Source organism: Aureimonas ureilytica, from assembly GCF_001475935.1.
In the GTDB taxonomy this organism is placed as follows: domain Bacteria; phylum Pseudomonadota; class Alphaproteobacteria; order Rhizobiales; family Rhizobiaceae; genus Aureimonas; species Aureimonas ureilytica_A.
Window position 1 is genome coordinate 57,672 of the sequence record NZ_LDQA01000038.1, and the last position, 43,458, is coordinate 101,129.

Annotated in this window: 40 protein-coding genes and 1 pseudogene; 13 read left to right on the top strand and 28 right to left on the bottom strand. The window is 66.6% G+C overall.

From position 1 onward, the window contains the following. The first annotated feature begins 139 nt into the window (after positions 1-139). Entirely contained in the window at positions 140-1,408 is a 1,269-nt protein-coding gene (locus NS365_RS15575; protein WP_058601217.1) for an arsenic transporter, read from the top strand. Between the two features lie 13 nt (positions 1,409-1,421). Then, positions 1,422-1,850 carry a DUF2809 domain-containing protein gene (locus tag NS365_RS15580; protein WP_058601218.1) on the top strand — a complete coding sequence of 143 codons (429 nt, stop codon included), beginning with the start codon at positions 1,422-1,424 and terminating at the stop codon, positions 1,848-1,850. Here NS365_RS15580 and NS365_RS15585 read toward each other — a convergent pair. Next, on the bottom strand, positions 1,847-2,377 hold the full coding sequence (locus NS365_RS15585) for a nucleotidyltransferase family protein (protein WP_058601219.1): 531 nt from the start codon (positions 2,375-2,377) through the stop codon (positions 1,847-1,849). The two genes, NS365_RS15580 and NS365_RS15585, sit on opposite strands and share 4 nt — an antisense overlap. Positions 2,378-2,500: 123 nt before the next feature. Continuing rightward, complete coding sequence (gene nikR / locus NS365_RS15590; protein WP_058601220.1) at positions 2,501-2,929, bottom strand: nickel-responsive transcriptional regulator NikR; 429 nt, start codon at positions 2,927-2,929, stop codon at positions 2,501-2,503. 191 nt (positions 2,930-3,120) lie between these two features. Here nikR and nikA point away from each other — a divergent pair, with 191 nt between their 5' ends. The 5 genes from nikA to nikE are packed head-to-tail and all read left to right on the top strand — an operon-like array spanning position 3,121 to position 8,023. Then, positions 3,121-4,632 carry a nickel ABC transporter substrate-binding protein gene (gene nikA / locus NS365_RS15595; RefSeq protein ID WP_082684641.1) on the top strand — a complete coding sequence of 504 codons (1,512 nt, stop codon included), beginning with the start codon at positions 3,121-3,123 and terminating at the stop codon, positions 4,630-4,632. A 1-nt stretch (position 4,633) separates the two neighbouring features. Continuing rightward, on the top strand, positions 4,634-5,578 hold the full coding sequence (gene nikB, locus NS365_RS15600) for a nickel ABC transporter permease subunit NikB (protein ID WP_058601222.1): 945 nt from the start codon (positions 4,634-4,636) through the stop codon (positions 5,576-5,578). Then, a complete protein-coding gene (gene nikC / locus NS365_RS15605; RefSeq protein WP_058601223.1) occupies positions 5,575-6,444 on the top strand; it encodes a nickel ABC transporter permease subunit NikC in 870 nt (289 codons plus the stop codon). The genes nikB and nikC (NS365_RS15605) overlap by 4 nt, the downstream gene beginning before the upstream one ends. Next, a complete protein-coding gene (locus tag NS365_RS15610) occupies positions 6,441-7,229 on the top strand; it encodes a nickel import ATP-binding protein NikD (RefSeq protein WP_058601224.1) in 789 nt (262 codons plus the stop codon). Before nikC (NS365_RS15605) ends, NS365_RS15610 begins: the two co-directional genes overlap by 4 nt. After that, positions 7,226-8,023, top strand: a complete 798-nt coding sequence (gene nikE / locus NS365_RS15615) for a nickel import ATP-binding protein NikE (protein WP_058601225.1) — start codon at positions 7,226-7,228, stop codon at positions 8,021-8,023. The genes NS365_RS15610 and nikE overlap by 4 nt, the downstream gene beginning before the upstream one ends. Before the next feature lie 4 nt (positions 8,024-8,027). Here nikE and NS365_RS15620 read toward each other — a convergent pair whose 3' ends face one another. Together NS365_RS15620 and NS365_RS15625 are read right to left on the bottom strand one after the other, a co-directional pair. Next, positions 8,028-11,582 carry an AAA family ATPase gene (locus NS365_RS15620; RefSeq protein ID WP_058601226.1) on the bottom strand — a complete coding sequence of 1,185 codons (3,555 nt, stop codon included), beginning with the start codon at positions 11,580-11,582 and terminating at the stop codon, positions 8,028-8,030. Beyond that, positions 11,582-12,847: a metallophosphoesterase family protein gene (locus NS365_RS15625; protein WP_058601227.1), complete on the bottom strand. Its 1,266-nt coding sequence runs from the start codon at positions 12,845-12,847 to the stop codon at positions 11,582-11,584. The genes NS365_RS15620 and NS365_RS15625 overlap by 1 nt, the downstream gene beginning before the upstream one ends. 283 nt (positions 12,848-13,130) lie before the next feature. On the opposite strand from NS365_RS15625, the gene NS365_RS15630 reads away from it, so the two are divergent. Next, positions 13,131-13,613: a MarR family winged helix-turn-helix transcriptional regulator gene (locus NS365_RS15630; RefSeq protein ID WP_082675333.1), complete on the top strand. Its 483-nt coding sequence runs from the start codon at positions 13,131-13,133 to the stop codon at positions 13,611-13,613. Positions 13,614-13,806: 193 nt separating this feature from the next. Here NS365_RS15630 and NS365_RS15635 read toward each other — a convergent pair whose 3' ends face one another. Then, on the bottom strand, positions 13,807-14,559 hold the full coding sequence (locus tag NS365_RS15635) for a hypothetical protein (protein ID WP_058601229.1): 753 nt from the start codon (positions 14,557-14,559) through the stop codon (positions 13,807-13,809). 747 nt (positions 14,560-15,306) lie between these two features. Here NS365_RS15635 and NS365_RS15640 point away from each other — a divergent pair. Together NS365_RS15640 and NS365_RS15645 are read left to right on the top strand one after the other, a co-directional pair. Continuing rightward, complete coding sequence (locus NS365_RS15640) at positions 15,307-16,878, top strand: putative bifunctional diguanylate cyclase/phosphodiesterase (protein WP_082684636.1); 1,572 nt, start codon at positions 15,307-15,309, stop codon at positions 16,876-16,878. An 87-nt stretch (positions 16,879-16,965) separates the two neighbouring features. Further along, positions 16,966-17,994 carry an NADP-dependent oxidoreductase gene (locus NS365_RS15645; protein WP_058601230.1) on the top strand — a complete coding sequence of 343 codons (1,029 nt, stop codon included), beginning with the start codon at positions 16,966-16,968 and terminating at the stop codon, positions 17,992-17,994. A 20-nt stretch (positions 17,995-18,014) separates the two neighbouring features. Here NS365_RS15645 and queE read toward each other — a convergent pair whose 3' ends face one another. The 5 genes from queE to aceA form a co-directional block, all read right to left on the bottom strand. Continuing rightward, the gene (gene queE, locus NS365_RS15650; RefSeq protein WP_082684637.1) at positions 18,015-18,821 is read right to left on the bottom strand and encodes a 7-carboxy-7-deazaguanine synthase QueE; all 807 of its coding nucleotides are present in this window, start codon (positions 18,819-18,821) and stop codon (positions 18,015-18,017) included. Next, positions 18,740-19,096, bottom strand: a complete 357-nt coding sequence (gene queD, locus NS365_RS15655) for a 6-carboxytetrahydropterin synthase QueD (RefSeq protein ID WP_058601232.1) — start codon at positions 19,094-19,096, stop codon at positions 18,740-18,742. Before queD ends, queE begins: the two co-directional genes overlap by 82 nt. Next, positions 19,096-19,794, bottom strand: coding sequence for a 7-cyano-7-deazaguanine synthase QueC (gene queC, locus NS365_RS15660; protein WP_058601233.1), 699 nt, complete (start codon positions 19,792-19,794; stop codon positions 19,096-19,098). The genes queD and queC overlap by 1 nt, the downstream gene beginning before the upstream one ends. Positions 19,795-20,026: 232 nt before the next feature. Next, a complete protein-coding gene (locus tag NS365_RS15665) occupies positions 20,027-20,314 on the bottom strand; it encodes an SMc00767 family acetate metabolism repressor (protein ID WP_058601234.1) in 288 nt (95 codons plus the stop codon). Between the two features lie 34 nt (positions 20,315-20,348). Beyond that, entirely contained in the window at positions 20,349-21,638 is a 1,290-nt protein-coding gene (gene aceA, locus NS365_RS15670) for an isocitrate lyase (RefSeq protein ID WP_058601235.1), read from the bottom strand. 208 nt (positions 21,639-21,846) lie between these two features. On the opposite strand from aceA, the gene NS365_RS15675 reads away from it, so the two are divergent. Then, positions 21,847-23,277: a helix-turn-helix domain-containing protein gene (locus tag NS365_RS15675; RefSeq protein ID WP_058601236.1), complete on the top strand. Its 1,431-nt coding sequence runs from the start codon at positions 21,847-21,849 to the stop codon at positions 23,275-23,277. Positions 23,278-23,282: 5 nt separating this feature from the next. Here NS365_RS15675 and NS365_RS15680 read toward each other — a convergent pair whose 3' ends face one another. Next, complete coding sequence (locus NS365_RS15680) at positions 23,283-23,873, bottom strand: transglycosylase SLT domain-containing protein (protein WP_058601237.1); 591 nt, start codon at positions 23,871-23,873, stop codon at positions 23,283-23,285. A gap of 245 nt (positions 23,874-24,118) precedes the next feature. Here NS365_RS15680 and NS365_RS15685 point away from each other — a divergent pair, with 245 nt between their 5' ends. Next, on the top strand, positions 24,119-24,772 hold the full coding sequence (locus tag NS365_RS15685) for a LuxR family transcriptional regulator (protein WP_193753458.1): 654 nt from the start codon (positions 24,119-24,121) through the stop codon (positions 24,770-24,772). A gap of 82 nt (positions 24,773-24,854) precedes the next feature. After that, the gene (locus tag NS365_RS25215) at positions 24,855-24,980 is read left to right on the top strand and encodes a hypothetical protein (RefSeq protein ID WP_275477559.1); all 126 of its coding nucleotides are present in this window, start codon (positions 24,855-24,857) and stop codon (positions 24,978-24,980) included. Between the two features lie 27 nt (positions 24,981-25,007). Here NS365_RS25215 and NS365_RS15690 read toward each other — a convergent pair whose 3' ends face one another. The 17 genes and pseudogenes from NS365_RS15690 to NS365_RS15770 all read right to left on the bottom strand — a co-directional run bounded on the left by NS365_RS15690 (position 25,008) and on the right by NS365_RS15770 (position 43,071). After that, positions 25,008-25,892, bottom strand: coding sequence for a sterol desaturase family protein (locus NS365_RS15690; protein ID WP_082684638.1), 885 nt, complete (start codon positions 25,890-25,892; stop codon positions 25,008-25,010). Positions 25,893-25,971: 79 nt separating this feature from the next. Further along, positions 25,972-26,763 carry an ABC transporter ATP-binding protein gene (locus NS365_RS15695; RefSeq protein WP_082684639.1) on the bottom strand — a complete coding sequence of 264 codons (792 nt, stop codon included), beginning with the start codon at positions 26,761-26,763 and terminating at the stop codon, positions 25,972-25,974. Then, positions 26,760-27,617 (bottom strand): ABC transporter ATP-binding protein, encoded by an 858-nt coding sequence (locus NS365_RS15700; RefSeq protein WP_058601239.1) that lies wholly within the window; start codon positions 27,615-27,617, stop codon positions 26,760-26,762. The genes NS365_RS15695 and NS365_RS15700 overlap by 4 nt, the downstream gene beginning before the upstream one ends. Continuing rightward, complete coding sequence (gene nikC, locus NS365_RS15705) at positions 27,614-28,534, bottom strand: nickel transporter permease (protein WP_058601240.1); 921 nt, start codon at positions 28,532-28,534, stop codon at positions 27,614-27,616. Before nikC (NS365_RS15705) ends, NS365_RS15700 begins: the two co-directional genes overlap by 4 nt. Beyond that, on the bottom strand, positions 28,531-29,622 hold the full coding sequence (locus NS365_RS15710; protein ID WP_153003807.1) for an ABC transporter permease: 1,092 nt from the start codon (positions 29,620-29,622) through the stop codon (positions 28,531-28,533). Before NS365_RS15710 ends, nikC (NS365_RS15705) begins: the two co-directional genes overlap by 4 nt. Before the next feature lie 34 nt (positions 29,623-29,656). Further along, a complete protein-coding gene (locus tag NS365_RS15715; RefSeq protein WP_206612137.1) occupies positions 29,657-31,270 on the bottom strand; it encodes an ABC transporter substrate-binding protein in 1,614 nt (537 codons plus the stop codon). Positions 31,271-31,403: 133 nt separating this feature from the next. Then, complete coding sequence (locus tag NS365_RS15720; RefSeq protein ID WP_058601242.1) at positions 31,404-32,453, bottom strand: dipeptidase; 1,050 nt, start codon at positions 32,451-32,453, stop codon at positions 31,404-31,406. Between the two features lie 171 nt (positions 32,454-32,624). Next, positions 32,625-34,112, bottom strand: coding sequence for a glycerol kinase GlpK (gene glpK / locus NS365_RS15725; protein ID WP_058601259.1), 1,488 nt, complete (start codon positions 34,110-34,112; stop codon positions 32,625-32,627). Positions 34,113-34,144: 32 nt separating this feature from the next. Continuing rightward, positions 34,145-34,309: pseudogene (locus NS365_RS15730) on the bottom strand (DeoR family transcriptional regulator); the annotation flags it as partial. A 116-nt stretch (positions 34,310-34,425) separates the two neighbouring features. Then, on the bottom strand, positions 34,426-36,513 hold the full coding sequence (locus NS365_RS15735; RefSeq protein ID WP_058601244.1) for a HAMP domain-containing methyl-accepting chemotaxis protein: 2,088 nt from the start codon (positions 36,511-36,513) through the stop codon (positions 34,426-34,428). Positions 36,514-36,708: 195 nt separating this feature from the next. Continuing rightward, positions 36,709-37,191: an RES family NAD+ phosphorylase gene (locus NS365_RS15740; protein WP_058601245.1), complete on the bottom strand. Its 483-nt coding sequence runs from the start codon at positions 37,189-37,191 to the stop codon at positions 36,709-36,711. Next, on the bottom strand, positions 37,188-37,619 hold the full coding sequence (locus tag NS365_RS15745; protein WP_058601246.1) for an antitoxin Xre-like helix-turn-helix domain-containing protein: 432 nt from the start codon (positions 37,617-37,619) through the stop codon (positions 37,188-37,190). The genes NS365_RS15740 and NS365_RS15745 overlap by 4 nt, the downstream gene beginning before the upstream one ends. Before the next feature lie 70 nt (positions 37,620-37,689). Further along, a complete protein-coding gene (locus NS365_RS15750) occupies positions 37,690-38,580 on the bottom strand; it encodes an SMP-30/gluconolactonase/LRE family protein (RefSeq protein WP_058601247.1) in 891 nt (296 codons plus the stop codon). A gap of 28 nt (positions 38,581-38,608) precedes the next feature. Further along, positions 38,609-39,580: an ABC transporter permease gene (locus NS365_RS15755; RefSeq protein WP_058601248.1), complete on the bottom strand. Its 972-nt coding sequence runs from the start codon at positions 39,578-39,580 to the stop codon at positions 38,609-38,611. Continuing rightward, entirely contained in the window at positions 39,577-40,518 is a 942-nt protein-coding gene (locus NS365_RS15760; protein ID WP_058601249.1) for an ABC transporter permease, read from the bottom strand. Before NS365_RS15760 ends, NS365_RS15755 begins: the two co-directional genes overlap by 4 nt. Beyond that, complete coding sequence (locus NS365_RS15765) at positions 40,515-41,987, bottom strand: sugar ABC transporter ATP-binding protein (RefSeq protein WP_058601250.1); 1,473 nt, start codon at positions 41,985-41,987, stop codon at positions 40,515-40,517. The genes NS365_RS15760 and NS365_RS15765 overlap by 4 nt, the downstream gene beginning before the upstream one ends. Before the next feature lie 73 nt (positions 41,988-42,060). Then, positions 42,061-43,071, bottom strand: a complete 1,011-nt coding sequence (locus NS365_RS15770; protein WP_058601251.1) for an ABC transporter substrate-binding protein — start codon at positions 43,069-43,071, stop codon at positions 42,061-42,063. Between the last annotated feature and the right edge of the window lie 387 nt (positions 43,072-43,458).

Sequence of the window (43,458 nt, forward strand, 5' to 3'; positions counted from 1 at the left end):
GGCCCGTAAAGGCCTGCTCAGTTCGACAGGCGGTCAAACGCGCGTCTGGACCGAACCCGCGCAAGTTTGTTAGGGGCTCCCACCGGAGCCCCGGCCGCCTTCAACCTAAATCTCTTTCATTTCCCCGAGCGGATCCTCGATGACCCTCAGTCTTCTGCATGTCTTCACTTGGGTCGTCAGCGGCGTCACCGTGTTCGGCGTCATCTTCCGGCCGGGCCAATGGCCGGAATGGGTCTTCGCGGTTCTGGGCGCGGCGCTTCTGGTGGTCACCGGCCTGCTGCCCTGGCGCGAAGCGCTGGTGGGCATCGAGAGCGGGACCGACGTCTATCTCTTTCTGGCGGGCATGATGCTGCTGGCCGAAACGGCGCGGCGCGAGGGCCTCTTCAATTATCTCGCGGCCTTCGCGGCCCGCTCGGCCAAGGGCTCGCCCCGCCGCCTCTTCGCGCTGGTCTATCTCATCGGCACGCTCGTCACTGTGTTCCTGTCGAACGACGCGACGGCCGTGGTGCTGACGCCCGCCGTGATCGCCGTGACGCGCGCGGCGAAAGTGTCCTCGCCCATTCCCTATCTCCTCGTCTGCGCCTTCGTGGCGAACGCGGCCTCCTTCGTCCTGCCGATTTCCAACCCGGCCAATCTCGTCGTCTTCGGCAGCCAGATGCCGCCGCTCGGCCAATGGCTCCTGCGCTTCTCGCTGCCCTCGATCCTGGCCATCGCCGCAACCTTCTATCTCCTGCGCTGGACCCAGAAAGAGGGCCTCCAGGGCACGACGGACTCGAATGTCGAGATCCCGCATCTCTCGCTCGGCGGGCGCATCGCGGCGATCGGGCTCGTCGCGGCCAGCATCGTGCTTCTCGTCTCCTCCGCGCTCGGTCTTGAACTCGGCTGGCCGACGCTGCTCGCCGGCTTCCTCACCGCGCTCGCCGTGATGATCGGCGAAAAGAACAACCCGCTGCCCCTGGCGAAGGAAATCTCCTGGGAAACGCTCGCCATGGTCGCGGGGCTCTTCGTCATCGTGCGCGCGCTGGAAGTCAGCGGGCTTCAGGCGACGCTGGTCTCCCTTCTGGAAGGCCCGCTCAATCAAGCGCCGCATTGGGGCGCGATGGCCTCGGGCGTCGTGCTGGCCTTCGGCACGAACCTCACCAACAATCTGCCGCTCGGTCTCCTCACGGGTGCTTTCACCAATGCCGCGCATCTGCCGGAGCAGGTCGTCAACGCCATCCTGATCGGCATCGATATCGGCCCCAACCTGTCGGTCACGGGCTCGCTCGCGACCATTCTCTGGCTCAGCGCCCTGCGCCGCGAGGGCCTCTCCTTCGGCGCGCTGAACTTCCTGAAGATCGGCTTCGTGGTGATGCCGCCCGCCCTGATCCTGGCGCTTCTGGCGGTTCTGTTCCAGCCCTGGTCGTGAGGGACCAAGGCCTATGGCGTCCGCCCCACGCCGCCGCCTCGCGCTTCTCGGCGCGGCGGCGCTGGTGATCCTTGCCGGCCTGTCCTTGCGGGCCGGCGGCTACCGGCTCGGCCTGTCCTTCTTCGCGGTCAAATATGGAGGCTCCCTTCTCTGGGGGAGCATGGTCTATTTCCTGATCGCGGCATTTCTCCCGCGCCGGGGGCGGGTCGCGGGTCTTGCCCTCGCGCTGGCGGTCGCGGTTGAGTTCTCCCGGCTCGTCCACACGCCCGCCTTCGACGCCTTTCGCCTGACGACGGCCGGAGCATTGCTGCTCGGCCGCGTCTTCTCGCTCTGGAATATCCTGGCCTATGCCATCGGGATCGGGCTCGCGGCCCTGCTCGATCGCGCTCTCCTACCGGGCCAGGAGGAATCGCGTCAGTCGGCAATCACCAGCCAGGGCTAGCGGGCGCGATAACTCTCGGCCTTGGCCGGAAAGAGGTCGGCTCTCGCGTTCAGCGGATTGGGCCGCAGGATGCCGGCCGCCAGTTCCTTCAACCCGTTCGGCGCATAGAGCGCGCCGCTTTCGACCTCGATGCCGACGCAGGTGCAGGTCACGAGATAGCGGTCGATCCCGTCCCGCGCGGACGAAAGCTGCGGATAGCTCCCGCCGAAACGCTGGGGATACCAGAGATGCACGCGAGCCTGATTGCGAAGCTCGACCTCGACGCCGAGATCGGCCGTCGCCTCCGCGACAGCGCGGATCGCCCGATCTTCCGCCTCGAAGGAAAGATCGGTGTCGTCGAAATAGAAGACGTCGTAATCCTTGATGCCCCAGCCCGGCGCGCGGTCCGAGCGCGCGTTCCAGAGGGTCTGGAAGAGGCAGCCGGCGACGAGATGGCACTGAGGGAGATCAATCCTGCGAAGCCGGCGTTCGAGTTCGGCATTCACCGGATTGCTGCGTGCGATCGCCAGAAATTCCGCCTCGGTCATGGCACGCCCTTCATCCGCTTCAGTTCTTGAAACCGGGTTGAGGCGATACAATCCCCAAATGACAGCCGTATCCTCTGTCTCCTGTCTCCCCCAATTTCTTCCGGGCCTCAGGAGGACGGCGTCTCATTCCTCATGGTGGTGCTCCGGCTGGACCGTCTGCGGGATGATCTTCAGCTCGCCATAGGCCACCGCGCGCTGCGAGGTGATGGTGTCGGCGAAATGCTGCACCTCGTCGGAGCGGCCCTTGAGGACGCTGATCTCGAGGCAGCGCTCGGCGTCGAGATGGACATGCAGCGAGGCGACCGAAAGGTCGTGATGGTGATGGTGCGAGACGGTCAGCCGGCGCGCCAGATCGCGCGCCTCATGGTCGTAGACATAGCTGAGCACGCCGACGCAATCCCGCGCCTCGCCCGCTTTGATCGCCGCGTGGCGCAGGCCGAGCCGCGCCAGATCGCGGATCGCCTCCGAGCGGTTGGGATAGCCGTCGCGCTCGATCATCCGGTCAAGCTCGGCCATGAGATCGTCGTCGATCGTGATCGTGATCCGCTGCATTCATCCTCCCGCGCTTGGGCCGATCTTGTCGAACCCCACGGCCTCGCGCGCAAGCCCTCTTGCGTCCTGGGACTGGACTTCGCAAACAGTATGATGTTTTGAGGAAAACGTCATACCAATGATGGAGTCGTGATTTGCGCCGTCTTCTGTCCCTTGCCGTCGCTCTCGGTCTTCTGGTCTCTTTCCCAGCCATGGCGCAAGCCGGCGGGCGGCTGAACTTTTCCTGGCCGGTGAATGTCGGGCCGCTGAACCCGCATCTCTACACGCCGAACCAGATGTTCGCCCAATCCATGGTCTACGAGCCGCTGGTGAAGTACCGCAAGGACGGCACCATCCAGCCTTGGCTTGCGCAATCCTGGGACGTGTCCGAGGGCGGGCGCGTCTATACGTTCCACCTGCGGCCGAACGTGCGCTTTTCCAATGGCGAGGCCTTCGATGCAGCGGCCGTCGTCGCCAACTTCAACGCCGTTCTTGCCAATCGTGCCCGTCATGCCTGGCTGGAACTCGCCAACCAGATCACCGGCGTCGAGGCGCTGGATGAGCGCACCATTCGCCTCACGCTGAAGGACGCCTACTACCCCGCGCTGGAGGAACTCGCCCTGCCGCGCCCGTTCCGCTTCATCGCGCCGTCGCAATTCGTGGACGGCGGCACGGTGAAGGGCATCCGAGCGCCGATCGGCACGGGGCCTTGGGTCTTGAGCGAGAGCCATCTCGGCGAAAACGACCTCTTCACCCGCAACGAAACCTATTGGGGCGAGAAGCCGGCGCTGGACGCGGTGGACGTAAAGGTCATTCTCGACCCGAACACGCGCGCCGTCGCGATGGAAACCGGCGAGATCGACCTGATCTACGGAACGGACGGCCCGATCTCGCCCGACACCTATGAGCGCTTCAAGGCGATGGGCCGCTTCCAGACGGCGCTTTCCCCGCCGGTGGAAACGCGCGTCTTCGCGCTCAACACCAAGACGGGCCCAACGCGCGATCTCGCTGTCCGCCAAGCGATCAATCATGCGGTCGACAAGGACACGATGATCCGAGCGGCCCTTTACGGCACGCAGACGCGCGCCGACACGCTATTCTCGCCGAGCGTTCCCTATGCCGATATCGGCCTGAAACCGTACGCCTACGACCCGGCCCAGGGGGAAAGACTGTTGGACGAGGCCGGATGGAAAAGGGGCACTGACGGCCTGCGCTCGCGCGACGGCGAGGCGCTGACCATCGAACTTTGCTTCGTCGGCAATGACGCCGTGTTGAAGTCCATGGCGGAGATCGTGCAGGCCGATCTCGCGAAAGTCGGCATCGGCGTGACGCTGACCGGCGAGGAGGAAAGCTCGATCTATGCGCGCCAGCGCGACGGGCGCTTCGGCATGATCTTCAACCGAAGCTGGGGCGCGCCCTATGATCCGCACGCCTTCCTGTCCTCCATGCGCGTGCCCTCCCATGCCGATTATCAGGCGCAGCTCGGCCTGCCCGACAAGGCGGAGATCGACGCCGAGATCGGCCGCGTTCTCGTCTCCACGGACGAGGCGGAGCGGCGGGCGCTCTACAGGGACATCCTCACCCGCCTCCACAGGCAAGCCGTTTATCTTCCGCTCAGTTTCGTGAACACGATGGTGGTGGCGCGACCGGAGTTGGGGCCTATTCCCTTCGGCGCGCTGGCGAGCGAAATTCCCTTCGAAGACATTCGACCCGAGGCGCGCTGAGATGGCGCGCTTCATCCTGCGCCGGCTGCTGCTTCTGGTGCCGATGCTGCTGGCGGCCTCGCTGGCGATCTTCCTGCTTCTGCGCCTTGGCCCCAGCGATCCGGCCATGGATTATCTGCGCCTGTCGCGCCTGCCGCCGACGCCCCAGGCGCTGGAGGAAGCGCGCGCCCTGCTCGGCCTCGACCGGCCGATCGCGGTTCAATATCTCGACTGGCTCGGTCATGCGCTGCGACTCGATTTCGGCCTGTCCTATGCCACGCAGCGCCCCGTCCTGCCCGATCTCCTGCATTATCTCCCCGCGACGCTCCAGCTTGCCGGCGCGGCCCTGGTGCTGACGCTCGGCATCTCCGTTCCGCTCGGCATGTGGGCGGCGCGCCACCGCGACAGGCTGCCCGACCAGATCGTGCGTCTCGTCGCCTTTCTCGGCGTGTCCATGCCGAACTTCTGGCTGGGCTTCCTGCTCGTGCTCGTCTTCTCCGTGCAGCTCGGCTGGCTGCCGGCCATGGGGCGAGGGGGCCTGTCGCATATGATCATGCCGGCGGCCTCGATCGCGCTGATGTCGCTGGCGATCAACGCCCGCCTCCTGCGCGCCTCGATGCTGGAGGTCGCCGGCCAGCGCCATGTCACCTATGCCCGCCTTCGCGGCCTGTCCGAGCGGCGTGTGGAGCGCGCGCATGTCCTGCGCAACGCGCTTCTGCCGATCATCACCGCGACGGGGATGCATGTGGGCGAGCTGATCGGCGGCACGCTGGTCATCGAAAGCATTTTCGGCTGGCCGGGTGTCGGGCGCTATGCCGTCTCGGCCATTTTCAACCGCGACTATCCCGTGATCCAGTGTTTCACGCTCTTGATGGTCGGCGTCTTCGTCCTGTGCAATCTTCTGGCGGATATCGCCTATGCCGTCGCCGATCCGCGCATTCGCCTGTCGTCGGAGGGCGTCGAATGAGCGATCTCGCGTTTCCCGCCGAGGCCATCGCCGAACCGCGTCGCCGCCCGCTCGGGCGCGGGGGCCGCATCGCGTTGGGGCTGGTGCTGGCCATCGTCATGGTTGCGCTCGTCGGCCCTTGGATCAGCCCCTATGAGCCCAACGCGGTCGATCTGCCCGCGCGGCTCCAGGAGCCCGGCTGGGCGCACTGGCTCGGCACCGATCACCTGGGACGGGACATTCTTTCGCGCCTCATCGCCGGGGCGCGCGTCTCGCTCGGCTCCGTCGCCGTCGCCCTGTCCCTGATCCTGACGCTCGGCATCACGATCGGCGGCGCGGCGGGGTTTCTCGGCGGGCGGCTGGATCAGGCCATCATGCGCGTCACGGACGTGTTCATGACCTTTCCGACCCTGGTGCTCTCGCTCTTCATGGTCGGGATGCTCGGCACGGGCCTCGTCAATGTGGTCGCCGCCATCGCCCTGTCGCATTGGCCCTGGTATGCGCGCATCGTGCGCGGCATCGTCCTGTCGCTGAAACATCGCGAGTTCATCCTGGCCTCGCGCCTCGCGGGCGCGAGCCGACTTCGCGTCTTCCGCGAACACTTGCTGCCCGCGACCCTCTCGCAGCTCGTGGTGCTAGCGACGCTCGATATCGGCCATATCATGCTGCATGTCTCCGGCCTGTCCTTTCTCGGCCTCGGCGTCGCCGCGCCCACCGCCGAATGGGGTGTCATGCTGAACGACGCGCGCGCCTTCGTCTGGACGCAGCCGCTTCTGATGCTCTGGCCGGGCCTTGCGCTCTTCGTCTCCGTCATGGCCTTCAATCTCTTGGGCGACGCGATCCGCGACCGGCTCGACCCGCATTTGCGCATGGAGCATTCCCATTGAGCACGCGCCGTCTCGACATCGAAGCTCTGAGCGTTCTCACGCGTCGCCATGACGGGCCGCAGGCTCTGGTGAGCGGCGTCTCGCTGCATCTGGAGCGCGGCGAGGTTCTGGCGCTGGTCGGCCCGAGCGGATCGGGAAAGTCCCTGACCTGCGCGGCCGCGCTGGACGTGCTGCCGCCCGGCACGGTTCGCGAGAGCGGGTCGGTGCTGGTGGACGGAAAAGAGCGCGCCCCAATGAACCTGCGCGGCCGCCTCGTCGCCACCATCCTGCAAAACCCCAGAAGCGCCTTCAACCCCGTGCGCACCATGCGCGACCATGCGCTGGAAACGCTGCGCGCTCTCGACCTCGGGCGAACGGATCGCGATGCACGGATCGAGGCGAGCCTTCTTGCGGCCGGTCTGAACGACCCAAGCCGCATCCTAACGCTTCATCCGTTCGAGATGAGCGGCGGCATGCTTCAGCGCATGATGATCGCGCTCGCGCTGATGAGCGAAGCGCCCTTTCTGTTCGCCGATGAGCCGACCAGCGATCTCGATCTGCTCGTGCAGCGCGACATTCTCGATCTGCTCGAACGGTTGAAAGGCGAACGCGGCCTGGGGCTGCTTCTCGTGACGCACGACATGGGCGTCGTCGCGCGTCTGGCGGACCGCGTCGCCGTCATGGATCGCGGGCGGATCGTGGAAACCGGCGCGGTCGAGGAGGTGTTTCACCGCCCGCGTCACGCCGTCACGGCCGGGCTCGTCGACGCGCATCTCTCGCTCTACGGACTGGAGCGCGCGGCATGAGCCTCCTGTCCGCCCGTAACGTCTCGCGCATTTATCGACGCGTCTCGCTGGTCGGCGCGTCGAAGCCGACCCTCGTGCTGAATGATATCTCCCTCGACATCGCCCACGGCGAAACCGTCGCGCTTCTAGGGCGCAGCGGCTGCGGCAAGAGCACGCTCGCGCGCCTGCTGCTCGGGCTGGAGCGTCCGGACAGCGGCGAGATCCTGTTCGAAGGGCGCTCGCTCGTGAGCCTTCCCAAGGCCGAGATGCCGGGCTTTCGCCGCGCCGTGCAGATGGTGTTTCAGGACTCGGTCGGCGCGGTCGATCCGCGCGCGACGATCGGGACGATCGTCGCCGAGCCGCTGCGCCACCTTCTCGGCCTCGACGGGGAAGCGCTGCGCGCGCGCGTCGCCGATCTCCTCGACAAGGTCGGTCTCGATCCCCGCGATGCCGGCAAACTGCCGGCGCAGATGAGTGGTGGGCAGTTGCAGCGCGTCTGCCTTGCGCGCGCCTTCGCGCCGGAGCCCAAGCTGATCGTGCTGGATGAGGCCGTGTCCAATCTCGACCTGCATCTTCAGATTCAGATGATCGCGCTGTTCGAACGGCTGCGGGAGGAGACGGGCACGGCCTATCTCTTCGTCACGCACGATATCCGGCTGGTCGAGCGCTTCTGCACGCGCGTCCTCGTCATGGACGAGGGGCGCATGGTCGAGGAAGCGCCCGTCACACGCCCGCTGGCGCTCCAGTCCCCGGCGGGCCGCGCGCTTCGCGAAGCGGTGCTGCCGGCCTATCCCCGTCGCATCATGCCGGCCTGATCGCTCAGGCCGGCTCGCGCTGCGCGCTTGCGATCTCGTGCAGGCGCACGCTTGGCTCGACTTGGCGCGCCAGGTCGCAGAGATGGCGGTGATGGGTGAGGTAGATCACCTGCCCATGACGCGAGAGGCCCGCCAGAAGCCGCAGCACCTCTTCCGAACGCGGCTCGTCGAAGGTCTCCATGATGTCGTCGGCCACAAAAGGCACGGGCGAGCGGGCGCGCGCGAACTCCTCGTAGCCGGCCAGGCGCAGCGCGAGATAAAGCTGGAAGCGCGTGCCCTTCGACATGTCGGCGGCCAGCCGCGAGCCGCCCGCGCGCGTCAGCCCGATCAGGATTTCGCTGTCTTTTTCCGACTGCGTGGCGAGGCCGGTATAGTCGCCGCGCGTCATGGTTCGGAAGGCGTCGGACGCGCGCTCCATCATGGCGGAGCGGTGCCGGTCCCGGTAGAGGCGCAGCGCCTCGTTCGCCATCAGCGCGCCGGTGCGCAGTTTCAGGGCGCGCAGCGCCAGCTCTTCCATTTCCAGAATGGCCGTGCGCCGCTCGGCCACGAGGCGCGCCACGGCGCCGTCGCCGCCGACGCGCTCCAGTGCGTCCGCCGCGTCGCTGCGCGTACGGAATAGGGTCTCCCGCCGCGCTTCGAGATCGTGAACGCGCGCGTCCAGCGCTTCGCGTTCCTCTTCCAGCGCCTCGCGCTCGGCTTGGCTCAGCCGCGCTTCGGCCTCCGCAAGAGATGTGACGCCGAGATCGGCGAGGAGATCACGCTCCCAATCGGCGAGACGCGCTTCGCGTCGTGCCCGCTCCTGCGCGGCCTCCAGCGCCGGGCCGACCTCCTCCAACGCCTCCACGCCGAAGAACGCGGTCATGGCGCTCGCTTCCGTGCCGATGCGCGCTTGCGCCGCGATCAGCTCGGACTCTTCAGCCGCCAAGCGATGCAACTCCGCATCGAGATGGCGCAGGGTCTGCGCGCCGCGCTCGGCCTCGGCGATCTCCTCGCCCAGCCGCTCGGCTCGTGCCGCGCTGCCGGACTCCAGGATCGCAAGGTCCAAGCGTTCGATCAGGTCTTCCAGCGCCGTCTCAAACGTGCGCCGGTTCGCCTCCATCGTCTCCACGCGGTGGCGCAGATCGGAGAGGGCCTGAAGGCGAGCCGGCAGTTCGAGAAGCACCGGCAGCATCTCGCGAACCGCGCCGACTTGCGGGCCGAGCGCCGAGAAACTTGCGCCGGGTTCGGCTGGGTCGGTCCCCGGAAGCGCGCGGCCGAGCCGCGCCGTGAGACCGCTTTCCGCGATCAGCGCCCGCCAGCCGGAGGCCCAGTCCTCGCCCGCGCGCCTCGCCTCGTCGGCCTCGCGCCGACGCCGGGCGAGATCGGCCCGGCGCGCTTCGAGATCGGCTTGTGCCGCCGCTTGGCGCGCGCCCATTTCGGTCGCCTCGTTCAGAACCGCGTCCGCCGCCTCGCAAAGCAAAGCCAGATCGCGGCTGGTCGGGGCGCGGCCGAGCGCCCGAAGCGCCTCTTCCAGCGCATCGCTCAAACGGCCCGCATCCTCCTCGGCCGCCAGACGCGCGGCGCGGGTCTCGTCCAGCGCGCCGAAGGCGTCCAGCGCCTCCTGCCGGCGGCGCGCGAAGAGATCGAGCCGCGACAGGATGGCCACCCCGTCTGCCGTTTCGCCGCGCAGGGCCTCGGGCAGGGCGGCGTCCATCTCGTCGGTGAGGCGCGCCCCGTCGTCCCGTGCGACTTCCAGCAGATCACGCCAGCGCTCCGCCGCCGTTTCGGCCGTGGCGAGCGCCGCGCCAAGCTGGCGCAATTCGCCCAAATCGCGCGCGCGGGCCAGACGCTCGCGCGACAACTCGTCATCGGCGCGCAGCACTTGTGCGAAGCGCTCGGCCGTCGCCTCGCTCAGCGCCGCGCGATGCGCGGCAAAGGCCGCGTCGCGCTCGGCGCGCAGGGTCTCGGCATGGGTGTCGTCGATGGGACCGGCACTTTTTTCAAGCGCGCGCAGGCGCGTCGCGGCCAGCCGGCTTTCCGTATCCGCCTCGCGCAGCCGCGCCTCGGCCTCACCAGCGCGCCGAGCGCATTCGGTGAGACGCTGACGCCAGCCGGCGATCCGGTCGGCATCCGGCAGCGCCAACGCGCGGAGCGCGGCGACATCGCCCTCAAAGGGCTGAAGCGCCTCCATGCGCGCCTGCGCCAGCGGCTTGCGCCGCGCCTCCTCGGCCCGCCCATGAGCCGAGCGGGCGGCGACGTCGCTGCGACGGGCCAGGGCGCGGGCTGCGTCCAGCTCGGCCAGAGCGCGCGGGTCGCTCGGCATGGCCTCCGCGCCCGCGATGCGCGCTTCGCTTTGGGCCAGCGCATGCTCCGCCTCCCGCTCTTCCTGCAATGCCTTGGCCAGCCGCGCGTCGAGTGCGAGACGGCCCTCGATCCGCTCGCGCAGCGCTCCCGCAAGCGGCGCGGGCAGAAGCAGGTCTTCGGGCTCCAGCCCCGCCGGTGCGCCGAGGCGCAGGAGAAGCTGTTGCAGCGCGGCGTCAGTCGCTTCCATCTCGCGGCGGCGCTTGGGCAGATCGTCTTCCGCTGTGCGTGCCCGCGCCCGGTCGCCCTCCAGCGCGCGCCAGGAGGCCCGGAGCGCCAGAACCGATGCGTTCGGCGCGGCGCTTTCGCGCTCGGTCTCGATGCGCGCGCGCTCGTCCGTGACGCGGCGCAGGGCACCGTCGATACGCACCGTTTCGGCCAGAAGCTTGGGAAAAGCCTCGCGCCAGGAGGCGGGCGGCGTCGGCGCGTCCCCGTCGGCCTCCAGTTCAGCGCGCAGGGCCTCGTGATCGCGCAGGCGCGGCAGGGCGCGCAGCAGAGTCTCGATCTCGGCGCGGCGACGGCGCACGCTGCCGAGATCAGCCACCACGGCCTCATAGGCCTCCGCCGCCTTGGCGAGGTCGCTCGCCAAGGCGTTGTGGACGGAAGCCGCCGTGTCGATCTCCTTGCGCTTGGCGTCGAGCGCTTCGATCTTTTGCTTCAGGAGGTAGATCTGCGTGGAGCGCGCCTGCTTGCGGTGGATCGCGTCGGCCTCGTCCTGCGCCTTGGCGAGCGCCGCGCTGATGCCGGCCAGACCCGCGCTCGCCGAAAACAGAAGCTCGCCGAGATCGCCCCGGCTTTGCAGGATGGCCTCGCCGCCCGCTTCCAGCGTCTCGTCGTCCAGCGAGAACATGGCGCGGTAGCTTTCGCGCGACAGGCCGCCGAGCGCGTTCGCCAGAACCGCCTCGTTGACGCTCTGGCCTGCGGCGTCGCTGAGCGATCCCGTGCGCTGCTTGCGCCGGATCAGATGGCGCTCGGCCCCGCCGAATTCGAGCAGCGCACCGACTTCCATGGCCGAATAGGGATGCAGGAAATTGTAGCGGGACTGCTGCTCGATGCCGAAGAGAAGATCGAGAAAGCCTGAGAGCGAGGTCGACTTGCCCGCTTCGTTGAGGCCGTAGACGATGTGGAAATCCGGCGCGCCGGGCTCGGCCGCGCCGAAATCCAGCCGATGATCGGTGAAGCGCCCATAGCGCGTGAGATCGAGACGGCGAAGGCGCATCAGACGGTCTCCTCGCTGCCATGGCTGAGCCGTGCCAGCATGTCCTCGCTCGCGTCCACCAGCAGCCGGTCGAGAAAACTCTCGAACTCCGCTTCGCTGTCTCCAGCAAAGCCGCGCGCTTCCGCCGGCAATTCGTCGCGCAGCTTCTCGGCCAAAGCGCGCACGGCTTGCCGCGTGCCGTCCGATCGGGCGACATCCTCGCGCATCAGGCGACCGAGTTCGAGGAGCGGCCCGGCATCGGTCGCATCGCTCGGCGGCGGCTCGGTCTCGAGAACGAGCTTTTCCACGAAGACCTGCCCCACGCGCTCGGCGCGCGCGGCCGCTTCCGCCAGAAGCAGATCGGTGTCGCGCCGCAGGCGAAAGGCAAGCGGCGTGCGACCGCGCAGGTGCAGACGCGCCACCAGAAAGCGCGAGCGCGCGGCGTCACGGCCCTGCTCCAGCGCCCGGCCGATCCGCTCCACCGCCTCGCGCCATTCCTCGACGCCCGTGAGGTCCACGCCGACGCGCGAGAACTCAGCAAGCGAGGTCACGCGCTCCTCGATCTCCACCGAGCGATCGTCGCGGATCGTGACGAGCGTCACGCTTTTCGGCCCGCCCTCGTTCACGTCGCGCCCCTGCGGCATCCCCGGCATGACGACGCGCCCGCCCGCGTCGCCATGCTCGGCGCGACCATGGACATGGCCGAGGCCCCAATAGGAAAAGTTGGTTGCCAGAAGCTCGGGCACGGAGGTCGGCGCATAGACGTCATGCCCCGGCGCGCCAGCGAGACTCGTATGAAGAAGGCCGACATTGGCGCTGTCGGGCAGGGCCGGCTTGAACTTCGGCAGCAAGCTTTCGGGCGCCTGCGGTCGGGAAAAGCTGACACCGTGAAGGGCGACGTCCAGCGGTCCGGCCCTGAGGCGGATCATCTCGGCGCGTCCGCCGAACACATGAACATTGGGCGGCAGGGTCAGCTCGGCCGTGATGCGCGAGAGCGCGTCGTGATTGCCCCGGATCTTGAACACGCGAATGCCGGCCTGATGCAGGCGCTCCATCTCGCGCGCCAGAAAGCGCGCCGTCTTCATCGAGGTCTGCTCGCCGTCGTAGAGATCGCCCGCGATCAGAAGCGCATCCACCGCCTCTTCGATGCAGAGATCCACGATCGCGGAAAGCGCCCGGCGCGACGCGTCGCCGATGAGATCGGCGAGATCGGGATCGCGAAGCGAGAGCGAGCGCAGCGGCGAGTCGAGATGAAGGTCGGCGGTGTGGACGAAGCGAAAGGCCATGCCAGCGTCCTAACACGCCAGCGGCTCGCTTGGCAGCAGCTCGCTTGGCAGCGGCCGGGTTGGCAGATGCGGCACGAAGCCGGAGCCAAGACGGAGGGCGCCCCGAGTATACAACTTTGACGACCACGCGACCAAGCCGCCCGAGACAGTTGCGCAATAGGCGATCTTACGCGAAGCAAGCACTTCGCCATGACCGGAGATATAGGTAAAAAGGCCAACTAATAGTTGCACTTGATGGCATTCTGACGCACTTACACTAGCATCGCCGCACTCGGAGGACATCATGACCAAAGCTGACGCTCCGCATCGTGACATGCTCGTAGACGAAGATGCGAACGCCGATCTCGTCCAACCTCTGATTGCCATTTCCAAGGCCACGCGCCAGTTCGTCGCGATCAACCTGATGGAGATCGGCGTGGTCGCCGGCCAGGATCAGTTGCTGGACGCTCTCGACCCAAGCGAGCCACGCGCTGTTTGCTTCGTTGCGCAAAGTCTGTCGGTTCGCCCGTCCACCGTCTCGAAAATGCTCGACATTCTGGAGCGGCGCGGCTGGTGCCGGCGTGAGGCTGACGAGACGGACATGCGACGCACGTTCATTCGGCTCACCGCCGAGGGGCACAGGATGCGAAGCCAGGTGCGCCGCATCTGGGCGGAAGTGAATGGCGATCTGGCCCGCGCCCTCCCGCAAAACGATCTTTCCGTGTTGGAAGCCGCCCTTTGGAATGCGGAACGTCTCGTCTCCGGTCGTCTGTCGCGGCTTCGCTGAGGATCAGCGGGCCTTCGAGCGCCTGACACGATCGCGCGGGATCGGTGGTCGGACCTTATGGACGCTCGCTTTGTCGCACATGCCGAGCCCTGCCGTCAGCATCCATCGCGTTCCGGTCCGCGCGATCGGGCGAAAACCTCTCGACCATCCTTTGCCGGGAGATCTTGTCAGGTGCTCTTGGCGCAGCCCGGTATCAGGCGAACTGATACAGGCCCCCTGCCTTGACATGCCGCTCGGGCCTCGACCATTCGGCCGGAAGGCGGAACACGGTGCGCGACTCGGTGCGCGGCTCGGGCCGGCGAAGGCCGAACATTTCCAGCTCCGACAGAACGGCGGCCGCATCCTGCCGCGCGCTGGCAAGGCCCGGCGCGTCCGCATCGCTCAGATTGTAGATCGTTCCGCCCAAGAGAAACGGCGCTTCGAAGGCCGCGCGCAGGCCGAGCCCGGCCGGAAGACGGAACCCTCCGCAATTGGCCAAGTCGCGCTCGACTTGGCGTGCGATGCGGCTGGGGATCGGCGTGATGCCGGTTGCCACCAGAGCCCGGCGGCGCGGCGCGCGCCCGGCGGGCGCCTGACGCAGCATCGCGTCGGTCTCGCTCGCCGCGCTGGCCGAAAGCGGCGAGAAGCGAACGGGAATCACCGACATCGCCGACAGGGCAGCCGCTTCCGCTAGCACCGCCTCGTCGACGCCCGCGTCGATGATCACGAAACGACGGCCGCGCCGGCCGAGATGCACGAGTTCTTCCAACTGATCCGATCGGGTGGCGCGCGCCACTTCCATCCCCCTCGGGCAGCCGGGCCGTGCGGACCATTGAACGATGTCCGGTCGCCGCGCGGCATCGATCAGAAGGACTTCCGTTCCCAGGCATTCGACCGCCGCCGCCAAGGTCAAAGCGAGCGTTGTCGTTCCTCCGCTGCGAAGCGACCCCACCATCAGCACCGTCACGCCTGAACTCTCCCGCCAACATCCCGAACCTCGTGAGCAGTCATCCCATTGTCACAAAGAGACACAACCCATTCCCGATCTTTCAGGAACCGCCGTCGCCGTTCGAGGGTGGAACTGTCACCCCGCCGCCACAGAACAGTAAGCAAAGCGAACGGGATCATGGCCATATGGTCGCAGGCCGACCGACAAAACCGAGCCCTCACCTTGGTCGCAAGCGCCACGCCAGCATAGGCGCAATGAGGCCCAGCCGATCGCGTCCTATCGACCCGAAGGGGGGATCGGTCGACCTTCGTCGGACGCAGCTTCGCGCTCCCGTCCTTCCACAATCGCCGCCCGCTGTCGCAAGCGATGGAAAGCCCCGGCGTTCGATCATCGCGCCGTTTTTTGTGCTTTGCAGCATACGCAGCCCAGCCATGCATATGGGCCTCTAGCGATCAGCCATTCGGCAGCCTATTTTCGAGGTACAAGTTTCGCAGCGGCCTTTCCTCCCACTGGCCCTGCGATTGCCAAAGGTTCCTCCCACCCTTGGCGCTTAAACGACGCCCGCCGGTCCTCCCCCGGCGGGCGTTGTCGTTTGTGGCGCAACCTGGGGTTTCCCCACAGCGCCGGGCGCACGGTCCGCCGAGGCCCCAGCCCGATTTTGAACTTTCCATGAAATATCGACCCGGAGCGACTGCGCCCGAAAATCTTAACCTTTCCTGCAGGCGCACCTTCCTAAAACGGAAGCGGCTGAAGGGAAGACCGCAGATGAAAAGTTTCCAGGAACCGCGGCAATCGAAGATCCTGCAGTACAGGCTGGTGCTCGCCTTGCAATTGTGCTGCTGCCTAGTCCTGACGGTCTGGCAGGTTCTCCCGCAGACGGAAACATCCCCAGCCGTCGTGATCTCCATCGCTCTCCTCATTCTCTCTATGGCCATGGTTCTGCGGATGCGCCACAAGCTGATGCAGCAATTGGCTGCGGCGGACGCCGACGCCGCTTCGCGCATGGCGCTGTTTCTGGCCGACCCGCTGACGGGCGCCATGACGCGGCGCTGCTTCATGGACGAGTTGAAGGCCGCGACGCGCCAATCTAGCCAGACCGAGCCGTGTTCTCTGGTTCTTCTCGATGTCGATCACTTCAAATCTCTGAACGACAGCTTCGGGCACAATGTCGGCGACTTTGCTCTGACCCATCTGGTCGATACGGCGCGCCAACATCTGCCCGGCGCGGTGATCGGGCGCCTGGGCGGGGACGAGTTCGCCGTGCTCCTCAAAGGGTGCGACGAGGTGCGAAGCCTGACCCTGATGAACGAGTTTCTCGTGGCGCTGAAAGCGCCGGCCTTCGCGGCCGGGCGGCAGCTGACGCTCGGCGCCTCGCTCGGCATCGTCACCGCCCCCAAGCATACGTCCTTCTTCGAAGAGATGATCCTTCTGGCCGATCTCGCGCTTTACGAGAGCAAGCGGCGGGGGCGGGGCTGCGCGACGATGTTCGACCCCGACATGCTGCGCGTCAAACGCCATCGCCGCACGATCGAGCGCGATCTGCGGGCCGCGATCATGCTCGATGAACTCGAACTCCATTATCAGCCGATCTCGGACAGTGCGCAAATCATTCTGGGGGTCGAGGCGCTGGCGCGTTGGAAGCATCCTGTGCGCGGCGTCATTCCGCCTTCGGAGTTCATTCCCGTGGCCGAGGAAAGCGAGTTGATCGACATGCTCGGCGAATGGGTGCTGCGGCGCGCCTGCGAGGATTTCGCCGAACTGCCGGGTCGCTTCGTCAGCGTCAACATTTCGGCCGCGCAGCTTCGGCGCAACGATCTTCTGGACGTCGTGAAGCGCGTTTTGCGCGATACCGGCGTTCAGCCCGGCGAGCTGGTTCTGGAGATCACCGAGAATGTCTCGCTGCTTTCGACGCCCGAGGTGCTCGGCCGCATCCAGTCCCTGCGCACGCTCGGCATCGCGATCGCGCTGGATGATTTCGGCACGGGTCATTGCACGTTCAATTATCTGCGCACCCTTCCGGTCGATATCGTGAAGATCGACCGCTCCTATATCTCCCGCATGGCGGACGATCCGGTGTCGCGCATCTTCGTCGCCGCCGTGCTCGAAATCGCTCGCGCGCTGCGACTGTCGGTGGTGGCCGAGGGGATCGAGACGGACGAGGATTTCCAGATGTCGCGTGCGGCGGGCTGTGCCCGCTTTCAGGGCTATCGGTTCGGCCATCCCGTTCCCAAGTCCGCGCTCGCCCCCTCCCTGATGCCGGTCTGCGCGGCGCGGCGCGATGAATTCAGGCAAATGCTGCCTCCCGTCTGCGAAGCGGACAGGCTTCAGATGGCTTGATCAGGCGGCCAGATCGTCATCGGCGGGGATGAAAACCCATGATGCATTCTCCAGATAGGGCCTTCCGAACCTTTTGGAGACCTACGGATGACCGCTCAGCAATCCCGCCGCATCGTTCTCGCCTCGCGCCCCAAGGGCGCGCCGGTCTCGGGAGATTTCCGATTGGAGACCGGGCCGGCCGTTGAGCCGGACGAGGGGCAGGTCGCCATCCGCAATCTTTATCTCTCGCTCGATCCGTACATGCGCGGGCGTATGAGCGACGCGCCCTCCTATGCCGAGCCGTTCCAGATCGGCGAGGCTTTGGGCGGGGCGACGGTCGGGCGCGTGGAAGCCTCGCGCGATGGGAATTTCAAGGAAGGCGATCTCGTTCTGGCCTTCGGTGGCTGGCAGGAGCGCTCGGTCCTGCCCGCATCCTCCCTCCGCAAGCTGCCCGCCGACTTGACGCGCCCGTCCTATGCCTTGGGCGTTCTCGGTATGCCGGGCTTCACGGCCTGGCATGGGCTCATGAAGATCGGCGAGCCCCAAGCCGGCGAGACCGTGGTGGTCGCGGCCGCCAGCGGCGCGGTCGGCTCGGTGGTCGGGCAGGTGGCCAAGCTCAAGGGCGCGCGGGTCGTGGGCATTGCGGGCGGCGAGGAAAAATGCCGCTTCGTCACCGACGAGCTCGGCTTCGACGCCTGCATCGACCGGCGCGATCCCCAGTTTGCCGAAAAGCTGAAAGCCGCCGTGCCTGACGGGATCGACGTCTACTTCGAAAATGTCGGCGGCGCGGTGTTCGATGCGGTTCTGCCGCTTCTGAACGTCCATGCCCGCGTGCCGATCTGCGGCCTCATCGCGGGCTACAACAGCGAGCGCCCGCCCGAAGGGCCGGATCGGATGCCGCTCCTGATGGGCACGCTTCTCAAGAAGCGCATCCGGATGCAGGGCTTCATCATCGGCGATCACTACGGACCGGAATTCTCCGAGTTCATGGCCGAGATGGGCCCTTGGGTGAAGGAGGGCCGCGTGCGCTTCCGCGAGGATGTGGTGGAAGGGCTCGAAAACGCGCCGAAGGCCTTTATCGGCCTCCTCGAAGGCGAGAATTTCGGCAAGCTCGTGGTGAAGCTGTCGGACGATTGAGCGGCCAGCCGCCGGAAGGGTTAGACGCCCTTCCGGTTGCCCCACAGGAGAACGTGAAGCTGGGGCAGGATGCGCGGGGCGAACCAGCCGTCTTCCAGGGTGCGCTCCACCAGCCAGCGCATCCGCCCCAGATTGGCCTCCAGATCGACCTCGGAACTTTCCGTCTGGGCAGGCCCTACCGGATTGCCGGGCTGAAGAAAAAGGGAAAGGTGCGGATAGCGCGCTCCCGCGTCCTTCGCATAGGCGTAGTCCGCCTCGTCGAAGACGACGATCTTTAACACCGTACGCGGCGCGCTTCCCGCCGCCGCCAGACAGGCATCGAACGCAGCCCAATCCGTTTCCATCTGGCTCGACGGCGGCTTGGGGCTGAGGATCAGCGTGCTGAGATCGGCAAACCAGGGCTTGGCCACCGAGCCCTGCGTTTCCAGCGCGAAGCGATAGCCCGCCGCGCGCCCGCGCCCGATCAACGGGCCGAAGGGCTGGATCGCGGGATTGCCGCCCGACAGCGAGACCGTCAGCGGCTGGCCGCCAGAGAGAGCTTCGACATAGCGCCAGATTTCGTCGGTCCCGAGCGGTCGCCATTCCTCGCGATAGGCGGGGTCCACGGCATGAAGCGTGTCGCACCAGACGCAGCGATAATCGCAGCCGCCCGAGCGCACGAAGACCGTCGGCTCGCCGATCAGCACGCCTTCGCCCTGGATAGTCGGCCCGAAGATCTCGCTGACGCGAATGACCGCTTCGCCGTTCACGGGCGATACTCCGCCCAGGTCTTGGGCGTTTCGCTGACCCGCGCGGCGCTTGTTTCGGGAAAACGCTCGGAGCACCATTCGAAGAAATGGCGCGCCAGCGTCTCGGCCGTCACATGATCATGGCCGAGCACATCGTTCAGATGGCGATGGTCGAAGCGCTCATCGATATAGCGTTTGAGCTCCGACAACTCCCGGTAATCCCGCACGAAGCCATGCGGGTTCAGGGTCTCGCCGGAGAGTTCGATCTCCACCACGTAATTGTGCCCATGAAGGCGCGAGCAGGGATGATCCTCGGAGAGGCCCGCCAGTTGGTGCGAGGCGGAGAAGTCGAACATCTTGGTGATCCGGTACATCAGCCTGCCCTTGCCGCGACGGCCGCCTGCCAGAAGTCCGGGTCGGCATAAACCGTCGGGTCCTCGACACCGGCCAAATGAAAGGCCTCGCGCCGCTCGACACAGGTGCCGCAGCGCCCGCAATGGACATCGCCGCCCTTGTAGCAGGACCATGTCCGCTCGAAGGGCGTGCCGACGCGCGCGCCGGCCGTCACGATGTCGGCCTTGGTGCGATTGACGAAGGGCGCCGACAGGGCGACGCTGGCATAGCCGTCCAGCGCCGCCGCCTGCATGGCGCGAAACGCGTCGATGAAGCCGGGCCGGCAGTCCGGGTAGATGAAGTGATCGCCGCCATGAACGGCGAGCGCCACCTGATCCATCCCCTGCGCCGCCGCCAGCCCGAAGGCGATGGTCAGCATGATGGCGTTGCGGTTGGGAACCACCGTCGCCTTCATCGTCTCCTCGGCATAATGCCCGTCGGGCACCGCGACATCGTCGGTCAAAGCCGAGCCCGTCAGCACCGCGCCGATCGGGCCAATGTCGATGAGATGGAAGGGCACGCCGAGCCGCGCGGCCGCTTCACGCGCATAGTCGATCTCGCAGGCGTGGCGCTGCTTGTAGTCGAAGGTGACGAGCGCTCCGAGATGGCCCTCAGCCGCGCATTGATGGGCCAGCGAAACGGAATCGAGGCCGCCTGAACAGACGACGAGTGTCCTCACGAGCTTGTCCTTGTTTTGACCGGGTAGGCTGCGACCGGTATTCGATTCCCGGCACCTAGCGGACAGGACGCATCGTGTAAATGCCGGGTGGCGGCTTCGATCGCGCGCGTCTCGAACGCGTGCGCGGGGCGTGATCGGCGCGAAGCCCGCTCGCGGCGGGGAGGCCGTCACGAACGGGCGGATCATTCAGGACGATCGAAGGCGGCTGGAAGCTCCAGCCGCCGGCTGATGTTCAGTTGGCGCCGGTGATGCGCGGGATCAGAAGGTCGCCGAACGAGCCTTCGCCGCCGTGATGGCGTGAGCCGCGAACGAACTCGATTGAGACGCCGCTGGCGACCGCCTCCATGACGGCTTGGTTGAGCCGGTGCAACTCATTGGCCAGCGTGCGGATGGCCGCCTTCTGGGCGTCGGTCAGCGTGACCGCCTGTTCCTCGGCCCGCTCGCGGACGCGGGTGCGCAGGCGCTGGGGCTCGATGGGGAAAGCGGGCTGGCGCGGGTCGGTGCCTTCAAGAACGAACATGGTCGTGATCCTTCGTAAAATGGGGAAATGGAGATTATTCGGCGGCCGCGCGGAACTGACCGTGCTCGGTGGACTCGCCCATGGCGGTGGTGGAGGAGGCCCCACCGCCGATGGCGAGCGCGACGGCGTCGAAATAGCCGGTGCCGACTTCGCGCTGGTGGCGCGTGGCCGTGTAGCCCTGCGCTTCGGAAGCGAACTCGGCTTCCTGCAACTCGCTATAGGCGGCCATCTGCCGATCGCGGTAGCCACTGGCGAGCGTGAACATGCCGTGGTTCAACTGGTGGAAGCCGGCCAGCGTGATGAACTGGAACTTGTAGCCCATGGCCCCCAGTTCGCGCTGGAAGCGCGCGATGGTCGCCTCGTCCAGATTGCGCCGCCAGTTGAAGGAGGGCGAGCAATTATAGGCGAGCATCTGGCCGGGATGGGCCTTGTGGACGGCCTCGGCGAAGCGGCGCGCCTGATCGAGATCGGGCTTCGACGTCTCGCACCAGATGAGATCGGCATGGGGCGCATAGGCGATGGCGCGCGCGATGCAGGGCTCCAGCCCGTTGCGCACATGGAAGAAGCCCTCCGCCGTGCGGCCTTGGTCGTAGTCCACGAAGGGGCGGTCGCGCTCGTCGATATCGGAGGTCAGGAGCTTGGCCGCTTCCGCGTCGGTGCGCGCGACCACCAGCGTCGGCACGCCCATGACGTCGGCGGCGAGGCGCGCGGCGTTGAGATTGCGGATATGGGCGGCGGTCGGGATCAGGACCTTGCCGCCGAGATGGCCGCATTTCTTCTCCGAGGCCAGCTGATCCTCGAAATGGACGCCCGCCGCGCCCGCCTCGATAAAGGCCTTCATGATCTCGAAGGCGTTGAGCGGGCCGCCGAAACCGGCTTCCGCATCGGCGACGATCGGGGCGAACCATGTATCGACCGAAAGACCCTCGCCTTCGGCATGTTCGATCTGGTCGGCGCGCTGCAAGGTGCGGTTGATGCGCCGGCACAGTTCGGGCGCGGCATTGGCGGGGTAGAGTGACTGGTCGGGATACATGGCGGAAGCCGTGTTGGCGTCGGCGGCGACCTGCCAGCCGGAGAGATAGATCGCCTTCAGGCCGGCGCGGACCATCTGCATCGCCTGATTGCCGGTGACGGCGCCGAGCGCATTAACGAAATCCTCGCTGCGCAGAAGCTCCCAAAGCCGGTTCGCGCCGCGCTCGGCCAGACTGTAGCGGATCTCGACCGATCCGCGCAGGCGCTCCACATCGGCCACGGCATAGGGACGCGTGATGCCGTCGAAGCGAGCCTTGGGGGCTGCGGGAACGAGCTTGTAAAAATCGGTCATGACTGTCTCCCATCGTCATCAGGCGAGGCTCTTGAAGCGACCGCCGATGGGAGTGATTTTGACAAATTGCTGCGCTGCGTCGATCCAAAGCCACCGAAAACCGGTCGTAAATCGGGAAAACCTGTCGCGGCTTTGACAGACTTCTCTTGTCAATCTGTCAAAACCCTGACCAATCTGGGAGCGATCAGGCGGTCAAGGATTGTGACGAATGGCCGAGCAGAAGATCTTCGCAGGGCCGCGCATTCGGCGTCTGCGCCTCACCAAGGGACTCAGCCAAACGGCAATGGCGGCCGATCTCGGAATCTCGCCCTCCTATCTCAACCTGATCGAGCGCAACCAACGGCCCCTGACGGTTCAGCTGCTTTTGAAACTCTCCACGGTCTATCGGATCGAGGCGGAGGAGTTCGATGAGGAAGGCGGTCTCCTGCCGGCGCTGCGACAGGCCTTCGCCGACCCGCTGATTTCGGCGGAACTTGCCAGCGACACCGAGATCGCCGATCTCGCGGCGTCCGCGCCCAACGTGGCGCGGGCCGTCCTGAAGCTGCATCAGGCCTATCGCGAGCAGGCCGAGCGCCTGTCCGATCTCGGCGATCTCCTGGCGCGCGAGGGGCGGGCCTCGCTTCTGGCCGGTGCACGGCTGCCGGCCGACGAGGTGCGCGAAGTCCTGGAGCGACGGGCGCATCATTTCGCGCGGGTGGAAGCGGCCGTCGAAGCCTTCGGGCAGGACCTGGAGCCGCGCGAAGATCTCTTCGGCGCGCTGAAAGCCTGGTTGCGGCGCGAGCACGGGATCGCCATTCGCGTCCTGCCGGCCTCCGCCATGCCGGTCTGGCGCCGGCGCTACGACCGGCATTCGCAGCGCCTGTTCCTCTCCGAACGCCTCTCCGCCATCGACCAGCTGCACGAGACGGCGCTGGAAGCCGTGCTCCTGCGCCTGCGCGACACGATCTCGGAGGAACTGGCCGACCTTTCGCTGTCGAGCGAGGAGGCGCGCCGGCTCATGCGCTTCGAGATCGGGCGCTACGCTGCCCATGCGCTGGCCATGCCCTATACGCCGTTTCTGCGGGCGGCCGTTGCGGTTCGCTATGACATCGATGTTCTCGCCGCTCGCTTTCGCGTGTCGTGGGGGCAGGCGGCCGAGCGGCTGGCGACGCTGGCGCGGCCGGGCGAGGCTGGGCCGCCGTTCTTTCTCCTCGAAATCGACCATGCGGGAAACCGATTGCGGCGGCTCGGCGCCAGCGGTTTTCCGCTGATCCGCTTCGGCGGCGCCTGTCCGCGCCTGCCGAGCTATGCCGCCTTCATGAGACCCGGCGAGACGCTGGCGGAACTCGTGGAAACGCCCGATGGGGCGCGCTTTCTCGCGGTCGCGCGCACGCTGGACGGCCTTGTCGCCGGCTTTGGCGAGCGCCCGCGCCGGACGGTCCTGCTCATCGGCTGCGAAGCCGAGCGCTGCGAGGGCGTTGCCTATGCCGACCGGCTACCGGCGGGCGCAAAACCCGGAGAGCTGGCCGCGATCGAGATCGGCACGGCCTGCCGCCTGTGCGAGCGAGCGGCCTGCCTGTCGCGCGCCGAGCCGCCGCTCACCCGCCCGCTCGGGCTCGACGGCATGGCGCGCGGCCTCTCGGCCTTCGACTTCCAGTAGGCCCGTCAGCCCCGGCACTGGCGCAGCTGCGCGGCATAGCGGCGGGCCATGTCCTGCGCCCGCTTAGCCCCACGCAGCGCCTCCGCGCGTCCGCGCCAGACACCCTTCTCGTAGCCGACATGGCCGGAATGATAGGCGAGATAAAGCCGGTAGGCGTCGTCCTTGGCGATGCCGAGACGGCGCGCGCTTTCCGCGTGATACCAGCCGATGAAGCGGATCGCGTCGGCGAAATTGTTGCGCCGGTCGCCGTAGCGGCCGGTGCGCGTCTGGTATTCCGTCCAGGTTCCATCGAGCGCCTGCGCGAAGCCATAGGCCGAGGAAATGCGCCCGACCGGAATGAAGCCGAGGAACCAGCGGCGTGGCGGGCGGGCATGGGCGTCGAAATTCGACTCGGCCTGAATGGTCGCCATCAAGACGGAGACGGGCACGCCGGATTCGGCGGAGGCGCGCTGGGCGTCGCCTCGCCAATCGGTCCAGAGACCGTCTCGCTGCGCGAAGATGGCGCAGCTATTGGCGGTGTTTCGCGGCACGGAGGCGCAACCGGCCAGAGCCAGTGCGGCGACGAGGGGGAGAAGACGCGTGACATGTCTCTTCATGCCCCGAAAGCTAAAAGGCCGTCTATTTCCGAAACGTTGACCGTAACGGGTCTGAATCGTTTCCCCACCACAATCGGTCTCATCGCGCGGTCTCCGTCACGGCACAACCAAGGCGGACAAGATGCCCCTTGCACTGGACCCGATCCGACCGCAAAGGAGGCGCTGCCATGGTTTTCACGGCGGGTCGGGCCTCGCGTTAGACGCGTAGGACCGGCTCCCCTCATTCTCCCTTGACCATGGCTTCCTTGAAACGCGCTTCGCAGAATCTTCTGGCCGATACCCATGCGCTGATGAAGAGTTTCGAGGCCTGCCGGACCAAGGCCGATCTGAAAGAGGCGGTTCGCAAGGTCAGCGAACCGATGGGCGTCACCTCGCATCTCGTCGGGATCGTGCCCAATGGCACCGTGCGCCCGCGCGACCAGCCGGACTATGTTCTGGCGGGAACCTGGCCGAGCGAATGGGCCAAGCGCTATTTCGCCCGGCAATATGTCCAAGACGACCCCGCGATCGAACATGCGCGCACGCGCATCGAGCCGCTGCGCTGGGACAGCGCGCGGGCGGCGGGCGTCGGTCAGCGCATTCTGCAGGAAGCCTCCGAATTCGGCCTGTCGCATGGCATGACCATTCCGCAGTTCACGCTGGACGGGTTGAAGATCGGCGTCAGCTTCTCGGGCGATCGGCTGGACACCTCGCCGCAAGCCTCGACGGCGCTTCTGTTTCTGGCCGCGACCGCCGCCAATCGCGGCATCGTCATCGCGCAGGACGGAGCGGGCGTTCCCTCCGTGCGGCTCACAATGCGCGAGCGCGAATGCCTGCTCTGGCTGATCGAGGGCAAGACGGACTGGAAAATCAGTGTCATCCTCGGCATCAGCCGGCGCGCCGTGGAGCGCCATATGTAGCATCTGCGCCAGAAGCTCGGTGTCGGAAGGCGCGTGCAGGCCGTGGTCGCGGCCTTCCGGCTCGGTCTGATCGGTGGAGGAAATGGGCTGGACGAACCTTGCCAGCCCGGACGGACTGGAGACCGACCAGTTCGACACGGACGAGATCATCGAGATGGTCGCGCGGCAGCGGCGCGAGGACGAAGGGATCATGGCCTGCGACGCCTGACGAGCGCCCTTTAGCAGGTGCCTGAGATCAGACCTCGTATGAGCGCGGCGGCGACCTGTCCGCCGTCGGTTTCGCCGGCTTCTTCACCTTCCAGCGTCGATAGGACGAGCGCTTGAACGGATGGGCGATCTGCCCGAACGCGCCCGGCGCCATCGTGTCGGTGACGCCCACGGGCGCGGTGCAGGGGCCGGGCACGCGATAGGTCCCGAACCAGACGTCGAGGCAGGAGAAGACCGTGGCGTAATTCGTGTGAAAGGCGCGTCGATCCAGCGCATGGTGCCAGCGGTGCATGGCGGGCGAGACGAAGACGCGCCCGAGCGGACCATAGGTCCAGGGCAGGTCGGCATGGACGAAATAGCCGTAGTAGTGGCGCACGAGGGCGTTGGCGATAACGGCATAGGGCGGGAAGCCGAGCGCGACGAGCACGGCGCCGTCGATTAGCGTCGTGGTGATGCGGTTGATCGGATGGAAGCGCGACAGGGTGAGCCAGGTCATTTCCGTGTCGCTGTGATGCACGGCATGGGAGGGCCAGAGCAGCCAGCTATGCTCCAGCCGATGCCGCCAGTAGCCGACGACATCGCCGCAGAACACCGCAAGAGCGGCCACGAGAACAGGAACCCCGAGCGCATCCCAGAAGGCGGGGGAAACGAGCTGCCATCCATGCGCACGGGCCAACCCGTCGCCCCAAGTCGCGAAGATCGCCAGAAGCGGGCCGATCGTCAGCGCGTCGAACAGATGAATGAAGAGATTCGTGCCCATTTCCGGGCTGGCGCGAAACGCATCCGCCACCGCCCGGCGTCGCTTCACCGCCAACGACAGAAGCGCGAACGCGAGAGCGGGCAGGAGAAGCACCAGAAGCGCGTCCAGAAGCGCGTCGGCGGCCTCCCGCATCAGGAGCGAAACACTTTCCATCAGGGCTCCCTCGACGCCGAACCAGCCCGCGCATCCTGACGCGGGATGGTTGATGAGGTGCTAAAGCTGTCCTTGCGGATTATCCCACAGGCGAACCAAGGCCAGACTGCGGACGTACGAACCCGTCGCTCGCTGTCATCAGCGCCCGCGCATAGTCCGAGCGAACGTCCCGCGTCGCGAGGCGGCCTTCCTCCAAGGCTTCCACCGCCTCGCCGCCGCGCATGACGAGAAGGCGCTCGCACATGTGATCGACCACCGCGAGATCATGGCTGACGAAAAGATAGGTCAGCTGCCGCTCGGCGCGCAGGCGCGTCAGAAGGTTCAGGACTTCGGCCTGAATCGAGGCATCGAGCGCCGAGGTCGGCTCGTCCAGAAGCAGGACGGCAGGCTCCAGGATCAAGGCGCGGGCGATGGCGATGCGCTGGCGCTGGCCACCCGAAAGCTGATGCGGCAGGCGAAAGCGGAAGGCCGGGTCCAGCCCCACATCCGACAGGGCCTGGAGAACGCGGCGGTCGCGGTCCTTCAGCTTGTGGATCGACAGCGGCTCGGATAGGATGCGATCGATCGTGTGGCGCGGATGGAGCGAGCCATAGGGGTCCTGAAACACCATCTGCACACGTGCTGCGAAGCGCTTGTCGCGCCTCGCCCCCAGCCTCTCCCCATCCACCAGAACCTCGCCGGACGAGATCGGCGCAAGGCCGCAGATGGCGCGCAGGATCGTGGATTTGCCCGAGCCGGATTCGCCGACAAGGCCGAAGGACTCGCCGGGCGCCACCTGAAAGGACACGCCCTTCACGGCGTCGACGCGGCTGCGGCCTTCGCCCAGCGTCACCACGAGGTCGCGGGCTTCGATGCGGGGCGTGTCACTCATGCGTTCAGCCATTCGGGTCTGCGGTCGAGCGTCGGCAGGCTCGCGTGGCCGCCGCCTATGCGCGGCAGGCAGGCGAGCAGCCCCTGCGTGTAGGGATGGCGCGCCTCGGACAGCCGGTCGGCCGCGATCTCCTCCACGATGCGCCCGCGATACATCACGAGAACCCGGTCACAGAAGGTCGAGACGAGGCGCAGATCGTGGCTGATGAAGAGAAGCCCCATGCCGCGCCCGCTCACGAGCCCGTCCAGAATGCGCAGGACTTCGAGTTGCACCGTGACGTCGAGCGCCGAAGTCGGCTCGTCGGCGATCAGGAGTTCAGGCTCTGGGATCAGCATCATGGCGATCATCACGCGCTGGCCCATACCGCCCGAAAGCTCGTGCGGATAGGCGCGCAAGACGCGCTCGGGATCGCGGATCTGCACGTCCTCCAGCATGGCGATCATGCGGCGGCGCGCCTCCGCCGAGGAGATGCGGCCATGCGCGCGCAGCGCCTCGCTCAACTGCCGGTCGATCCGCATGACCGGGTTCAGCGAGTATTTCGGGTCCTGCATCACCATGGCGATGCGCCCGCCGCGCACGGCCCGCATCTCCTTTTCGGACAGGCCCAGAAGGTCCGTGCCGCGAAAGGCCAGACGATCGGCCGCGACATGACCGGGCGAGCGCACGAGGCGCAGGATCGCGCGCCCCGTCATGGATTTGCCCGAGCCGGATTCGCCGACCACGGCGACCCGCTCGCGCCCGACATCGAAGGAAATGCCGCGCACGGCCTCCACGAGGCCGCGCCTCGTGTCGAAGCCGACCTTGAGATTGCGAACCTCCAGAAGCGGCGCACCGGCAGACGAGGACGCGCTCATTGCTGGCCGCTCCGCGGATCGAGAATATCGCGCAAGGCATCGCCCAACAGGTTGAAGGCGAGGCTGACCAGAAGAATGGCGATGCCGGGAATGGTCGCGACCCACCAATGAGTCAGGAGATATTGCCGGCCCGACGAGATCATCGCGCCCCATTCGGCGAGCGGCGGCTGCGCGCCGAGGCCCAGAAACCCGAGGCCGGCGGCCGTCAGGATGATGCCGGCCATGTCCAGTGTGATGCGCACGATCACCGAGGACAGGCACATGGGCATGATATGGCCGGTGATGATGCGCAGCGTTCCCGCGCCCTGGAGCCGGGCGGCGGCAATATAGTCGGAGCGGCGCACGGTCAGCGTTTCGGCGCGGGCCACGCGCGCATAGGGCGGCCAGGCGGTGAGCGCGATGGCCAGAACCGCATTCTCGATGCCCGGCCCGAGCGCCGCCACGAAGGCGAGCGCCAGCACGAGCCGGGGAAAGGCGAGGAAGATGTCGGTGATGCGCATGAGCACGCGGTCGGTCCAGCCGCCCAGCGTGCCCGCGACCGTGCCGATCACGAGGCCGAGCACGGGCGCGGTGAGCACCACCAGCGCCACGACATAGAGCGTGACGCGCGAGCCGTAGACGAGGCGGCTCCAGACATCGCGCCCCAGCTCGTCCGTGCCCAGCCAATGGCCGGAGCCGGGCGGCAGAAGGCGCGTGCTCAAGTTTTGCACGTTGGGATCGTCAGTCGCCAGAAGCGGCGCGAAGGCCGCCATCAAGAGAAGCAGCGCGATCAGGAACAGGCCGATCATCGCCAGTGGATTGCCGCTCAGAATGCGCCATCCCTGAAACAGCGAGACGGCGCGCGCTTGGAGCCGCGAGCGCGGCGTGTCCGTGGTCAGCCAGCCGCGCCAGCCGGAAGTTGGGGCGGCCCCGCTCATCGCGCCCTCGGATCGACCAGCGTATAGACGAGGTCGGACAGGATGTTGAGGACGACGAAAACTGCGCCGATCACCAGCGTTCCGCCGAGCACGGCGTTGAAATCGGCGGCGAACAGCGCCTGCGTGATATAGAGCCCGAGGCCGGGCCAGGCAAAGACGGTTTCGGTCAGAACCGAGCCCTCCAGAAGCGCGGCGTAGGACAGGGCGATCACCGTGACGAGCGGCACCATGGCGTTTCCGAGCGCATGGACCCAGACGACGCGGCGCTCCGACACGCCCTTGACGCGGGCCGTGGTCACATAATCCTGCGACAGCTGCTCCAGCATGAAGGAGCGCGTCATGCGCGAGATATAGGCCAGCGAGAAATAGCCGAGCACGAGCGCCGGCAGGATGAGATGCGACAGGGCGTTGCGGAACACATCCCACGCGCCCGACAGGGCGGAGTCGATCAGGATCGAGCCGGTGACGGGCGTCACGTCGAACTCGTAGGCGAGTTCATAGGACACATCGAGCCGGCCCGGGCCACCGACCCATCCCAGATGCCCGTAGAAGAGGAGAAGGGCGATGAGGCCCAGCCAGAAGACCGGCATGGAATAGCCGAGCAGCCCGACGACGCGGATCGTCTGATCGGGCCACCGCCCCTGATGCACCGCACCGATGACACCCGCCGGAACGCCGACGAGAACGCCGATCAGCGTCGCGAGCGTCGCGAGTTCCAGCGTGGCGGGAAAGGCCGAGGCGATGTCTTCCACGACCGGGCGCGAGGTCAGGTTCGAGCGGCCGAGATCGCCGGTCACGACATCGCCGAGATAGCGGACGAACTGCACGGGCAGGGGCTGGTCGAGGCCGAGCGAGATGCGCGCGGCGTCGTACTGCGCCTGCGTGGCGCGGTCGCCCACCACCGCCAGAACCGGATCGACCGGCACGACGCGCGCGATCAGGAAGGTGACGAAGAGCAGGCCGAACAGCGTCAGCAGAAGACTGAACAGGAGGCTCGCGCCGCGCGACAAGAAGCGCGGCACGCCGAAGGAGCGCAGGCCCGAGCGGGCGCCCTGCAGCGCCGGCTCGTCCAGAACGGGCGGGCTCAAAGGCCCGCCTCCGGGGTTGATCGAAGCACGTGGATTACTGCGCCGTCTTGGTGACGGTCCAGTAGAAGGCCGAAGCGACGGCGCTGCCGGTCTTGAAGCCGTCGACACCCTTGCGCAGCGCCGGCTGCTCGGAGCGCTGGAACAGGACCGCGATCGGCGAGGCCATCTGCTCGTGGCGCTGCATGTCCTCATAGAGCTTGGCGCGCTTGGCCTCGTCCTTCTCCACCACGGCGGCGGCGACCATCGGCGTCGTTTCGGTCGCGGCATAGGCGTTGCGCCAGGCGAGATTGCCGACCAGCGCGGCCGCGTCCGAATTGTCGGCATTGGCAGCGAAGACCGAGGCGTTGGTCTGCGGGTCCGGGTAGTCCGGGCCCCAGGTCTGAAGCGTCAGCTTGTGGTTGCGCGCGCGGTAGATCGACAGCGCCTCCGCGCCCGTCACCGAGCGCAGCGACGCCTTGATGCCGGCCTGGGCGAGCGTGCCCTGAATGGCCTGCGCGATGTCCACGCGCTCCTTCTCGTTGCGGATCAGGATTTCGGTCTCGAAGCCGTCGGGATAGCCGGCCTCGGCCAGAAGCGCCTTGGCCTTCGCCACGTCGAGCTTGAAAGGCTTGTCCTCGATCGCGCCGAGGAAGCCGGCGGGCAGGAAGGACTGGTGCGTCTGTTCCTGGCCCTTCAGAAGCTGGCTGGTGATGCCGTCATAGTCGATCAGATATTTGATCGCTTCCATGACCTTGGGCTTGGAGAGGATCTCGTCCTTCTGATTGCCCGAGAGATAATAGACCTGTCCGCGCAGCTCGGTCTGGACCTTGAGATTGGGGTCCTTCTCGACCGAGGCGATGTCGGTCGGCCCGAGATTGCGGGCGACGTCCACATCGCCCTTCTGAAGCAGAAGCAGCTGCGTCGCAGGCTCCACCACATGGCGCACGAAGACGCGCTTCATCGCGACCTCGTGGTTGAAATTGGGGTTGGCGTCGAGCACCACGGATTCGTTCGGCTTCCAGGCACGCAGCACATAGGCGCCCGAGCCGGCCGAATGCGTGTCGAGCCAGGCGTTGCCGTAGTCCTCGCCGGCATGTTCCATCACCACGGCCTTGTCAACGATCGAACCGACCTCAGCGGTCAGCGCGTTGTAGAGGAAGGACGGGGCATAGGGCTTGTCGGTGACGATCTGGAGCGTCGAGGCGTCCACCGCCTTCACCGTCTGCTCCACATTGTCCTTGGTCAGGCCGAACTGGGTGAGGATGAAGGCCGGCGTCTGGTCGAGCTTCACCACGCGCTGGAGCGAGAAGGCCGCGTCCTCGGCCGTGATCGGATTGCCGGAGGCGAACTTGCGCCCTTCGGCCATCTTGAAGGTGAAGGTGAGACCATCATCGCTGACCGACCAGCTGGAGGCCAGACCCGGAATAGGCTTCAGCGTCTGCGGATCGATCTCGACCAGCGTCTCGTAGATATTGTTGATCTGATCCTGCCCCGAGAACTCGAAGCTTTCGGCCGGGTCGAGCGACTTCATGTCGTCGATGCCGTTGGCGATCACCAGCGTGTCCGCCGGGGTCGCGGCAGACGCGCCCTGTGCCAGCGCCAGAGCGCCCAAAAGGATGGTGCCGGCGGCAAGGCGACGGGCGAGCGAGCGAGAGCGGTGAAGCGACACAGGCGACCTCTTCGGGTGCAAGGAGAGAAGCAGCGCGCCGGCGCTAAGGCTCGGCGCGCTTATCAGTGAGGAGGCTATGCGATGCCCAAAGCGACGGCAAGCGCTTTCAGTGCACAAGCTGTGGACACGATTGTCAGGCTTTCCACGTTCGTCCCAGCACCGAGAGCCAGTTGCGCATGGCGATCTTTTCCAGAAGCGCGTCGCTGTAGCCGGCAGCCGAGAGATGCTCGATCAGGCGAGGAAGACCCGCCGCCGAGCCGATCGCGTCGGGGATCGTGGCGCCGTCGAAATCGGAGCCGAGCGCCACGCCGTCATCGCCCAGCCGCTCCAGCAACGCGTCGAGATGGCGGCGCATCGTATCGAGCGGCGTGTCGGAGTCCATCCGCCCGTCCGCGCGCAGGAAGGCGGTGGCGAAGTTCAGCCCCACCACGCCCTGCGAGCGCGCGACGGCATCCAGCTGCGCATCGGTCAGATTGCGGCTGACCGGGCAGAGCGCATGGACATTGGAATGAGTGGCGACGAGGGGCGCGTCGGAGAGTTCGGCGACATCCCAGAAACCGCGTTCGTTGAGATGCGAGAGATCGAGCAGCACGCCCAGCTCGTTGCAGCGCTTCACCAGCCGCTTGCCGGGCTCAAGCAGACCCGGCCCGGTGTCGGGCGAGGAGGGAAAGCGCATGGGCACGCCATGGGCGAAATGATTGTGCCGGCTCCAGACCATGCCGACCGAACGCAGCCCCGCGGCATAGAGCACGTCGAGCATGTGGAGGTCGGGGTCGATCGCCTCCGCGCCCTCGATATGCAGAACGGCGGCCAGACTGCCCCGCGCGACAGCCGATTCGATGTCTGCGACGCTGCGGCAGACGTTCAGCCCACCCTTCGACGCCGCTTCCAGGCGCAGGAGGATGGAAGCCATGGCGATGGTCGCGTCCGCACCGGTGGGGTGGGGCAAGGGATCGGGCAGCGGCAGGTCATAGCCCGCCCCGCTCATGCGATCGGACAGGTCGCCCGCCATGGGGGAGGGCGGGAATATCGCGAAGAGGCCGCCGACGAGACCGCCCGCGCGCGCTCTCAGTAGATCGATATGGGCCGAGGAACCGCCGTTCAGAAAGGCCTCGAAGGCCGCAGGCGTCGGGTCGTTGTAGATGCGCAGAAGGGCGTCGTTGTGACCGTCGAAAACGTTCAAGGCAGTTCCTCGCGGCGGGACCGGAGCAGGCCGGTCCGGGAATCGGATGGCGCGGACGCTAGAGGCAGGATGGGGCGAAGGGCAAGTCGGAGCGCGAGCCACCGCGCAGAGGAGGGGCGTCAGCGATAGACGCCGCTCGCACTCTTGGCCCCGACCCTGTGCCTCATTCCGTCAGCTCGTGCGCGTGCGCCGAACCGCGTCGGCCCAGCCGGTCAGCTTGCGGCCGCGCTCCACCGCCGACATAGCGGGCTCGAAGCGGCGCTCCAGGTGCCAGCTCGCCGCGAACCCATCCTGCCCCGGCCAGACGCCCCCCTTGTGGCCGGCGAGCCAGGCCGCGCCGAGCGCCGTCGTCTCCAGCACCACGGGTCGATCCACCGGCGCATTCAGGATGTCGGCGAGGCGCTGCATGGTCCAGTCGCTCGCCACCATGCCGCCGTCGACGCGCAGGACGCGGTCGCCGTCGCCCTGCCAATCGCGCCCCATGGCCCCCAGAAGATCGGCCGTCTGGAAGCAGACCGATTCCAGCGCGGCGCGGGCGAACTCGTTCGGCCCCGTGTTGCGGGTCAGCCCATAGATCGCGCCGCGCGCCTCCGCGTCCCACCAGGGCGCGCCGAGACCCACGAAGGCCGGCACGAGATAGACGTCTTCCGTCTCGCTGGCCTTGGCCGCCATGGGGCCGGACTGCTCGGCCCGTTCCATGAGCTTCAACCCGTCGCGCAGCCATTGCACGGCCGCGCCCGCCACAAAGATCGAGCCTTCCAGTGCATAGGTCGTCTGCCCGTCCAGCCGATAGGCGATGGTGGAGAGGAGCCGGTTCTTGGAATGGCAGCGCGCCCGGCCGGTGTTGAGAACGGCAAAGCAGCCCGTGCCATAGGTCGATTTGGTCATGCCCGGCCGGAAACAGGCATTGCCGAGCGTCGCGGCGTGCTGGTCGCCCGCCATGCCGAGGATCGGGATGGCCGTGCCGAACAGGGCGGGATCGGTCATTCCGAACTCGGCCGCGCAGTCGCGCACTTCGGGCAGGAGTGCGCGCGGCACGCGCAGGAGCTTGAGGAGTTCCTCGTCCCAGTCGTTCGCCTCGATATCGAACAGGAGCGTGCGGGCTGCGTTGGTGGCGTCGGTCGCGTGGACGCGCCCGCCCGTCAGCCGCCAAAGAAGGAACGTGTCGATCGTGCCGAAGGCGAGGTTCCCCGCCTCGGCCCGCGCCCGCGCGCCCGTTACCTCGTCCAGAATCCAGGCGATCTTGGTGCCGGAGAAATAGGGGTCCACGACGAGGCCGGTCTTGGCGGTGACCATCTCCTCCGCGCCGTCTTCGCGCAGCTGGCGGCAGATGTCAGCGGTACGCCGGTCCTGCCAGACGATGGCGTTGTGGATCGGCTCGCCGGTCGCGCGGTCCCAGATCACGGTCGTCTCGCGCTGGTTGGTGATGCCGATGGCCGCGATATCGCCCGCCGAGAGCGAGGCGGCGGAAAGGGCGGTGCGCACCGTTGCGACGACGGTGCGCCAGATGTCCTCCGGGTCGTGCTCCACCCAGCCCGAACGCGGGAAGTGCTGGGTGAATTCCTGCTGCCCGACGCCCGCGATGCGGAACCCATCGTCGAAGACGATGGCGCGGGTGGACGTGGTGCCTTGGTCGATCGCAAGCACATAGCCCGCCATGAAATCCTCCCAAACGATCAATGCTCGATCCCGGCTCCGCCATGGACGCGCGACAGAAGCCGCCCCTCGCAGAGATCGTTCAGATCCTTGCGGATCGTCTGAACGCTGAGCTCGAAGCGCTGCGACAGGTCCTCCACCTGAACACGCCCCTGCCGGCGCGTGAGGGCCAGAATCTGCGCTTGGCGATCAGGCAGCATGGCAAGTCTCCGGCGAGACGGGACGCTCCGTCCTAAAACGAAACCGGCCGCGCCGAAAGCGAAAGTCCCTCCTCCCGCGGGAGAAGGGACTTCGACGCTCCCTGTGTGGTTGTTGATCAGGCGCTCAGGCGTTCGAACGTATCGTCGCCGCCCATATCCATCGCAAAGCCTGCCGATTGGTTCGCCGGCGCGCGGGCCGGCTGGACATGCGTTTCGCCGAAAGCCTTCACACGGGTGCGGAGCGCGCGCACCGTCTCCTGCCGCGAGGGCTTGGGCGCGGCGGCGGGCTTGGCATCCTCGGGCGCGCCGCGGCGCATCTCCCCGCCGACCTTGAAGAAGGCGACGCCATCGGCGAGCGAGCTGGCTTCCGCCGAAAGCTGGCGGGCCGTTGCGGCCATTTCGTTGGAGGCCCCGGCATTCGACTGGGTGACCTGATCGAGCTGTTGGATCGCCTGATTGATCTGCTCGATGCCCACCGACTGCTCGCGGCAGGCCGAGGAGATTTCCGAAACCAGTTCCGCCGTGCGCTGGATATCGGGCACGAGATCGTTGAACATGCGCCCGGCGTCCTGCGCCACCTGAAGCGTGCCCGCCGAAAGATCGCTGATCTCGGCCGCCGCCGCCTGGCTTCGCTCGGCCAGCTTGCGCACTTCCGACGCGACCACCGCGAAGCCCTTGCCGTGCGCCCCCGCGCGCGCCGCCTCGATGGCGGCGTTGAGGGCGAGAAGATCGGTCTGACGCGCGATCTCCTGAACGACGCGCACCTTGTCGGCGATCGTTTCCATAGCCTGGAGCGAGCCGGCAATGGCCTCGCGGCTCTTCTGGGCGCTGACGGCCGAGATATTGGCCATCTTTTCCGTCTGCGAGGCGTTCTCCGCGTTCTGCCGGATATTGGCGGTCATCTCTTCGACCGCCGCCGAGGCCTGCTCGGAGGCCGCCGCCTGTTCGGTCGAGCCCGAGGATAGCTGCTCGGCCGTCGCGGCGGACTGGGTGGAGCCCGAGGCGACTTGCGTGGCCGAGGTTCTGATATCGACGACGATCGTGGAGAGCTTTTCGCCCATGCGGTTCATGGAGCGCAGGAGCTCGCCCACCTCGTCCGACCCCTTGGCCTCGACCCGCTGGGACACGTCGCCCGCGCCGATGGCCTCCGACAGGTCCACCGCGCGCCGCAAGCCCCTGCTGATCGACAGGGCCATCCAGCTGGCGGCACCGGCCCCCACGAGAAGCGCCGCCAGAACCAGCGCGGTCAGGAGGGTGCGTGTCGAGAGATAGGTGTCTTCGATATCCGTGCGCATCGCCTCCGCCTTCCGGCTCTCGGATGCGATCATATCCTGGAAGGACTGGACCAGCGCCAGGGTTTGCGGGCGAATTTTGGTGACGGCGATCTCGACGGCCTGGGCATCGGTGTTGACCGAGCCCATTGTGAATATCTCCTTGAGCACGGGAACGAAGCCCGTCCAATGGTCGAGGCTGGCCTTGGCTTCGGCGCCATAAGGTGTGGAGGCGGCCAGCGAAGCGTAGCTTCTCATCCGCTCATCGACGCGGGTGAGGGTTGCGTCGAACTCCGTCTGCAATTGTGCGAGGCGGTCCTTCTTGTTCTCAGCCACCGCACTCATCATCAGGAAGCGCAGACGCTCCAGTTCGGGCAAGAGATCCACGAGAATGGCGCGTGCTGGACCGTCGTAGCGGGCAGCGGCCATGCTCCCGGCCGTTTTCCCAACCGCCGCAACCAGCGCATCACCCATCGTGCGCCCCGTGGTCGCTTCGAGGTCGAGCGCCCGCGAGACGGAGTTCTGCTTCGACAGATCGATGGTTTGGCGCGCCGTGACCCACCATTCATCGAATGCCGCCTGCGCCTGATCGGCCTGGGTCTTCGCCTCGTTGTTCTGCGTGCCCAGCCCTGCGCGATAGGCCTTGAGGATCGAGAGGATCGTTTCGCGCGCCTCGATCATCGATTTCTCGCGCCCGGCTTTCAATTCCAGGTCGTTGACCATGACGAGAGCGTTCAAACTGCGGCCTATGCCCTGCATGGCCTGCGTCGCCTGCCCCAGGTTGAGGGACGCTTCATAGGGGCCTGAAGCGAATCCTTTCATCGCCTCATTGGCATAACCCAGACGCGAGACGCCGAGATAGCCAGCGCCTCCCAGCATCGCCAAAACCGCCGCAAACGACACACCCAGCTTGGCCTTAACAGAAACACGCATATTTCGCCCCGAATTTAACTGAGGCAAGGATTGCTTTGGGTCAGTGAAAAATTTTTAAAGGAGGGGGCCGAGCTACTAAATGTCGCGAATTATATTGCTTAGCCAGGACCAGCTCCTTCGATACTACAGGTATCTACTTACGTATATTCGTATAGGCCGAAGTCTGTATCACATTATTAACCTGTGGTTTTGCCATCAAATCCCAAACAGACGGCGATCCCAGAACACCGGCTCGTGCAGGCTCACGGCGATCAGCGGGAACTCGGGATGGGCCGGATTGATCAGGATATTGCGCTCGGGCCGGGCGACGACGCTCGGCACGAAAAGGAGGACGCTGCGCCGCTCCGCGCACCAGCGCTCCCCGAACCCCTTGCTGACGGTCGGCGGCATCACGTCCCAGCCGGGCAGGGCGGGCGGCGAGAAGACCTCGTAGCTGAGGCCCCTCGGCAGGGTGGTGGTGACGAAATGCTGGTTCGGGGGCAGGCGACCGCTGCCATGCACGAGCTTTTCCAGAAGCGCGGTCGCGAAATGCTCGCTTGTATAGATCAGCGGGCTGCCCGGCGTGTTCCAGCGGCCGGGCGCGATGGTGGAGCCGGTGGCGTCGAAGATCGGATAGGTGCCGGCGGGGTCTCCGATCCGATAGGATTGCAGCGTCCGATCGAGGATCTGCGCCGTCACGCGGCGCTGCCATATTCGAGGCGGCCGAGAATATCGAGCACCAGTTCCGCGCCGATCTCGCTGCCGATCACCATGTCGATCGGGCGGCGATCTTCCAGCATCGAATGGGGACGAAAGAGGAAATCCCGTGCTTCGCTCTCTTCACGCCAGACATGCAGCGCTAGACCCCAGACGCGGGCGACGCGGGCGAGCCGCGCGCCTTCGTCGGAGGACAGGCGATGGCTGCCCTTGCGACGGTCATAGGTGGCCTTGGGAACCAGCCGATATTTGAACTGCGCATCGTCAGGCGCGATCAAACGCGCCACGCGGTCTAGCGCGCCGAGCGGCAGACCGCTCTCGATCCGCGATATCAGACCGAAGGGCGAAAGCGGCGCAGCCTCGCGGCCGGGCAGGCCGAGAACCTCGGCCATGGTGTTGATCGCCAGCATGGGTCACGCCTCCGTCTCAGGTGAGGCTATAATTGGCCTCACCTGAGACGGTTTGCAAGGGCACCTCCCGTCAGGCGCCGCTCACGCGCACATAGAGCGAATAGATCGAGGTCGTCGCCGCGATGAAGAGCCGGTTGCCCTTCGGCCCGCCGAAGCAGAGATTGGCGACGACCTCCGGCACGAGGATCTTGCCGAGCCGCGTTCCATCCGGGTGGAAGACATGGACGCCATCGGCCGCGCTCGACCAGAGACGGCCGTCGCGATCGACGCGCATTCCATCCGGCACGCCCCGGTCGATCGTGGCAAAAACCTCGCCGCCCGTGAGCCTCGCGCCCTCGACACGGAAGCGCCGGATATGGCGCGGCCCCTCGGGATCATGGCTGCCGCCGGAATCGGCGATATAAAGAAGCGAGTGGTCGGGCGAGAAGCAGAGCCCGTTCGGCTGGACGAAATCGCTCACCACGCGCGTCAACTCGCCAGTCGCCGCATCGATGCGATAGACGCCCTGGCAGGGCTGCTCCTGGTCGGCCTTGTGGCCCTCGTAATCGTCGCGAATGCCGTAGTTCGGATCGGTGAACCAGATCGAGCCGTCGCGGTGGACGACGACGTCGTTGGGCGAGTTCAACCGCTTGCCCTCAAAGCTCGTGGCGAGCACCGAGATCGACCCGTTCGCCTCCGTGCGCGTGACCCGCCGCCCGCCATGCTCGCAGGAGACGAGCCGCCCCGCGCCGTCGCGCGTATGGCCGTTGGTATAGCCCGCCGGCGCGCGGAAGACATGAGTGCCGACATCGGGAATCCAGCGCAGGATGCGGTCGTTCGGAATGTCGCTCCAGAGAAGGTAATTCCCGTCGCCGAACCAGACCGGCCCCTCCGCCCATCGGCAGCCGGAATGGATCTGTTCCAGCGTGACATTGATCAGCGCGACCTCGGAAAAGCGCGGGTCGAAGATTTCGTACAGCATGGGGCGGGCTCGAAAAGGGCGGATGGTTTCAGGCGCGGCCGGACTTGGGATCGCCGGCCAGCGTGATGATGGCGATGATGATGAGACCGGTGAGAAGCAGGCGAAGCCCTGCGCCGACGCCAAACGTGTTCAGCATGGTGACGAGGAGATAGAGAAACAGCGACGCGCCCCAGAGACCGGCGACATTGGACCGACCGCCCGAAACGGACGAGCCGCCGACCACCACGACCGCGATGGACGCCAGAAGATATTCCTCGCCCATATTGAGCGAGGAGCCGCCCGAGAAGCCGGCGAGCACCGCGCCGCAGAGCCCGGCCAGTGTCGCCGACAGGACATAGGTGAGGAAGCGCACGCGATCGACGCGAATACCCGCCAAGCCCGCCGCGCGCTGGTTCTGCCCGATGGCCGAGACCGACCGGCCATAGACGGTGCGATGAAGAAGCAGCCCCATCAACCCGCAGAGCGCCAGCGTCGCGATGGCGAGATAGGGAATGCCGAGAATGCGCCCCGTGGCAAAGGCGGCGAAGCTTTCTGGCGGGCGAACGCGCAGGCCTCGGCCATAACTGATGGCGGTGGACTGGACGAGGAAGCTCGCCGAAAGGGTCGCGATGATCGGCGGAATCGAAAGAAGGCGGATCAGCAGATAGTTGAATGCGCCGACCAGCGCGCCGACACCGAGCGCGACAGCGAGACCCAGAAGAATGCGCCCGTCCGACTCGTTCATCGCCACCATGGACAGCGTGCCCGCGAGCGCGATGGTTGAAGGAATCGACAGATCGACATTGCCGGGGCCGGTCGTGATGACGAACATCTGACCGAGACCGACGATCACATACATGGTCGCGAAGGTCAGCGCCGTGGAGAGGATCTGCCCGCCGCCCACGCCGCCTGTGAAGGCGAGCGTGGCGAGAAAGATCAAAAGCGCCCCGCCGAAGGAGAAGGCATAGGGGTGGCGTGTGGCAAAGCCCGGCTTCTGGGATGCTGCGGCTGCCGCACTCATGCCGCCCTCCGTTCGGTCTGGTTGACGAGGGCGCGCAGCGCCAGAACCGCGATCAGGATCGCGCCCTGCGCGCCGATCTGCCAGTCGGGCGAAATGCGCAGGAAAGAAAGCAGCGAGCCGGCGAGCGTCAGCGTCAGGGCGCCGATCACCGCGCCGACCGGCGACACGCGCCCGCCGGTGAATTCGCCGCCGCCCAGAATGACGCCGGCGATCGACAGAAGCGTGTAGCGCAGCGCGATATTGGCGTCGGCCGAGGTGGTGAGTCCGACCAGCGTCAACCCGCTGAGGACACCGAAGAAGCCGCAGAGCGCATACATGGTCATCTTGGCGCGCAGCAGCGACCAGCCGGCGCGGCGCACGGCCTGCGGATTACCACCGGCCCCGCGCAGAACCGTGCCGAAGGAGGAGCGCATCAAGAGAAGATGCACCGCCAAGGCGAGCGCGGCGCTGGCGAGGATCGCGAAGGGCACGAGCGGCGTCTTCAGCTTCACGAGGCCCGAGAGCCAGGCCGGGGCCGAGCCGCCGGGCGAGGGCAGGAGAAGAATTGCGGCACCCAGCCAGACGAAGCTGAGGCCGAGCGTCACCACGATCGAGGGCAGGTTGCGCCAGTGGATGAGCGCGCCGATACCGGCATAGGCCGCGATGCAGAGGACGAGCAGGAGGACGCCCAGAAGCGGCGTCTCGTTCAACACCGTCGCGCCGATACAGGCGACGAGGCTGACGAAGCCGCCGATCGAGAGGTCGAGATCGTTGACGGTGATGATGCAGAGCTGCGCGATCGTCGCGAGCGCGATCGGCAGCGCCAGATTGAGCATGAGGTTCAGGCCGAGATAGCTCATGGCCCGAGGCTGGACGATGAAGATCACCGCCAGAAGCAGGATGAACGAGACGGGCGGCAGAAGCGCGCGCAGGACGCGCGGATTCAGAAGTGCGTTCATGCCGCCTCCTCCTTGAAGGAGGCGCTGAGGATGCGCGCCTCGGTGAGGTCGGCGCGCGGCAGTTCGTCCACGATCCGCCCCGTGCGCAGGACATAGATCTGGTCGCAGCTCTTCAATTCGTCGAACTCCGTCGTGTACCAGATGAAGGTGCGGCCCTTCTCGGCTTCGGTGCGAACCTGCGCATAGACTTCCTGCTTGGTGCCGATGTCGACGCCGCGCATGGGATCGTCCATCAGGATGATCTCGGCATCCGAGCCGAGCGCGCGGGCGAACAGCGCCTTCTGCTGGTTGCCGCCAGATAAGGTCAGGATATTGTTGCCCATGTCGGGCGTGCGGATGGCGATGCGGCGCTGCCAGTCCGCTTCCATGGCGCGCTCGCGCGCGGGGTCGATCAGCCCCAGCCGTGTCAAACCGCGCAGCGAGCGGATGGTGACGTTCTGGCCGATGGACCAGAGCGGAAACACGCCGTCCGTCTGCCGGTCTCCGGCCACGAAGGCGGTGCGGCCCTCGACTTTCGCAAAGCGCGAGCCCCGGAACGAGGCGTTCTGGAGAAGCACGAGAAGCGCCGTCTGACCGTGGCCGGCCAAGCCCGCCAAGCCGATGATCTCGCCGCGCCGCGCTTCCAAGGCGCCGCCGCCGCGCGGGCTCGACACGCGCGCCACGACCGGCGCGGCCGAGCGCGCCCGCGCCTCGACCGCCGCCTCGTCCTCATGGGCGACGACATGGCCCATGCTTTCCACCAGCGAATAACGGTCGAAGCCGGAGGCGGGCCGGACATCCACCACGCGGCCGTCGCTCATCACGGCGATCCGGTCGCAGGTGGAGAGGATTTCGCCCAGAATATGCGAGATCAGGATGACGCTGCCGCCCTTGGCGACGAAGCCACGGACATAGGCCAGGAGTTGGCTCGCCGCGCTGCCGTCGAGCGAGGAGGTCGGCTCGTCCAGGATCACGAGGCGGGGCGTCGGATCGTCGCCGGCAAAAACGGTCGCGATCTCCACCATCTGACGCTGGCCGAGCGCGAGGTCGGAGAGAAGCTCCTGTGGCCCGATGCCATGGCCCGGGAAAATCTCGTCGAGCTTGTCGCGGATCAGGGCGCTCGCGCGCCGCCGCCAGCCGAAGCCCCGGAGCGTCCCGTGGCGCACGCGCGTGTTCTCGGCAACGGTCAGATTGGGGCAGAGCGAGAGTTCCTGAAAGACACAGCGCACGCCGAGCGCGCGAGCGCGCGACACGCCGTATCGCCCGGTCTGATCCTCGCCCGACAGGGTGAGCGTGCCGGTATCGGGCACGACATTGCCGACGAGCACCTGCATCAGGGTGGATTTCCCCGCGCCATTGTGGCCGGCAAGGCCCAGGCATTCGCCGGGGCGGATATCGAGATCGACGCCGCGCAGGGCGCGCACCGCGCCGAAGCTTTTTTCGATGGCGCTGAGGCGCACCAAAGCGCCGGCCGAACCGGGTTCCGTCATGCTGGCCTCGAGACACAGGAAAGAAGCGCCGCCGCAGGACCGTGCGGCGGCGCAAGAAAGAAGGGCGTACGCCTTACTTGGCGGCGATCACCTTCTTGGCGTCGTCCAGCGAATATTCGACATTGGCGACGCCGCCCTTCTGCGTGTTCTTCACGGCCTCTTCGAGCCCAGCCTGATCGATCGACAGGAAGGGCACCACGAGATCCTTGGGCACGTCCTGCCCGTCGAGAATCTGCTGCGCCACCCAGAAGGCCAGCGTCGAGACACCCGGCGCGATCGAGACCGACATGGTCTCGTAGCCGTTGGCGTCCTTCTGCTCCTTCCACCAGCGCAACTCGTCCTCGCGGTTGCCGAGGATGATGGTGGGCGTCTTGCGGCCCGCCGCCTTGAAGGCTTCCGCCGCGCCGAACCCGTCGCCGCCCTGCGTCACGACGCCGACCACCTCGGGAAGGCTCGGCAGGACGCCCGCGACCGACTTCTGCGCGACGGTCTGCGTCCAGTCGCCCTGAACCTCGCTCACGACCTTGAACTTGTTGTGCGCGGCAACGCCGCTCTGAATGCCGTCGTGGATCTCGGTGTCGACCGAGGTGCCGGCAAGGCCCCGGATTTCCAGAAGATTGCCGCCATCGGGGTAGCGCTTGGCCAGATAGTCGAGCTGGCCCGCGCCCATCTTCTTGAAGTCGACCGCCACGCGCCAGGCGCAGGGCTCGGTCACGATGCCGTCGAAGGACACGACCACGATGCCCGCGTCGCAGGCTTCCTTCACCGCGCCGTTGAGGGCGGTCGGCGAGGCCGAATTGATGACGATGGCGTTGTAGCCCTGCAGGATCATGTTCTGAATCTGCGCGGCCTGCTCGGTCGCCTGGTTCTCGGCGGTGGTGAAGGCGTCCGCCGACTTCACCACGCCGGCCTTCACGGCCTCGCCCGTCACCTTGGCCCAGCTTTCCAGCATGGCCTGACGCCAGGAGTTGCCGGCATAATTGTTGGACAGAGCGATCGTCTTGTCCTTGGTGTCGGCCATGGCGCCGCCGACGGCGTAAAGCGCGAGCGTTGCGGCCGAAAGCGCCAATGCGAGCTTCTTCATCGTCTTCTCCCCAAGACCGGCATCCCGCCGGCCATCCAGCCGTCCCCATGCGGACGGCGCCATCGCTCTCCCAAGCGACTCCCGTTGCGCAGTCTGGAAGGCGGCTTCAGCTTTGTCCAAGGCGCTTTCCGCATCATGGATGCGGGAACCCGCAACATTGCTGCCAGAGTGCGGTCTGGCGCACCACCCGCGAACATGGTGGTGTCTGACCATGAGCCCGATCGTCGCCTCCGCCCATGCGCCAGCCCCCACCCCTCGCCGCAGGCGCCTCGGCAACGAGACCCTGTTCCGGCATCTCATCCGCGTGTCGCAGGCGCTGGCCGGGCGGCTGGAGTTTCAGGCGGCGATCCAGGCCGTGTCGGACGAGCTGGCCGCAATCCTGCCGCA

Coding starts and splice junctions, on each gene's coding strand:
- NS365_RS15575 (WP_058601217.1), top strand. CDS start 140: ATGACCCTCAGTCTTCTGCATGTCTTCACTTGGGTCGTCAGCGGCGTC.
- NS365_RS15580 (WP_058601218.1), top strand. CDS start 1,422: ATGGCGTCCGCCCCACGCCGCCGCCTCGCGCTTCTCGGCGCGGCGGCG.
- NS365_RS15585 (WP_058601219.1), bottom strand. CDS start 2,377: ATGACCGAGGCGGAATTTCTGGCGATCGCACGCAGCAATCCGGTGAAT.
- nikR (WP_058601220.1), bottom strand. CDS start 2,929: ATGCAGCGGATCACGATCACGATCGACGACGATCTCATGGCCGAGCTT.
- nikA (WP_082684641.1), top strand. CDS start 3,121: ATGGCGCAAGCCGGCGGGCGGCTGAACTTTTCCTGGCCGGTGAATGTC.
- nikB (WP_058601222.1), top strand. CDS start 4,634: ATGGCGCGCTTCATCCTGCGCCGGCTGCTGCTTCTGGTGCCGATGCTG.
- nikC (WP_058601223.1), top strand. CDS start 5,575: ATGAGCGATCTCGCGTTTCCCGCCGAGGCCATCGCCGAACCGCGTCGC.
- nikE (WP_058601225.1), top strand. CDS start 7,226: ATGAGCCTCCTGTCCGCCCGTAACGTCTCGCGCATTTATCGACGCGTC.
- NS365_RS15620 (WP_058601226.1), bottom strand. CDS start 11,582: ATGCGCCTTCGCCGTCTCGATCTCACGCGCTATGGGCGCTTCACCGAT.
- NS365_RS15625 (WP_058601227.1), bottom strand. CDS start 12,847: ATGGCCTTTCGCTTCGTCCACACCGCCGACCTTCATCTCGACTCGCCG.
- NS365_RS15630 (WP_082675333.1), top strand. CDS start 13,131: ATGACCAAAGCTGACGCTCCGCATCGTGACATGCTCGTAGACGAAGAT.
- NS365_RS15640 (WP_082684636.1), top strand. CDS start 15,307: ATGAAAAGTTTCCAGGAACCGCGGCAATCGAAGATCCTGCAGTACAGG.
- NS365_RS15645 (WP_058601230.1), top strand. CDS start 16,966: ATGACCGCTCAGCAATCCCGCCGCATCGTTCTCGCCTCGCGCCCCAAG.
- queE (WP_082684637.1), bottom strand. CDS start 18,821: ATGGTGCTCCGAGCGTTTTCCCGAAACAAGCGCCGCGCGGGTCAGCGA.
- queD (WP_058601232.1), bottom strand. CDS start 19,096: ATGTACCGGATCACCAAGATGTTCGACTTCTCCGCCTCGCACCAACTG.
- NS365_RS15665 (WP_058601234.1), bottom strand. CDS start 20,314: ATGTTCGTTCTTGAAGGCACCGACCCGCGCCAGCCCGCTTTCCCCATC.
- aceA (WP_058601235.1), bottom strand. CDS start 21,638: ATGACCGATTTTTACAAGCTCGTTCCCGCAGCCCCCAAGGCTCGCTTC.
- NS365_RS15675 (WP_058601236.1), top strand. CDS start 21,847: ATGGCCGAGCAGAAGATCTTCGCAGGGCCGCGCATTCGGCGTCTGCGC.
- NS365_RS15680 (WP_058601237.1), bottom strand. CDS start 23,873: ATGAAGAGACATGTCACGCGTCTTCTCCCCCTCGTCGCCGCACTGGCT.
- NS365_RS25215 (WP_275477559.1), top strand. CDS start 24,855: ATGGGCTGGACGAACCTTGCCAGCCCGGACGGACTGGAGACCGACCAG.
- NS365_RS15690 (WP_082684638.1), bottom strand. CDS start 25,892: ATGGAAAGTGTTTCGCTCCTGATGCGGGAGGCCGCCGACGCGCTTCTG.
- NS365_RS15695 (WP_082684639.1), bottom strand. CDS start 26,763: ATGAGTGACACGCCCCGCATCGAAGCCCGCGACCTCGTGGTGACGCTG.
- NS365_RS15700 (WP_058601239.1), bottom strand. CDS start 27,617: ATGAGCGCGTCCTCGTCTGCCGGTGCGCCGCTTCTGGAGGTTCGCAAT.
- nikC (WP_058601240.1), bottom strand. CDS start 28,534: ATGAGCGGGGCCGCCCCAACTTCCGGCTGGCGCGGCTGGCTGACCACG.
- glpK (WP_058601259.1), bottom strand. CDS start 34,112: ATGGCGGGCTATGTGCTTGCGATCGACCAAGGCACCACGTCCACCCGC.
- NS365_RS15735 (WP_058601244.1), bottom strand. CDS start 36,513: ATGCGTGTTTCTGTTAAGGCCAAGCTGGGTGTGTCGTTTGCGGCGGTT.
- NS365_RS15745 (WP_058601246.1), bottom strand. CDS start 37,619: ATGCTGGCGATCAACACCATGGCCGAGGTTCTCGGCCTGCCCGGCCGC.
- NS365_RS15750 (WP_058601247.1), bottom strand. CDS start 38,580: ATGCTGTACGAAATCTTCGACCCGCGCTTTTCCGAGGTCGCGCTGATC.
- NS365_RS15755 (WP_058601248.1), bottom strand. CDS start 39,580: ATGAGTGCGGCAGCCGCAGCATCCCAGAAGCCGGGCTTTGCCACACGC.
- NS365_RS15760 (WP_058601249.1), bottom strand. CDS start 40,518: ATGAACGCACTTCTGAATCCGCGCGTCCTGCGCGCGCTTCTGCCGCCC.
- NS365_RS15765 (WP_058601250.1), bottom strand. CDS start 41,987: ATGACGGAACCCGGTTCGGCCGGCGCTTTGGTGCGCCTCAGCGCCATC.
- NS365_RS15770 (WP_058601251.1), bottom strand. CDS start 43,071: ATGAAGAAGCTCGCATTGGCGCTTTCGGCCGCAACGCTCGCGCTTTAC.